Source organism: Achromobacter denitrificans NBRC 15125, from assembly GCF_001571365.1.
Taxonomy (GTDB): Bacteria; Pseudomonadota; Gammaproteobacteria; order Burkholderiales; family Burkholderiaceae_B; genus Achromobacter; species Achromobacter denitrificans.
Window position 1 is genome coordinate 55997 of sequence record NZ_BCTQ01000014.1, and the last position, 57671, is coordinate 113667.

At 69.2% G+C, this 57671-nt stretch carries 45 protein-coding genes (2 of these 45 running past the window's edge); 16 read left to right on the plus strand and 29 right to left on the minus strand.

The annotated features are described in order from the left end of the window. The 3 genes in view from ugpA to ADE01S_RS13695 are tightly spaced (at most 50 nt apart) and all read left to right on the plus strand, a layout consistent with a single transcriptional unit that may run on beyond the window. Positions 1-83, plus strand: the 3' portion of a protein-coding gene (gene ugpA, locus ADE01S_RS13685) for a sn-glycerol-3-phosphate ABC transporter permease UgpA (protein WP_062682244.1). It extends 799 nt beyond the left edge of the window; the window shows 83 of its 882 coding nt (coding positions 800-882); the start codon falls outside the window, past its left edge; its stop codon occupies positions 81-83. Between the two features lie 21 nt (positions 84-104). After that, the gene (gene ugpE, locus ADE01S_RS13690) at positions 105-956 is read left to right on the plus strand and encodes a sn-glycerol-3-phosphate ABC transporter permease UgpE (protein WP_013393954.1); all 852 of its coding nucleotides are present in this window, start codon (positions 105-107) and stop codon (positions 954-956) included. 50 nt (positions 957-1006) lie between these two features. Further along, on the plus strand, positions 1007-2095 hold the full coding sequence (locus tag ADE01S_RS13695; RefSeq protein WP_062682245.1) for a sn-glycerol-3-phosphate import ATP-binding protein UgpC: 1089 nt from the start codon (positions 1007-1009) through the stop codon (positions 2093-2095). Between the two features lie 105 nt (positions 2096-2200). Here ADE01S_RS13695 and ADE01S_RS13700 read toward each other — a convergent pair whose 3' ends face one another. The 4 genes from ADE01S_RS13700 to ADE01S_RS13715 form a co-directional block, all read right to left on the minus strand. Then, positions 2201-3316 (minus strand): serine hydrolase domain-containing protein, encoded by a 1116-nt coding sequence (locus tag ADE01S_RS13700; protein WP_062682246.1) that lies wholly within the window; start codon positions 3314-3316, stop codon positions 2201-2203. Positions 3317-3448: 132 nt separating this feature from the next. Next, a complete protein-coding gene (locus ADE01S_RS13705; protein WP_062682247.1) occupies positions 3449-4741 on the minus strand; it encodes an ATP-binding protein in 1293 nt (430 codons plus the stop codon). After that, positions 4734-5435, minus strand: coding sequence for a response regulator (locus ADE01S_RS13710; RefSeq protein ID WP_082775790.1), 702 nt, complete (start codon positions 5433-5435; stop codon positions 4734-4736). Before ADE01S_RS13710 ends, ADE01S_RS13705 begins: the two co-directional genes overlap by 8 nt. A 120-nt stretch (positions 5436-5555) precedes the next feature. Next, positions 5556-6683: a branched-chain amino acid ABC transporter substrate-binding protein gene (locus ADE01S_RS13715; RefSeq protein WP_062682249.1), complete on the minus strand. Its 1128-nt coding sequence runs from the start codon at positions 6681-6683 to the stop codon at positions 5556-5558. Positions 6684-6998: 315 nt separating this feature from the next. Between ADE01S_RS13715 and ADE01S_RS13720 the strand changes: the two genes are divergently transcribed. From ADE01S_RS13720 to ADE01S_RS13730, 3 genes are all read left to right on the plus strand, one after another. Continuing rightward, complete coding sequence (locus ADE01S_RS13720) at positions 6999-7604, plus strand: RBBP9/YdeN family alpha/beta hydrolase (RefSeq protein ID WP_062682317.1); 606 nt, start codon at positions 6999-7001, stop codon at positions 7602-7604. A gap of 371 nt (positions 7605-7975) precedes the next feature. Continuing rightward, positions 7976-15550, plus strand: a complete 7575-nt coding sequence (locus ADE01S_RS13725) for a type I polyketide synthase (RefSeq protein WP_062682250.1) — start codon at positions 7976-7978, stop codon at positions 15548-15550. Continuing rightward, a complete protein-coding gene (locus tag ADE01S_RS13730) occupies positions 15547-16893 on the plus strand; it encodes an aminotransferase class I/II-fold pyridoxal phosphate-dependent enzyme (RefSeq protein WP_062682251.1) in 1347 nt (448 codons plus the stop codon). Before ADE01S_RS13725 ends, ADE01S_RS13730 begins: the two co-directional genes overlap by 4 nt. A gap of 14 nt (positions 16894-16907) precedes the next feature. Here the strand turns inward: ADE01S_RS13730 and ADE01S_RS32250 are convergent, their stop codons facing one another. Genes ADE01S_RS32250 through ADE01S_RS13780 form a run of 10 tightly spaced genes read right to left on the minus strand, consistent with a single transcriptional unit; the run spans position 16908 to position 29741 of the window. Next, positions 16908-18416: an LTA synthase family protein gene (locus tag ADE01S_RS32250; RefSeq protein ID WP_062682252.1), complete on the minus strand. Its 1509-nt coding sequence runs from the start codon at positions 18414-18416 to the stop codon at positions 16908-16910. Further along, entirely contained in the window at positions 18406-19176 is a 771-nt protein-coding gene (locus tag ADE01S_RS13740; protein WP_062682253.1) for an SDR family NAD(P)-dependent oxidoreductase, read from the minus strand. Before ADE01S_RS13740 ends, ADE01S_RS32250 begins: the two co-directional genes overlap by 11 nt. Continuing rightward, entirely contained in the window at positions 19173-20396 is a 1224-nt protein-coding gene (locus ADE01S_RS13745) for a capsule polysaccharide biogenesis protein (protein WP_062682254.1), read from the minus strand. The genes ADE01S_RS13740 and ADE01S_RS13745 overlap by 4 nt, the downstream gene beginning before the upstream one ends. Further along, complete coding sequence (locus tag ADE01S_RS13750) at positions 20393-22450, minus strand: capsule polysaccharide biogenesis protein (RefSeq protein WP_062682318.1); 2058 nt, start codon at positions 22448-22450, stop codon at positions 20393-20395. Before ADE01S_RS13750 ends, ADE01S_RS13745 begins: the two co-directional genes overlap by 4 nt. A gap of 38 nt (positions 22451-22488) precedes the next feature. Beyond that, a complete protein-coding gene (gene tviB, locus ADE01S_RS13755; protein ID WP_062682255.1) occupies positions 22489-23778 on the minus strand; it encodes a Vi polysaccharide biosynthesis UDP-N-acetylglucosamine C-6 dehydrogenase TviB in 1290 nt (429 codons plus the stop codon). Between the two features lie 21 nt (positions 23779-23799). Continuing rightward, positions 23800-24885: a polysaccharide biosynthesis/export family protein gene (locus tag ADE01S_RS13760; protein ID WP_062682256.1), complete on the minus strand. Its 1086-nt coding sequence runs from the start codon at positions 24883-24885 to the stop codon at positions 23800-23802. Between the two features lie 37 nt (positions 24886-24922). After that, positions 24923-27013 carry a glycosyltransferase gene (locus ADE01S_RS13765; protein WP_062682257.1) on the minus strand — a complete coding sequence of 697 codons (2091 nt, stop codon included), beginning with the start codon at positions 27011-27013 and terminating at the stop codon, positions 24923-24925. A gap of 28 nt (positions 27014-27041) precedes the next feature. Next, positions 27042-28214, minus strand: coding sequence for a KpsE/RkpR family capsule polysaccharide export protein (locus ADE01S_RS13770; RefSeq protein WP_062682258.1), 1173 nt, complete (start codon positions 28212-28214; stop codon positions 27042-27044). A gap of 49 nt (positions 28215-28263) precedes the next feature. Beyond that, entirely contained in the window at positions 28264-28947 is a 684-nt protein-coding gene (locus ADE01S_RS13775; RefSeq protein WP_082775791.1) for an ABC transporter ATP-binding protein, read from the minus strand. Positions 28948-28967: 20 nt separating this feature from the next. After that, positions 28968-29741, minus strand: coding sequence for an ABC transporter permease (locus ADE01S_RS13780; protein ID WP_062682260.1), 774 nt, complete (start codon positions 29739-29741; stop codon positions 28968-28970). A gap of 305 nt (positions 29742-30046) precedes the next feature. Between ADE01S_RS13780 and ADE01S_RS31250 the strand changes: the two genes are divergently transcribed. The 3 genes from ADE01S_RS31250 to ADE01S_RS13795 all read left to right on the plus strand — a co-directional run bounded on the left by ADE01S_RS31250 (position 30047) and on the right by ADE01S_RS13795 (position 35850). Beyond that, on the plus strand, positions 30047-31357 hold the full coding sequence (locus tag ADE01S_RS31250; protein WP_242663450.1) for a glycosyltransferase family 2 protein: 1311 nt from the start codon (positions 30047-30049) through the stop codon (positions 31355-31357). Between the two features lie 20 nt (positions 31358-31377). After that, entirely contained in the window at positions 31378-33462 is a 2085-nt protein-coding gene (locus tag ADE01S_RS13790) for a glycosyltransferase family protein (protein ID WP_062682320.1), read from the plus strand. A 222-nt stretch (positions 33463-33684) separates the two neighbouring features. Beyond that, entirely contained in the window at positions 33685-35850 is a 2166-nt protein-coding gene (locus ADE01S_RS13795) for a hypothetical protein (RefSeq protein WP_062682261.1), read from the plus strand. A 69-nt stretch (positions 35851-35919) separates the two neighbouring features. Here the strand turns inward: ADE01S_RS13795 and ADE01S_RS13800 are convergent, their stop codons facing one another. The 5 genes from ADE01S_RS13800 to ADE01S_RS13820 all read right to left on the minus strand — a co-directional run bounded on the left by ADE01S_RS13800 (position 35920) and on the right by ADE01S_RS13820 (position 41430). Then, the gene (locus ADE01S_RS13800) at positions 35920-36420 is read right to left on the minus strand and encodes a Dps family protein (protein WP_013393962.1); all 501 of its coding nucleotides are present in this window, start codon (positions 36418-36420) and stop codon (positions 35920-35922) included. A 124-nt stretch (positions 36421-36544) separates the two neighbouring features. Further along, positions 36545-37495: a LysR substrate-binding domain-containing protein gene (locus ADE01S_RS13805; RefSeq protein WP_062682262.1), complete on the minus strand. Its 951-nt coding sequence runs from the start codon at positions 37493-37495 to the stop codon at positions 36545-36547. A gap of 80 nt (positions 37496-37575) precedes the next feature. Next, complete coding sequence (gene recG / locus ADE01S_RS13810) at positions 37576-39666, minus strand: ATP-dependent DNA helicase RecG (RefSeq protein ID WP_062682263.1); 2091 nt, start codon at positions 39664-39666, stop codon at positions 37576-37578. 41 nt (positions 39667-39707) lie between these two features. After that, the gene (locus ADE01S_RS13815) at positions 39708-40094 is read right to left on the minus strand and encodes a Rid family detoxifying hydrolase (protein ID WP_062682264.1); all 387 of its coding nucleotides are present in this window, start codon (positions 40092-40094) and stop codon (positions 39708-39710) included. Positions 40095-40533: 439 nt separating this feature from the next. After that, the gene (locus ADE01S_RS13820; protein WP_062682265.1) at positions 40534-41430 is read right to left on the minus strand and encodes a LysR family transcriptional regulator; all 897 of its coding nucleotides are present in this window, start codon (positions 41428-41430) and stop codon (positions 40534-40536) included. A 100-nt stretch (positions 41431-41530) separates the two neighbouring features. Between ADE01S_RS13820 and ADE01S_RS13825 the strand changes: the two genes are divergently transcribed. Genes ADE01S_RS13825 through ADE01S_RS13835 form a run of 3 tightly spaced genes read left to right on the plus strand, consistent with a single transcriptional unit; the run spans position 41531 to position 44268 of the window. Continuing rightward, positions 41531-42889, plus strand: coding sequence for an acyclic terpene utilization AtuA family protein (locus ADE01S_RS13825; RefSeq protein ID WP_062682266.1), 1359 nt, complete (start codon positions 41531-41533; stop codon positions 42887-42889). After that, complete coding sequence (locus ADE01S_RS13830) at positions 42886-43269, plus strand: AtuA-related protein (protein WP_062682267.1); 384 nt, start codon at positions 42886-42888, stop codon at positions 43267-43269. The genes ADE01S_RS13825 and ADE01S_RS13830 overlap by 4 nt, the downstream gene beginning before the upstream one ends. Positions 43270-43305: 36 nt before the next feature. Further along, positions 43306-44268 (plus strand): Bug family tripartite tricarboxylate transporter substrate binding protein, encoded by a 963-nt coding sequence (locus tag ADE01S_RS13835; RefSeq protein ID WP_062682268.1) that lies wholly within the window; start codon positions 43306-43308, stop codon positions 44266-44268. 27 nt (positions 44269-44295) lie between these two features. On the opposite strand, the gene ADE01S_RS13840 is transcribed toward ADE01S_RS13835, so the two are convergent. The 6 genes from ADE01S_RS13840 to ADE01S_RS13865 form a co-directional block, all read right to left on the minus strand. Next, a complete protein-coding gene (locus tag ADE01S_RS13840) occupies positions 44296-45126 on the minus strand; it encodes an IclR family transcriptional regulator (RefSeq protein ID WP_062682269.1) in 831 nt (276 codons plus the stop codon). A 95-nt stretch (positions 45127-45221) separates the two neighbouring features. After that, a complete protein-coding gene (locus ADE01S_RS13845) occupies positions 45222-45941 on the minus strand; it encodes an SDR family NAD(P)-dependent oxidoreductase (protein ID WP_062682270.1) in 720 nt (239 codons plus the stop codon). Between the two features lie 10 nt (positions 45942-45951). Continuing rightward, a complete protein-coding gene (locus ADE01S_RS13850; protein WP_062682271.1) occupies positions 45952-46746 on the minus strand; it encodes an SDR family oxidoreductase in 795 nt (264 codons plus the stop codon). Between the two features lie 28 nt (positions 46747-46774). Continuing rightward, positions 46775-47749, minus strand: a complete 975-nt coding sequence (locus tag ADE01S_RS13855) for a tripartite tricarboxylate transporter substrate binding protein (protein WP_062682272.1) — start codon at positions 47747-47749, stop codon at positions 46775-46777. A gap of 75 nt (positions 47750-47824) precedes the next feature. Further along, positions 47825-48352, minus strand: coding sequence for a 2,4'-dihydroxyacetophenone dioxygenase family protein (locus ADE01S_RS13860; RefSeq protein WP_062682273.1), 528 nt, complete (start codon positions 48350-48352; stop codon positions 47825-47827). Between the two features lie 194 nt (positions 48353-48546). After that, positions 48547-49323, minus strand: a complete 777-nt coding sequence (locus tag ADE01S_RS13865; RefSeq protein ID WP_062682274.1) for a ferredoxin--NADP reductase — start codon at positions 49321-49323, stop codon at positions 48547-48549. A gap of 339 nt (positions 49324-49662) precedes the next feature. Between ADE01S_RS13865 and ADE01S_RS13870 the strand changes: the two genes are divergently transcribed. The 3 genes from ADE01S_RS13870 (at position 49663) to ADE01S_RS13880 (ending at position 53306) form a co-directional block, all read left to right on the plus strand. Then, positions 49663-50706 carry a Fe(3+) ABC transporter substrate-binding protein gene (locus ADE01S_RS13870; protein ID WP_062682275.1) on the plus strand — a complete coding sequence of 348 codons (1044 nt, stop codon included), beginning with the start codon at positions 49663-49665 and terminating at the stop codon, positions 50704-50706. A 147-nt stretch (positions 50707-50853) separates the two neighbouring features. Further along, positions 50854-52524 carry an ABC transporter permease gene (locus ADE01S_RS13875; RefSeq protein WP_062682276.1) on the plus strand — a complete coding sequence of 557 codons (1671 nt, stop codon included), beginning with the start codon at positions 50854-50856 and terminating at the stop codon, positions 52522-52524. Between the two features lie 5 nt (positions 52525-52529). Continuing rightward, entirely contained in the window at positions 52530-53306 is a 777-nt protein-coding gene (locus ADE01S_RS13880) for an ABC transporter ATP-binding protein (RefSeq protein ID WP_087881453.1), read from the plus strand. Between the two features lie 15 nt (positions 53307-53321). On the opposite strand, the gene ADE01S_RS13885 is transcribed toward ADE01S_RS13880, so the two are convergent. The 3 genes from ADE01S_RS13885 to ADE01S_RS13895 all read right to left on the minus strand — a co-directional run bounded on the left by ADE01S_RS13885 (position 53322) and on the right by ADE01S_RS13895 (position 56133). After that, complete coding sequence (locus ADE01S_RS13885) at positions 53322-54299, minus strand: Bug family tripartite tricarboxylate transporter substrate binding protein (protein WP_062682278.1); 978 nt, start codon at positions 54297-54299, stop codon at positions 53322-53324. A gap of 79 nt (positions 54300-54378) precedes the next feature. Continuing rightward, positions 54379-55284, minus strand: coding sequence for a pirin family protein (locus ADE01S_RS13890; protein ID WP_062682279.1), 906 nt, complete (start codon positions 55282-55284; stop codon positions 54379-54381). 150 nt (positions 55285-55434) lie between these two features. Then, positions 55435-56133, minus strand: coding sequence for a pirin family protein (locus tag ADE01S_RS13895; RefSeq protein ID WP_062682280.1), 699 nt, complete (start codon positions 56131-56133; stop codon positions 55435-55437). A gap of 184 nt (positions 56134-56317) precedes the next feature. Here ADE01S_RS13895 and ADE01S_RS13900 point away from each other — a divergent pair, with 184 nt between their 5' ends. Further along, entirely contained in the window at positions 56318-57232 is a 915-nt protein-coding gene (locus tag ADE01S_RS13900) for a LysR family transcriptional regulator (RefSeq protein ID WP_062682281.1), read from the plus strand. Positions 57233-57293: 61 nt separating this feature from the next. Here ADE01S_RS13900 and ntrC read toward each other — a convergent pair whose 3' ends face one another. Then, a protein-coding gene (gene ntrC, locus ADE01S_RS13905; protein WP_062682282.1) for a nitrogen regulation protein NR(I) crosses the window boundary here: on the minus strand, positions 57294-57671 show its final stretch. It continues 1113 nt past the right edge of the window; only the last 378 of its 1491 coding nucleotides appear in the window; its start codon lies beyond the right edge, outside the window; the stop codon is at positions 57294-57296.

Below are 57671 nucleotides of genomic sequence, written 5' to 3' on the forward strand. Positions count from 1 at the left end.
CCCAGTCGGTAGTGCTGATGTTCATTGTGATTGCCTTGACGGTCGTGCAGTTCCGCTACGTCGACCGCAAAGTGCAGTATTGATTTTGTCCGAGGCTACAAACAATGGTTGAACGCCGTCCCTGGCTGGATATTCTGGCCCACGTCATCCTGCTCTGCGGCGTGGCGATGGTGGCATTTCCGCTCTACGTCACCTTCGTCGCGTCCACCCAGACCGCGCAGGAAGTGGCGTCCGCGCCGATGTCGCTCATTCCCGGCAAGCATTTCGTCGACAACTACATGCAGGCGCTGTTCGGCGGCTCGTCCGGCGGTTCGTCGGGCGCGCCGGTGGGCCGCATGATGTACGTCAGCCTGATCATGGCGCTGGCGATCTCCATCGGCAAGATCGCCATCTCCCTGCTGTCGGCCTTCGCGGTGGTGTACTTCCGCTTCCCCGGCCGCATGTTCTTCTTCTGGATGATCTTCGTCACGCTGATGCTGCCGGTGGAAGTGCGCATCGCGCCCACCTACAAGGTGGTGGCAGACCTCGGCCTGCTCAACAGCTACGCCGGCCTGACCCTGCCGCTGATCGCCTCGGCCACGGCCACCTTCCTGTTCCGGCAGTTCTTCCTGACCGTGCCGGACGAGCTGATCGAAGCCGCGCGCATCGACGGCGCCGGCCCCGTCCGTTTCTTCCGCGACGTGCTGCTGCCGCTGTCCAAGACCAGCATCGCCGCGCTGTTCGTGATCCAGTTCATCTACGGCTGGAACCAATACCTGTGGCCGCTGCTGGTGACCACGCAGGAAGACATGTACCCCGTCGTCATCGGCATCAAGCGCATGATCAGCGGCGGCGACAGCGTGACCGAATGGAACATCACCATGGCCACCGCCATGCTGGCCATGATCCCGCCGGCGCTGGTCGTCATCCTGATGCAGAAATGGTTCGTCAAGGGTCTGGTCGACACTGAGAAATAAATCTCACCCGCCCTCGCCCGCCCGCACACGACTCCGAACACGAATAACACATGGCTACTCTCAGCTTCCGCAACGTCAAGAAAACCTATGCCGGCAACGTGCCGGTCATCCATGGCATCGACATGGACGTCAAGGACGGTGAATTCATCGTCATCGTCGGCCCCTCGGGCTGCGGCAAATCCACGCTGATGCGCATGGTCGCCGGCCTGGAAACCGTCACCAGCGGCGAGATCCTCATCGAGGACAAGGTCGTCAACAACCTGGAGCCCGCCGAACGCGACATCGCGATGGTGTTCCAGAACTACGCGCTCTACCCGCACATGACCGTGTTCGAGAACATGGCCTACGGCTTGAAGATCCGCAAGTTCTCCAAGGACGAGATCAAGAAGCGCGTGGACGCGGCCGCGCAGATCCTGGAACTGGGCCATCTGCTGGACCGCCGCCCCCGCGCGCTGTCCGGCGGCCAGCGCCAGCGCGTCGCCATGGGCCGCGCCATCGTGCGCGAACCCAAGGTCTTCCTGTTCGACGAACCGCTGTCGAACCTGGACGCCAAGCTGCGCGTGGCGATGCGCCTGGAAATCATGAAGCTGCATCGCCGCCTGGGCACCACCAGCCTGTACGTGACCCACGACCAGGTCGAGGCCATGACGCTGGCCCACCGCATGATCGTCATGTACCAGGGCGTGCCCGAGCAGATCGGCACCCCGATGGAAGTCTTCGAAAAGCCCGCCTCGACCTTCGTGGCCGGCTTCATCGGCTCGCCGCCCATGAACCTGATGGAAGTGAACGTGGCCGGCGACGGCACGGTCCAGAGCGCCGACGGCACCGCGCTCGACATCTCGCCGCTGGAAGTGCCCTCGCAGGTCCGCGGCCGCAAGATCATCATGGGCATGCGCCCCGAGCACATGCTGCTGAACACGCAAGGCGTGCCGGCGGAAGTGGAGATGGTCGAAACCCTGGGTTCCGAGCAGCTGGTGCACTGCCGCTGCGGCACGGCCACGCTGGTGGTGCGTTGCACGACGCGCCAGCTGTCCGAATCGCTGGCCAAGGTGGGCGCGCGCGTGAACATGGGCTCCGACGGCCGCCATCCGCTGCACTGGTTCGAGGCCGACACCGGCCGCCGCGTGCAAGGCCTGTAAGCGCCTGTCGGGCGGGATCCGGCGCCCGCGCGCGCCCGGTCCTGCCCAGCCCGCCCCTTTCCGCGGCCAGGCCGGGCAGGCAGGCGAATCGCGGGCAAATCCACTTCATGGGAGCGTTTCCGGGAACCGAGGCTGAGCAATGGGCGGCTTGGCCTGGCGCATCAGCGCCATCGCCATCGACGACACCGAGGCCACCAGCGCCTCGCCGGTATCGGAATTGCTCATGACCAGCACGGCCAGCTTCTCGTCCGGCGCCAGCACCAAACGCGAATGGAAGGCTTCGGTCGCGCCGCTGTGCAGACGCAGCGAGGCGTCCCCCAGCGGCTCCTCGCAGGGGCGCGCCAGCCATGACAGCGCCAGCCGACACTCCAGGCCCAGGCCGCCGGCCGCGGTTTCCAGGTCCAGCACCGCGCGCGCCGACGGGCTGCTCAGCACGCGCCTGCCCTCGTAGGCGCCATCGGCGAACAGCATGCGGAAGAAGCGCGCCATCTCGGAGGCGCTGAGCCACAGGCCGTCGGCCGCCTCGTTCGCCTGCGGCGTCTCGGTCCAGGGCTCGCCGCGCCGGTGGCCCGAGGCCCGCAATTCCAGCATCCGCGGGCCGGGCACGAAGCCCGCGCGCGGCATGTTCAAGGGCTGCAGGATCGCCCGCCGCACATAGGCGTCGAAGGGTTCGCCGGCCCGGCTCGCCACCATGTCGCCCAAGAGCGCGTACGCCATGTCGGCGCGGGCCCGGCCCATGGTGTCTTCCGGCGCCGCGGGATGCACGGCGAGCAGGCGCCAGGCCGTAAAAGGATCCGCGCCCAGCCACTGCATGGCATTGCGGCGCGGCTGGATCTCCCAGTCGGGCAGCGCCTGCGCCGCCGGCTGGTCCAGCGGCAGCCGGCCTGCATCGGCAGCGTGCAGCACGCTGGCGGCGGTAAGGAGCTTGCTGATGGCCCCGACCCGGTAGAGCGTGTCGGCGGAGGCGCCGCGATGGCGTTCCGGGTCGGCGTAGCCGAAGCCCGTGCTCCACACCACGCGCTGGTCGTCGACGATGGCGATGGACAGGCCCGGAACGTCCAGCGCGTTCATGTCGTAGGGAATGCGGCGCGCCAGGTAATCAATCACCGCCACATAGTCGCCTTCGGCCACCGTGGGCGGCGCGGCGGGCGGCAGGCCCTGGCAGCCGCCGATGGCGGCAAGCAGCGTCCCGATGGCAAGCAGGCGGCTCAGGGAGAACATGGCGGGCGGCGTAGCCTCTGAAAGGAAGTGCCGCCATGCTAGTCAGGCGCCGCGCCGCGATCTTTCCCGCTTTGTACGAAGTTTGTGAAGATTGCGGCGCGGGTTTGTAAAGTTTCTTTACGTCTCCCGACGTCAGGCGGTCTTCCAGGCGATGACGAAGCGCGCGCCGCCCAGCGGGCTCTCGGAAGCCTGCACCGTGCCGTTGTGCCAGCGCGCCACCCGGCTCACGATGGCCAGCCCCAGGCCCACGCCGCCCGTGCCCCGGTCGCGGCTTTCGTCCAGGCGGATGAAGGGCTCGAAGATGCGCTCGCGGTCCGCGGGCGGGATGCCCGGGCCGTCGTCGTCCACGATCAGCACGTACTCGCGCGCCGAGGCGCCCAGCAGGCTGACCTGGACCTGCCCGCCCGCGTGGCGGATGGCGTTCTGCAACAGGTTCAAGAGCGCGCGCGTCATGTAGCGTTGATGCAGGTGCACTTCGCGAACCCGGCACAGCGCCACTTCGCAGCGCACCCCCGACAGGCCGGCCTCGAAGCCCGCGTGCTGCACCACCGAATCGAGCCAGCCGCGCGCGTCCTGCGGCTGCAAGGCGACGCCGTCGCCCTTGTGCTCCAGGCGGGCATACATCAAGAGTTCCGACGCCATGGCGTCCAGCTCGGCCACGTCGCTCTTCATCTCTTCGACCAGGCGCTTGCGAGCCGCCGGGTCGTCTTCGCGGTCGATCATGTCCAGCTCGAAGGACAGGCGCGCGATCGGCGTGCGCAACTCGTGCGACACGGCATTGGTCAGCTCCTGCTGGTTGCCGATCAGCGCGCTGATGCGGTCGGACATCTGGTTGAAGGTGTCGCCCAGGTTGCGGATGCTGGAATGGCGCGACAGCCTGGCGCGGGCCTGCAGGTCGCCCTGCCCCATGCGCAACGCCGCCGTCTTCAGGGCCTCCAGGTCGCGCCAGATCGGCAACGCCCACACCAGCATGAAGGCGCACAGCAGCAGCCCCAGCGCGGAGTACACCGCCGCCATCACCCAGGGACCGACGGGCGGCTCCGGCGGCAGCCTGACCTCCAGCCATTGATCGCCGGGGCCGGACAGCGCGGTCACGAAGGTCTGCATCTTGTCGCGCATGATGAACCGGCCGGAAGCGATCTCGGCCTGCTCTTCCGCGCTGGCCTCGTAGCTGTCGGCCGGCGCCACCTTCAGCGCCAGGCCGTAGTGCGGCGCGAGCTTGTCGCGGACGTAGGCCTCGCGCTCGGTCGGCGGGACCCGCCCCAATTCCTGCGCCAGGCTGTGGATCTGGCCGCGCACGGCTTCGCGCGTGTAGGCGCCGCTGACGGGTTCGAAAAAGTAGTTGGCGGAGCGGTCCACGACCTCGTTCGAGATCACGAACCCCACCGCCAGCACCACGAACAGCCGCAGGACGAACCTAAGCATCGCCGCCCTCGTGCGCCTTGGGCGAGAACAGATAGCCCTTGCCCCACACGGTCTTGATGCGGGCCGGATCGCGCGGATCGTCATCCAGCTTGCGGCGCAGCTTGCTCACGCAGACGTCCACGCTGCGGTCCAGCCCATTGAACTCGATGCCCCGCACCGCGTTGAGCAGGTCGTCGCGGGTCAGCACCTGACCCGCCTGGCTGGCCAGCGCCCACAGCATTTCGAATTCCATGGTGGTGAGATCGACCTCGGCGCCGGCCAGGACCACGGCGCGGGTGCGGCGGTCTATGGCCAGCGGGCCGAATTCCAGGCGCTCCGGCGGCTCTTCCACCTGGCTGTGGCGCCGCAGCAGCGCCCGCACCCGCGCCAGCAGCACGCGGGGCTCGACCGGCTTGATGACGTAGTCGTCCGCGCCGGACTCCAGGCCCAGGATCTGGTCCAGGTCGTCCTCGCGGGCCGTGAGCATGAGGATGGGCGCGGCCGAGAAGGCGCGCAGGTCGCGGCAGACCTGCAGGCCGTCGCGGCCGGGCAGCATCAGGTCCAGGATGGTGATGGCTGGCTCATGGCGGCGGAATGCCTCCACCGCGTGATCGCCGCGGTACGCCTGGGCGACGTTGAACCCGTGCTGCTCCAGGAACTGCGCGATCAGGCGCGACAGCTTCGGATCGTCTTCGACTAGCAAAGCCTTGGTCATGGTGTCCAGACAATAAAAACACGAAAAACCGGGCCGGAAGACTGTCGCTTCCGGCCCGGCCTGGTATCGAACGGCAGGCGGGTCGCGCCGCCGCCACGGGCCCGGGAGGCCCGCCTGGGATTACTTGTAGACGGTCTTGGAGCCGTCCTTGTGCCAGGTGAACACGTCGAACTGGAAGTTCGTCAGGTCGCCTTGCTTGTTCCAGGACACCTTGCCGATCGGGGTATCGAAGGAATTGGCGTGCAGGTACTTGGCGACCTTGGTGGGGTCGTCCGAGCCCGCGCCCTTGATGCCGTCCGCGATGACCTGGGTGGCCGCGTAGGCCGTCATCTGGAAGGCGCCGCTGGCGTTGCGCTTCTTGGCTTCGAAGGCCTTGACGATGTCCGCGTTGGCGGCGTTCTGGGTGAAATCGGCCGGCAGCGTCAGCAGCATGCCCTCGACGGCGTCGCCGGCGATGGCGTTGATGTCCGGGTTGCCCGTGCCTTCCGGACCCATCCACTTGGCCTTCACGCCCTGCTCGGCCGCCTGGCGCAGCAGCAGGCCCATTTCGGGGTGGTAGCCGCCGTAGTAGACGAAGTCCACGCCCTGGCTCTTCAGCTTGGTGATGACGGCGGAATAGTCGCTGTCGCCGGCGTTGATGCCTTCGAAGATCGCGACGGGCACGCCGCCCTTCTCCAGGTCGTTCTTGACGGCGGTGGCGATGCCCTGGCCATACGACTGCTTGTCGTGCAGCACGGCGGCCTTCTTGGGCTTGATCTTTTCCAGGATGAACTTGGCGGCGGCCGGGCCCTGCTGGTCGTCGCGGCCGATGGTGCGGAAGATGAACTCGTAGTTCTTGCCGTCGGTCAGGGCCGGCGACGTGGCCGACGGGGTCACCATGACCACGCCTTCGTTGTTGTAGACGTCGGCGGCGGCGATGGTCGCGCCCGAGCACACGTGGCCCACGACGAAACCGATCTTGCTGTTGACCACGCGGTTGGCGGCGACCGGGCCCTGCTTGGGCTCGCAACCGTCGTCGATCACCACGGTTTCCAGCTTCTTGCCGTTCACGCCGCCCGCGGCGTTGATGCGCTCGACGGCGGTGTCCACGCCTTCGCGGACCATATCGCCATACTGCGTGACCGCGCCGGTGGTGGGACCGACGACGCCGATCTTGATGGTCTGCGCCTGCGCTCCCGCGGCAAAGGCCATGCCCGCGGCGACGCCCAAGGCGGCGATGACCGGGGTCAGACGGAATACTGGCTTCATGTTGGACTCCTCTAATGATTTGTAATCGTTAGTTTTGTGCACCGAGCGGACGCCGGATCATTTCCAGGCCCGGCACGCCTGCTGGACTGCCTGTTGCACGGCACTTGGCCCTGGTCACGCCCGGTTGCATTGCGATTGCAGGGCAAGCATACACTGAAAAATCGGGGATTCCGGGCCCGTTCCGGGGCCGATTTGACGCGCCTCGCCTTATTGCGCCGCCGCATTCTTTCCCGCTCCGGCTTATACCCGCCGCCATATATGCAAAAGACGATTTATTCGTTTGCGTTACTTAGGCGGCGCGGCATCATGGCCGCCATGAGACTCCAACCGATCATCGTTCCCGGATGGAAAAACTCCGGACCCGAACACTGGCAATCGCGCTGGGCGGCCATGCTGCCCCATGCGCGCCGCGTCGAGCAGGGCGACTGGGAACACCCGGCGCCCTCCGAATGGATCGCGGCGCTGACGGCCGAGGTCAGCCAGGCGCGCAGCCCCGTCCTGCTGATCGCGCACAGCCTGGGATGCGTGATCAGCGCCTCCCTGCCCGTGCCGCTGCGCGCCAAGGTCGCCGGCGCGCTGCTGGTCGCGCCGGCCGACGTCGAGCGCGACGGCGCGCCCGCGTGCCTTGCCGCGTTCGCGCCCATCTCGCGCCAGTCGCTGCCGTTCCAGAGCGTGGTGGTGGCCAGCGACAACGATCCCTATTGCCAGCTCGAACGGGCCCGCGGCTTGGCCCGCGACTGGGGCAGCCGGCTGGTGGTGGTGCCGGGCGCCGGCCACATCAATGCCGACAGCGGCCTGGGCGAATGGCCCCAGGGCCTCAAGCTGCTCGGCGCCCTGCGCCGGCGCGCGGTCTGGCGCGTCTCGCCTCCGCCCGAACGCATCGCTCCCATCCCCGCGCGGCCGCTCTCGCAACACGCATGAGCGCGCAGGGCCCGCCGGCCCTCGCTCATGACGTGTAAACGAGCTGACAACCATGTAATAAGCCGTTCCAGCTTTGCGGGCGAGGCCCCGGGCTCCCTTCGTGCGCGCCGGCGGCCGGTCCCGGCACGCGCAACGTTGGCAATAAGAATGTCGGGACTTGAAATATTTCGGGGTCGTATGGCCCCTAGAATCCCCCCGACTTGAACGCAGCCGGCGGGCGCCGCAGCCTGCCACGAACCGAGCCGCGGCGCGCGCCGCGGCCTGCGCACGCCCCCGCGCGCGCCCGTCCGCGGGCCCGCCCGCCGGCCTTCCCTCTTGCAGCAGAGGCCCCTCATTACGCTGTCAACCAGCTCTTGCTAGAAGGACTCCACATGGCAAAGCGTGTTGCTCTCATTGGACTCTCGTTCCGATTTCCCAGCACCGACACCGCCCGTTACTGGCCCGACCTCCTGGAAGGCCGCGACCTCGTCACCGAGATCGATCCCACTCGCTGGGCCACGGACACCTATCTCCATCCCCTGCGTGAGCACCCCGGCACCGCCTACTCGCGCGCGGCGGGCTCGCTGGGCGACGTCTCCGGTTTCGACGCGGGCTTCTTCGGCATCTCGCCGCGTGAAGCAGGCCTGATGGATCCGCAGCAGCGCGTGCTGCTGGAGCTCGCCTGGGAAGCGTTCGAGGACGCGGGCGTCAAGCCTTCGAGCCTGCGCGGCAGCGATTGCGGCGTCTATGTCGGCATCGCCAGCGCGGATTACTCGCATCGCGTGTCCGAGGACCTGGGCGTGGTCGACGCGTCGTTCGCCACCGGCAACGCCACCAGCATCGCCGCCAATCGCATTTCCTATCTGTTCGACCTGCGCGGCCCGAGCCTGGCCATGGACACCGCCTGCTCGTCTTCCCTGGTGGCCTTCCACCACGCCTGCCGCGCGATCGAAACCGGCGAGATCTCGCAGGCGCTGGCTGGCGGCATCAGCCTGCACCTGCATCCCTACGGCTTCCTGGTGTTCTCCAAGGCCTCGATGCTGTCTCGCCAGGGCCGCTGCAACGTGTTCGACGCGTCGGGCGACGGCTACGTGCGTTCCGAAGGCGGCGGCCTGTTCCTGCTCAAGGACCTGGACCGCGCCCTCGCCGACGGCGACCGGGTCCTGGCCGTCGTGGCCGGCACCGCGATCAATACCGACGGCCGCAAGTCCGGCCTGACCGTGCCCAGCGCCGAGGCGCAGGCCGACCTGCTGCGCGCGGCCTACGCCCGCGCCGGCATCGCGCCCGGCGAGATCGATTACCTGGAGGCCCACGGCACCGGCACGCCGGTGGGCGACCCGATAGAAACGCGCGCGATCGGCGTAGCGCTGGGGCAGTCGCGCCCCGCCGACCGGCCCCTGCCCATCGGCTCGGTGAAGAGCAACATGGGGCACCTGGAAGCGGCGTCCGGCGTGGCCGGCCTGGTCAAGGCCGTCTACAGCCTGAAGCACCGCCTGGTGCCCGCCACCATCGGCATCCGCGAGCTGAATCCGGCGATCCTCGCCGAGGAATGGAATCTCGACATCGTGACCCGGCCGCAGCCGCTGCCGGCCTCCGGACGCCTGGTGATCGGCGTGAACTCGTTCGGCTTCGGCGGCGCCAATGCGCACGTGATCCTGCATAGCCCCGACGCGGACACCGAAGCGGCAGCCGGCGCCAACGCGCCCGGCGCCGAACGCTTCCCGCTCATCGTATCGGGCCGCAGCCCGCAGGCGCTGCGCGCCGCGGCGCGCGACCTGGCCGCGCATCTCGACACGCTGGACCCCGAGGCCCGCTACGATGCCGCCTACCAGGCGGCGCGCCGCCGCGACTGGCACGAGTACCGCGCCCTGGTGAACTGCGACGGGCAGGCCACCGACGCCGCGGCCGCGCTGCGGCGCTACGCCGACGACGAGGCCGGCGCCGCCCTCGATACCGCCGAGCAACTGCCCGACGCCCACGGCCCCGTCTTCGTCTATTCCGGCAACGGCTCGCAATGGGTCGGCATGGGCCGGCGCCTGCTCGACGATGCCGACTTCCGCGCCGCCGTCGACGAGGTCGACGCCCTGTTCCAACCGTTGGCCGGTTACCGCCTGGCCGAGGAACTGGCGGGCGGCCTCGACCCCGCGCGCATTGCCCGCACCGAATTCGCGCAGCCCGCGCTCTTCGCGTTGCAAGTGGGCATCACCCGCATGCTGGCGCGCCAGGGCATCGAACCCGTCGCGGTGATGGGGCACAGCGTCGGCGAGGTCGCCGCGGCCTGGGCCTGCGGCGCGCTGTCCCTGCCCGACGCGGTCCGCGTGATCCACCACCGCAGCCGCCTGCAAGGCCTCACCAAGGGCAGCGGCCAGATGAGCGCCGTGGGGATCGACGGCGCCAGCGCGCAGGCCCTGCTGGCCGAACTCGGACTCGTCTCCGACCTGTTCGTGGCGGGCTACAACAGCTCGCGCGGCGCCACCATCGCCGGCGACAAGGCGGCGTTGTCGCGCCTGGAGGCCGCCCTGCAGGAGCGCGGCGTGGCGAGCAAGCGGCTGGACCTGGACTATGCCTTCCACAGCCCGGCCATGGACGGCCTCCAGGCCGAACTGGCCGAGGCGCTGGACGGGCTGCGGCCCGGCCCCGCCGCCTGCCCGTTCTATTCGGCGGTGAACGGCGCCGAACTGCCCGGCGAGCAGCTCGACGCCGGCTACTGGTGGCGCAACATCCGCCAGCCGGTCCGCTTCGAGCAGGCGGCCGCGCGCGCCGTGCAGGAGGGCTGCAACCTCTACATCGAAGTCGGCCCCCACGCGGTGCTGCGCGGCTATGTCAACGACGCGCTCAAGCGCGCCGAACGCGCCGGGCGGGTGCTGGCCACGGCCGGCCGCGGCGAGGACGATCCGGCCAGGATCCGCGCGGCGGCGGCCCAAGCCCTGCTCGCGGGCGCGGAAGTGCGCTGGGAACGGCTTTTTCCGCGCCCCGGTCGTTTCCATGCCTTGCCGGCCTACCCCTGGCAGCGCGAGCGCCACTGGCATCCGGACTCCCCCGAATCGCTGGGCCTGCTCCAGCGCCACCGGGTGCACTCCTTGCTGGGCTACCGCCTGGCCCAGCACGAAGCGGCCTGGGAAAACCAGCTCGACACGCATGCGCAGCCGGCGTTGGGCGACCACGTCGTGGGCGACGCGGTGGTCTTCCCCGGCGCCGGTTTCGCGGAAGTGGCGCTGGCCGCGGCGCTCCAGCGGCACCCGGCCGAGTACGCCGAACTGGAAAACCTGGAGATCCACGCTCCGCTGCTGCTGGCGGCCTCGCCGTCCAAGCTGGTGCGCACCGCGATCGAAGCCGACGACGGGCGGATCCGCATCCAGGCCCGCGAGCTGGGCGGCGAAGACGGCTGGACCCTGCATGCCAGCGCCCGGCTGCTCTCCGAGCCCGGCGGATCGCGGCTGCGCGCGGCCCTGCTCGCGCCGCCCGATCGCGAGCCCGATTTCCTGGCCGTCGACCACGAGACGCTGACACGCGCCGTCGGCCTGAACTATGGCCCGGCCTACCGGCTGATCGAACGCGGCTGGCGCATCGACGCGGACACCGTGCTCGCCGCGCTGCGGCCCGATGACGGGACGGACGGCGCGCACCTGGCGCCCGCGAGGCTGGACAGCGCGTTCCAGCTGGCCGCCCACCTGCTGAAGGACGAAGCCCTGGCCGGCCTGGGCCTGGCGTTCGTGCCGGTCCGCATCGGCAGGCTGTCGCTGCATGCCCACGCCGCGGCGCCGCGCTACGCGCAACTGCGCCTGCGGCGGCGCTCCGCGCATGCGCTGACGGTCGATATCGCCTTGTACGCCGAAGACGGCGAGCCGGTGGCCGCGCTTGCCGAGGTCAGCCTGCGCAGCGTGCGCCTGCTGAAGGCCGCCGGAGACCGCCTCGGCTTCGTGGAAGAGGCATTGACGCCGCGGCCTCGCGCCGGCGCCGCCTCCGGCGTCGCGCTGCGGGGGCTGGGACAGGCCCTGTCCGATGCGCTGCAACGCGCCGCCGAGGATGACTGCTACGCGCGCTACGCCGAAGAAGCCGAACCCCTATTGGACGCGTTGTGCGAGCGCTACGGCATCGAGGCGCTGCGCGCCCTGGCGGACGGGCAAGACCGGCTGGACGACGACGCGCTGGCGCGGCACCGCGCCCGCGCGCCCGGGCTGGCCGCTTTCCTGGACATGCTGCTTCACCGCGCCGAGGCCTCCGGCCACGCGGCCCGCGCCGAAGCCGGCTGGGCGCTCGTGCCCGAAGAAGCCGGCGAACCCGCCGCCGCCGACATCTGGAACACCCTGGCCCGCGAGTATCCGGAACATTTCGGCCCGGCGCTGGCCGCCGGCCGCATCGGCCTGCACCTGCCCGAAATGCTGCGCGGCCAGCATCCGGCGCAGGCGGTCGCGGCCTCGCAATTCACCCACCGCGACCTGGCCGGCCATCTGCTCGCCGCGCCGGCCCGCCAGCAGCTGGCGCAGGCCCTGGCCGGCACGATCGCGGCCGCCCAGGACGCCCTGCCGCCAGGACGCCGCCTGCGGCTCCTGGAAATCGGCGCGCACGCGCCCTGGTTCGGGCCCGACTGCTGCGCCGCGCTGGACTTCCGGCGCGCCGACTACCGCTATGCGGCCGCGGACGAAGACGGCCGCGAAGCCGCAGTCGCCAGGCTGGCCGAGCATCCCGACGCCTCGGTGCGCCTGATCGGGGATCCGGACGAGGACGACCGCGCGGTGGACTCGGCGGTGGACCTCGCGGTCGTGCAATGCAACTTTTCCAGCCTGGCCGACGCCCGCGCCGCCTTGCACGATGCCCGCGCCCGCCTCGCGCCGGGCGCCGCGCTGGTGCTGGTGGCGCACCACCCCGCGCGCTGGGCCGACTTCGCGTTCGGCACGCTGGCCGCGTGGTGGATCGACGCCGTGGACGGCGGCAAGCTTTCCATGCAGCAGACGCCGGCCTTCTGGCGCCAGGAGCTGCAAGCCCTGGGCTGCGCCTGCGAGGCGCCGCTGGAACTGGCGCCCGGCGCCATGGCGGGCGCCTACGTGCTGCTCGCCCGCGCGGGCGAACTGCCCGAGACCGCGCCCGCCGAACCGCCGCCGTCGCTCTCGGCCGAACGCTGGCTGCTGCTGGCGGACGCGTCCGGCCCCGGCGCCGAACTGGCCTCGTCCTTGACGCAGGCGTTGCGCGCCAGCGGCCGCGACGCCACCCAATTGCCCCTGGACGCGGAGGCCGGCGCCGACACCCTGCCCGCGCTGGCTCTATCCGGCGCCTACGAGCACGTGGTCCATGCCGCCGGCCTGTACTCCGATGAGGACGGCGCGGCCGCGCATCGCTGCGCGCTGGCCGCGTCGGCCCTGCGCGCCTGCGAGCGCCATGGCCGTCCGGCCACGCTGTGGCTGCTCACGGCGGGAGCCCGTGCTCCCGCCGGCACGCCGGAGGGCGGCGCCCGCGGCATCGCCGGCGCGGCCCTGGCCGGCTATGGCCGCAGCCTGATGAATGAATCCTCCGCCGTCACGGTCCGTTTGCTGGACCTGCCCGCGGCGGCCGAGGATGCGCCGCTGGACGCGATCATGAACGAACTGCGCGAGCCCGACGCGGAGCAGGAACTGGTGCTGGCGGCGGCCGGGGCGCGCTATGCGCCGCGCCTGCGCGCCGCCGCCCGGCCCCGCGCCGCGGAGGACGTCGCGCGCGGTCCGCGGGTGCGCAAGCTGGGCTTCGAACTGCCGGGCCAGCTGCGCAACCTGCGCTGGGAATCGCATGAACGGCCGGCGCCCGCCGACGACGAGGTCGAGGTGCGCGTCCACGCCACCGGCCTGAACTTCCGCGACGTGATGTACGCGCTGGGCCTGCTGGCCGACGAAGCGCTGGAAAACGGCTACGCCGGCCCCACCCTGGGCCTGGAATTCGCCGGCACCGTGACGCGCTGCGGCGCCACCGTATCCGGCTACGCGCCGGGCGACGCGGTGATGGGCTTCGGCCCCGCGAGCTTCGGCGACCACGTCACCACCGGCACCACGGCCGTGGCCGCCATCCCCGAAGGCGTCACCTTCGAGGCCGCCGCCACCATACCCAGCACCTTCTTCACGGTCTATTACGCGCTGCACCACCTGGCGCGGCTCGCGCCGGGCGAAAAGGTCCTGATCCACGGCGCCGCCGGCGGCGTGGGCATCGCCGCCATCCAGTACGCCCAGTGGCGCGGCGCCGAGATCCACGCCACCGCCGGCACCGAGGAAAAGCGCGACTTCCTGCGGCTGATGGGCGTGTCCCGCGTCTACGATTCCCGCTCGCTGTCGTACGCCGAGGAGATCCTCGAACAGACCGGCGGACGCGGCGTCGACGTGGTGCTCAACTCGCTCGCGGGCGAGGCCGTGCGCCGCAACCTGGACGTGCTCGCGCCCTTCGGCCGCTTCCTGGAACTGGGCAAGCGCGACTTCTACGAGAACACCCGCATCGGCCTGCGCCCTTTCCGCAACAACATCAGCTACTTCGGCATCGACGCCGACCAGCTGCTCGCCGGCCGCCCCGATCTGGCGCGCACGCTGTACCGCGAAATGATGGCGCTGTTCGGCGAAGGCGCGCTGCGCCCGCTGCCTCAGCGCGTGTTCGAGGCGCGCGACATCGTCGACGCCTTCCGCTACATGCAGCAGTCGCGCCAGATCGGCAAGGTGGTGGTGACCTACCGCCGCGGCCTGCCCGAAGCGGCGCCCGGCCCCCGGCCCGCGCTGGCGCTTCGCGCCGACGGCAGCTACCTCGTCACCGGCGGCCTCTCCGGCTTCGGCCTGCGAGCCGCGCAATGGCTGGCCGACAAGGGCGCCCGCCACCTGGTCCTGGCGGGACGCGCGGGCCCGGCCTCGGAAGAGGCCCGCGAGGCCGTCTCGGCGCTGCGCGAGCGCGGCATATCCGTCATGGCCGAAGCCTGCGACGTGACCGACGCCGCCGCCCTGGACGCCCTGCTGGCGCGGACGCGCGCCGACTTCCCGCCCCTGCGCGGCGTCATCCACGCCGCGGCCGTCATCGAGGACGGCCTCGCCCAGGGCGCGGACGAGGCGCGGATCGCGCGCGTGCTCGCGCCGAAGCTGCGCGGCGCGGTGCTGCTGCACGAACTCACCCGCAACGATCCGCTGGACTGCTTCGTGCTGTTCTCGTCGGCGACCACTCTGTTCGGCAACCCCGGCCAGAGCGCCTACGTGGCCGCGAACGCGGGCCTGGAAGCCCTGGCCCGGCAGCGACGGGCGCAAGGTTTGCCCGCGACCTGCCCGCGCTGGGGCGCCATCGACGACGCCGGCTACCTGGCGCGCAACGAGCAGATCAAACAGGCGCTGCAACACCGCATGGGCGGCTCCGCCCTGCCCGCCGGCGTCGCGCTGGCGGCGCTGGAGGACATGCTGCTGTCCGGCGCGGACGACCTGGGCGTGCTGGAGCTGGACTGGCACGCGCTGGCCCGCCATCTGCCGGCCGCGTCGGCGCCGCGCTACGCCGATCTCGCCCGCCTGGCCGGCGATGCCCGCGACGACGGCAACTCGGCCGATGACCTGCTGGCGCAACTGGCGGAACTGGACGACGCCGAACTGGCGCCGCGCATCATCGAGCTGCTCAAGCTGGAAGTCAGCGAAATCCTGCGCGTGCCCGCCGACAAGATCGACCCCGGGCGCTCGCTGTACGACATCGGACTGGATTCGCTGATGGGCGTCGAGCTGGTGGTGGCCCTCGAAGGCCGCTTCGGCATCCGCCTGCCCGTCATGGCGCTCAGCGAAAGTCCCACGCTGGACAAGCTGGCCGCGCGCCTGATCCAGGCCCTGCGCGGCGACGGCCGCCAGGACGGCGGCGACGCCGACGGCATCGCCACGCATATCGAGCGCCTCGCCTCGCAGCACGCCGAGACGGTGGCGCCGGAGGACGTGGACGCGATCGCCCGCCGGGTCCGCGCGGGCCAGGCGGAAGCCGGACAAGGATTGACGCAATGACGCGGGACGTCACGGACAAACGCCGCCCGGGCCTGGCCGCCGGCATCAAGCAGCGGCTGATCCAGGACGCGCTGCAACGCAAGCTCAAGAGCGCGGGCCGGCAGCCGGCCGCCGCGGCCGCGAGCGGACAGGAGGTGCCCGAGCAGCACTACCGCTTCGCCCTGCATCCCGGCTACCAGCAGTTGCGGATCATCAGCGAGGGCGCGGCCCGGCTCGGCGTGAGCAGCCCGTTCTTCAAGGTGCATGAAGGCAACGCCGCCGCCGCGACCCGCATCGCCGGCGATGCGTATCTCAACTTCGCCAGCTACAACTACCTGGGCCTGTCGGGCGACCTGGCCGTCAGCCACGCCGCCAAGATCGCGATCGACCGCTACGGCACCTCGGTGTCGGCCAGCCGCCTGGTCTCGGGCGAGCGGTCCGTGCACCGGGAACTGGAAGAGGCCCTGGCCGCGCTGTACGGCGTGGACGCGGCGGTCACCTTCGTCAGCGGCCACGCCACCAACGTCTCGACGCTGGGCCTGCTGTTCGGGCCCAACGACCTGATCGTGCACGACGAGCTGATCCACAACAGCGTGCTGCAAGGCATACAGCTCTCCGGCGCCAAGCGTCTGTCCTGCCCTCATAACGATCCCGAGGCCCTCGATGCGCTGCTCAAGGCGCACCGCCGCGATTTCGAGCGCGTGCTGGTCGTGCTGGAAGGCCTCTACAGCATGGACGGCGACTACCCCGACCTGCCCCGCTACGTCGAGATCAAGCGTCGCCACCGGGTCTTCCTGATGGTGGACGAAGCGCACTCGCTGGGGGTGATGGGCGCGCGCGGCCATGGCATACGCGAGCATTTCGGCCTGGACGGCGGCGACGTGGATATCTGGATGGGCACCCTCAGCAAGACGCTGGCGGGCTGCGGCGGCTATATCGCGGGCGAGAGCGCGCTGGTCGAGCACCTGAAATTCCTGGCGCCGGGCTTTCTGTACAGCGTCGGCATGCCTCCGCCCGTGGCCGCCGCCAGCCTCGCGGCGCTGCGCCGCATGCGCGAGCTGCCCGACCGCGTGGCCGCGCTGCAGGCGCGCGGCGCCAGCTTCCTGGCGCGGGCGCGCCGCGCCGGGATCGACACCGGCACCAGCGCCGGCCTGGCCATCGTGCCGGCCATCGTCGGCAATTCGCTGCGGGCCGCCCGCCTGTCGGCCGCGCTGTTCGCGCGCGGCATCAATGCGCAGCCCATCCTGTACCCGGCGGTTCCGGAACAGTCGGCGCGCCTGCGCTTCTTCCTGTGCAGCGAGCACAGCGAGGACGATATCGCCTATACAGTGGACGTGCTGGCCGAAGAGATCGCCAGGCTGTAGGCCCGGCCCGCGGCTCAGGCCGCGGGCATCAGGCCCATGCGCGCGAGAAACGCCTGGCCGAGGTCGCTGGCGGCCAGCGGCGCGGCCGGCGCCCGCGCATCCCCCTCGGTGCGCCAGATCAGATACTCGGTTTCGCCGGAAGGCGCGCCCAGGCGCCGGTAGACGCCGGGCATGATGGGCACGTGGTCCCCATAGATGCAGAGACCGGCCGGCCGCGGCAAGGCGGCCAGCGCGCGCGCCAGCATCCCGAACATGGCGTCCGCGTTGCCCAGGTGCCGGCAGTAGGCGACGAGGTCCCGGCAGTCCGCGGGCAGCGGCTCGCGGCAGACGGCGGCCTCGTCCGCCGCGTCCACCCGCTCCCAATGCAGGGGCCCATGGTTCTCCATGGTGATCACGTGCACGTACAGCGGCCCGGTGCGCGCCTGGCCCAACAGCTCGATCACCCGCGCCGCCACGTTCCGGTCGCCCACGTAGGGCTGTCCGGGCGCGCCGCCCTCGAACGCCGCGATATCGATGAATTCGTCGAAGCCGAGCAGCGGCAACACCCGGTCGCGGCCGTAGAAGCCGCGATGATAGGGATGCACGCACACCGTCCGGTAGCCCAGGCCGCGCAGATAGCCGGCCAAGGAAGCCAGGCCGCTGCGCGCCAGCCGGCGGTACGGCTGGTAGCGGTGCACGCCCTGCCGGCCCGCGTCCAGCCCGGTCAGGAAGGCGAACTCGGTGCGCACGGTATTCGCGCCCCAGGACGCCACCCGCAAGGGCCCGTGCGCGCCGGCCCCGGCGCGCAAGGCGTCGAATTCCGCGAGCAACGCCGGCCGGATCTGCGGGTACAGGCTCCGCGGATCGAAGAAGGACTCGCTCTGTACCGATACCAGGTCGGGCAAGGTCTCGGGCAACGCCGCGGCCGGCGCGGAAAACGGCGTGGCCGGCGGATCTTCCTTGCGCCGTTCGCTCTTCGCATAGCGCCACAGCGCCATGGCCAGGCCGAGCCGCCGCAGATCCTTGCGCGCATCGAAGCTGATGCGCACCGGCCGGCTGCCGGCCGCGCCAGCCAGCGCCGCGCCGCCCAGCCCCAGCGCCATCGCGCCCGCTCCGGCCGGCTCGGGCGATTCCAGCATCAGGCCTGCGGCCAGGGCCGCGCCCATGCCCGCCGCCGCGCCCAGCGCCCGCCACAGGCCCAGGAACGGCAGATACAGCCTGGGATGGCGCAGCGCGTCCGTGAAGTACTCGAAATCGGCCCACACGAAGGGTTCGCGCAACGCCTGGTATTTGGCGTTGTTGACCACGACGATCAGGCCCGCGCCCGCCAGCGCCAGCGCCGCCGCGAAATACGGCCGGCGCACCACGGCCCAGGCCAGGGCGAAGGCCAGCATCCACAGCCCGGCGTGCAGGAACAGCGCGCTGGCCGGGCGCCGCCATGGCGGGCGCGGACGCAGCGACAGGCACGCTTCCAGCGCCCAGGACAAGACCAGCCCGCCCGCCAGCGGAACGCCGGCGGCCAGGACGAATTCCTCAAGCGCCATAGCCCAGCCAGCCCAGTATGCGCCCGGAAAGGCCGGGCGGCAGGCCCGCCAGCAGCCAGCATCCCAGGTTCAGCGGAAACGGAAAGCTGATGCGCGCGCGGTTGGCCTCCAGCCCCCGGCGCACGCGGCGGGCGGCCCGGGCGGGATCCCACTCGAAAGGCTTGGGGCCGGGCATGGCCGCGCACATGGGCGAAGTCACGTATCCAGGCATCACCACGTTGATCCGCACCCCTTGCGGCGCCATGGCGTCGCGCAGCGCCTCGCCGTAGGCCTTCAGGGCGGCCTTGCTGGCGCTGTAGCTGGGCGTGGCGGGCAGCCCGCGCCAGGCGGCCTGGGAGCTGATGAGCGCGATCTGGCCCGCGCCCCGGCGCCGCATGCGCTCGCCCAGGGCATGCGCCAGCGCCAGGGACGCCCGCACATTGACTTCCAGCAGCCCTTCGATCTCGTCCCAGTCCTCTCCCCGCCCCGGCCCGGCTGCCGAAATATTCACGCCGGCGTTGACGATGGCCAGATCGGGCGGCACGTCCGCGGCCTGCGCGTCCAGCCACGCCCGCAGCGCCTCGCGGTCGCGCAGGTCCAGCACGGCTTCTCGCACCGAGGCGCCGCGCGCCTCGCAGCGGGCCGCGATATCGCGCAGCGCGTCCACGCGCCTGCCCAGCAGCGTCAGCGTCACGCCCGGCGCCGCGTATTCCTCGGCCAGCGCCTGGCCGATGGCGCCCGTGGCGCCGGTGATCAGCACATTGCGTGCGCATTGCGTCATAGCATCTCCTCCAGCGGGGAACGCGGCCGGGCGATCCGCTCGGCCGCGCTGTCCACGGCCAGCGAGATCCCCGGCTCGCTGTAGAAGCCGCCGTTGACCTGAGTGGCATGGACCACCGCCGCCTTGAAGTCCCGGAAGAGCGAACCGTCCGGCGGCTCGGCCGCGCGCCAGAACTCGTCGAGCGTGCCCTGGAACGTCAGCCCCTCCAGATGATAGATGGCGCTGCTCAATGCCATGGTCGGGCAGCCGTGCTCCAGCGCCGCCGCGCCCACCGTGCTGTTCACCGTCACCACCCCCGCCGCCCGCGCCAGCAGGCTGGGCAGGTGGCCGCGCTCCAGGTAGACGACGCGGTCGGCCACGCCGTAGGTCCGCGCCAGCTCCCGCACGCCGGTTTCGTGGCGGGCCACGCCCGGATCCAGCGGGTGGTTCTTCACCACCAGCAGGCTGCCCTCGGGGGCATGCCGGGCGAACGAGGCGATCGCCAGCGCGGCCACCTGCCGCATGCCGTGGAACGGCGAATGGTCCCGGATCTGCGCATCGCCTTCGAGCTGCAAGGGCAGCAGGTAGTACGGCCGCGACCCGGACGCCACGCGCGCCACCGCCATGGCGTCGGTCTGGCCGCGCCAGCGCAGCGCCGCCGCGCGCCGCACGTAGGCGGCGTACTCGCGCGCCGCGCCGTAAGGCGCATGGCTGCGGTAGCGCGGAAAGCAGACCGCGTTCAGCGCCCCGCAGAGATGATAGGCCACGTCGTGCCCCGCCCGGTTCCAGAAAGGCGCCCGGAACGGCCGCGGTTCGGGCGCCGGCCCGGCGCGGCGCGCCGCCTCCCGGTACCACGCCGGATCGCGCGGCAGGGCCGAATGCGCGTTGACCCCGCCGCGCTCCAGCGTGATCCAGTGCGGCCGGAAATAGCCTTCCTCGAACACGTGGACGCGCAGGCCTTCCCGCCGCGCCAGCTCGATCGCTGGCCGGTGCACGGGCCGGCGGTCGCCGAAGAGCACGATGTCGGTCGCCCCGCGCTCGGCGAAGGCGGCCGCGTAGAACGCCGGCAGGGCCTGCGCGCGGCCGCGGAAGGCGCGGGCCTCGCCGTTGCGCCAGTAGGCGGCGTCGCCCGCGGTGAAATTCACCTTGGAGACCGCCGCCCCGCCGGCCCGCAGACGCTCGCCCAGGCGGGAGAAGAACGGCGAACACACGCCCTGCAGGAACAGATACGAGCGCGTCATGGCGCGAACCGCGCGCGCAGCAGCGTGTCCAGCTTGCGCCACTGGCGCCGCGCATAGCCGACCCGCAGGCTGCGCAGCCTGCCTTCGCGCTCCAGCGCGTCGCGCGTCTCCACGATGCGGGTCAGGACCGCCTCGCAGGTCGTATAGCCCTTGAGTTCCCAGTCCCAGTAGATCGGGTAGCGCAGCAAGGCGCCCGCCACCAGTTCGTCCAGCGTCAGGGCGCGCTCGCGGCGCGGCATGGCCATGCGGTCCTCGGTCAGGCCCCAGCCCGCGTAGAACGGCCGGCCGTGCGCAACCACGCGCTTGCCCCGCAACAGGGCATCGAAGCCCGAGAGCGAGGTCATGGTGTGCATCACGTCGCAGGCCTCGATGCAGGAAACCACCGACGCTTCGGTTTCGACGTGGTCGGCCAGGCCCCGCAGTTCGTCGCGCGCCACCGCGCCGCGCCGGTTGCCCGAGGCCACGTCCGGATGCGGCTTGTAGACGATGTAGGCGCGGGGATGCGCCTCGCGGGCCTGGCGCAGCAAGGCCAGGTTGCCCGCCACCGGGCCGCAGCCCAGCCGCACGGACACGTCGTCCTCGACCTGCCCGGGCACCAGCACCACCTCCCTGCCCTGCGACGGCCAGGCCACCGGCCGCGCCGGCTCCAGGTTGTACTTGGTGATGCCGTGCGCGACCATGAAGGCGCGCACCCGCCGGGCCGAAGCCAGTTCGCCGGCGGTGAAGCGCGCGTGGTTCAGCGTGTGTTCCAGGTCGCTCGGGCGGCCCGGATCGAAATACATGCCCTGCGCGTCCAGCGCCAGGCTCAGCGGCCGGATCAGGTCCGACCCGAGCCCGACCGAACGCACGAAGCCGTCTTCCATGCGCAGCAGGGCGCAGCCGGCGTCGGCGGCCAGCTGCGCCACGCCGTCCGGCGCCTTCGCGCTCCAGTGCACCAGGGCGTCGCCCGGGCCCGGCGCCAAGGCGCGCGCCCTCGCGGCGTCGGGCACGAACATCACGCGTCCGGCCCGCGGCGACAGCATCGGCCTCACGTTGGCCGCTTTCCAGCGGCGAAAGCCCACGCAAATCATCCGGCGCGGCAGCCGTTGGGCCATGGTGCGCTGGCGCAGCAGCCAGGAAATCGCATCGAAGATGCTGCCCTGGCGGTGGCTGACGGGGTCCAGATAGCGGGTGTAATGAAAATAGGCGGCGGCGAACAGCTCCCGCACGCTGCGCCGGCGCTGGCGCCGCTCGCATTGCCGGCGGTCGCGCGTCAGCCCCCAGCCCGCGTACCAGGGCAGGCCCAGGCAGGTGACCGGTTTGTCCAGCAGCAGCCCCTCGAAGCCCATCTGCGAGCTCACCACGTACAGGTGATCCACCTGCTCCAGCAGCGCCAGCGGATTGACGTCCTCGCGCAGCACCCGCGTGCGCGCGTCGTCGGCGATATGCGTGAGGTAGCCGGCCTTCTGGCCCGCGCTGACCTCGGGGTGCGTTTTCACGATGCACAGCGCGTCGGGGTGTTCCCGCCGCGCCAGTTCCAGCATTTCCTCGAAGGTGGCGGCGCTGGCGCCGGCCAGCGTGACGCTCATGTCGCCCACCGTCTGGTCCACCACCAGCACCCGCTTTCTGCCGCCGGCCGACAGCGGCGGGCAATCGACGCCGGCATGGTTGTACTTGCTGAGGCGATGGCGCTTCACCAGCGCCATCGCCTCGTCCACGTCCTCCTCGATCCCGTCGAGCAGGTCGCGGTCCGAGGCCAGCAGGCCTTCGAGCGCCGACGGCCGGGTGCCGTCGTAGTAGATGCCTTCCGGATCCACCACCATGGACACCGCGGGATACTCGGCGCCCGCCCCGAACGAGCGCAGGAAACCGTCCTCCAGCGCCAGATAGGGCACGCCCAACTGGCCGGCCCGCTTGCGCGCGGCCAGGGCCGAGGGCCGCAGCCCCCAGCCGGCCACGGCGTCGGGCCGCGTGCCGTTCAGGCCCGACAAGGCGTTGCCTCGCCGCACCGGCGCGCCCAGCAAGGCCTCCAGGAAGGGAATGCGGGCGATGCCCGCGGAATGGATTTCTATCATGCGTCCGTCCGGCGCCCGTTCCGCGTCGGCGGCGTGGCTCACAGGCGCAGGTCGGACTGGTCCGCCGGCAGCACGTATTTCAGGTCGTACAGGATGTGGTCCGCCTTGCCCAGCTTGCGGATCCCGTCCGCGCCCAGCTCGATGAACTGGTGATGCGCCACGCCGAGCACCACGGCGTCGTACTTGCCGGCCTCGGGCTGGGCCACCGGCTTGATGCCGTATTCGTGCACGGCCTCCGCGGGGTCGACCCAGGGGTCGTAGACGTCCACGTCCACGTTGTAATCGCCCAGTTCCTTCACGATGTCCACGATGCGCGTGTTGCGCAGGTCGGGGCAGTTTTCCTTGAAGGTCAGGCCCATCACCAGCACGCGCGCGCCCTGCACATGGATGCGGCGCTTGGTCATCGCCTTGACCAGCTGCGACACCACGTAGCCGCCCATCGAGTCGTTCAGGCGACGGCCCGCCAGGATGATCTCGGGGTGGTAGCCGATGGACTGCGCCTTGTGGGTCAGGTAGTACGGATCCACGCCGATGCAGTGGCCGCCCACCAGGCCCGGACGGAACGGCAGGAAGTTCCACTTGGTGCCGGCGGCCTGCAGCACGGCCTCGGTGTCGATGCCCATCTTGTTGAAGATCAGGGCCAATTCGTTGATCAGCGCGATGTTCACGTCGCGCTGCGTGTTCTCGATCACCTTGGCGGCCTCGGCCACGCGGATGCTGGACGCCATGTGCGTGCCGGCGGTGATGATCTGCTGGTACAGCTGGTCGACCAGCTCGGCGACTTCGGGCGTGGAGCCGGAGGTGACCTTCTTGATCGTGCTGACGCGGTGTTCCTTGTCGCCCGGGTTGATGCGCTCGGGGCTGTAGCCGGCGTAGAAGTCCACGTTGAACTTCAGGCCCGACACGCGCTCCAGCACCGGCACGCAGTCTTCTTCGGTGGCGCCGGGATAGACGGTGGATTCGTAGATGACGATGTCGCCGCGCTTGAGCACCGCGCCGATGGTTTCGCTGGCCTTGACCAGCGGCGTCAGGTCCGGCTGCTTGTACTCGTCGATCGGGGTCGGCACGGTCACGATGAACACGTTGGCCTTGCCCAGCTCGGCGCGGTCGGCGGTGTAGCTCAGCTGCTTGGCCTCGGCCAGCTCGGCGTCGCTGACTTCCAGCGTCTGGTCGAAGCCCGAGATCAGGCCGTCGATGCGGCGCGTGTTGATGTCGAAGCCGATCACGGGCAGGCGCTTGCCGAACTCCACCGCCAGCGGCAGGCCGACATAGCCGAGGCCGACGACGGCGAGTTTCACGTCCTGCAGGGTGCGCAGTTTCTGGTTCATTTCATATCTCCAGCAGAGGATTTAGTACGTGCCGACGCGCTGGCCCACGATGAGGACCTGCACGATAGGCGTAATGATCTTTTCCCACTCGTACATCGGCGCGTTGCTGACGTAGACGACGTCCTCGGGCAGCAGTTCGAACTGCTTGGCCAGGAACATCGATTCGGGATTGCGCATGTTCAGGCGGAACACGATGGGCTTGGGCGAGCCATCCGCCGTCTTGCCTTCCAGGCGGAAGACGAATACGCCGGTGGCGTCGGCGGCGCGGTCGTTCAGCCCCCCGGCCACGCCCAGCGCGTCCAGGAGGTTGGTCTGGTTCGAAGGCAGCTCGTGCAGGCCGGGCTTGCTCAGCGCGCCCATGGCGACGAAGCGCTTCAGGTTCGGCTCCACCACCAGTTCCGAGCGCGGCTCCACGGCCACGTTCCGGCCGTTGAGCAGCTGGTAGTAGGGAATCCGCTTTACCTCTCGGCCGTGGCGGATGACCACGTCGGCCTGGTAGGACGGCAGCGTGGAGCCGCCGGCCAGCGTGATGGCGTCCAGGGCCGTCAGCGGCGCCTTGATGCCGCCGAAGCGGCCGGGGCGCGGCACGGCGCCGGCCACCAGCACGGAGTTGCTGCGGTCGTCGGCCAGGTCCACCATCACCTGCGGCTGCACCGCGGCCGAATGCCGCAGGCTGCCCTTGACCATCTCTTCGATCGCCGGCAGCGACTTGCCCTGCACCTTCAGGCGCCCGGCGTACGGCAGCGAGATCGCGCCGTTGGCGTCCACGCGCACCGCCTCGAACAGGGTGCCGCCCGCCGCCAGCGGCGCGAACAGGCCGCCCTCGACGCTATCGGCTACCAGGATGCGCAACACGTCGCCCGGCATCACCCGGATATTGCCGGCGTAGCCGTCGGAGGTGCCGCCGTCGTCCTTGCGGTTCTTGTCCAGCAGATAGGGCGCGATGGTGCCCGCCTGGAGATCCACCACGTCGTACTGGGCGCCGGCGGGGTCCGTGGACCCGTCGAGAATGGCCGAACGCGTCGGGCCCGATCCGGACAGCAGGCTGCAGCCGGACAGCAGGGCCAGCGCGAAGATCGCGGTAAAGCGTAAAACTCGTGTATTCATAACTCCGTTCCAGAATGCAGGCCGGGGCCCGGCGCCTTCAGGCGTTGACATAGCAATTGACGGTGGATCCGATCATCTGGTCGAGCGAGAAGCGCGCCGTCGCCCAGGTGCGCGCCTTGGCGCCGATGTCGGGGTCGTTGCGGCACATCTCGCGGATCGTCTCCAGCGCCCGCACCACTTCCGGCGCCTCGATCTCGCCCGACGGCAAGGTCACGCCGGTCACGCCTTCCTGCACCGCCTCGCCGGCGCCGCCGGCCAGCGTCGTCACCACGGGCACGCCCGAGAACTGCGCCTCGATCAGCACGTTGGGCAGGCCCTCGAAGCGCGACAGCAGCATGAAGGCGTCGAAATGCGAGAGCCAGAAGCCGACGCGGCGCGAAATGCCCGTGAACAGCATGCGGCCGTCCAGCCCCAGCCGCTGCGCGAATTCCTTGACCGGTTCCAGCAGCGGACCGCCGCCCACCATGACGAAGCGCGCTTCGGGATTGGCCTGGGCATAGCGGTGGGCGGCCTCCACCCAGAGGAACGGCCGCTTGTTGTCGTCCACCCGCATGACCGTGCCGATGGTGTAGGCGCCGGCGGGCGAAGCCGCCGCGAACGCATCCCACATGCGCCGGCAATCGTCGTCCTGCGTGGCGGGCAGCGGCGCCAGCCCGTTGTAGACCACCGGGATGCTGCGTTCGTCCAGCCCCAGCCAATCGGCGTAGCGCCGCGCGGCGAAGCCGGAGTTGGAACTGAGCGCGACGCCGCGCATGCCCAGGAGCGCGCGGTAGATCGTGTCGTACTCGACGCGGTAGCGGTCGGGCCGGTCAACCGGGGGCATGGTGCGCACCGACAGCACGATGCGCGGCACGCCCGCCAGCAGCGCGGCCAGCGCCGTCGCGAAGATCGATCCGTCCTGCCAGATGTGCACCACCGACGGCACCGACACGCGCATCACGTCGGTCAGCTTGGTGGTGCCTTCCACGATCTGCTTGGGCAGGAAGCGGAGGTAGTCGCGGTAGGGGCTGAGCAGCGACGACACCTCGCAGCCGCCCCACTCCGCCATGTCCGAATAGACCGACACGGGAATGCCGGCCTCTTTGAGCGTGGCGGCGAAGAAGTCGGCGCCCTCGCGGCTGCGCAGCGAGCGGCACACCACCTGCACCGGGCCCAGCACCGGATAGCCGGCGATCGAGCGTCCCTGCTGGATCGCGGTCTGCAGGGCGACGGCGGTATTGACGAACTGCCGCTCCGCGCCGCCCGCGCCCAGCGAGCCGTTGATCATCAGCACCGGCCCCACGAAGGATTCGTCGGCCGGCTCGTACTCGGCGTTGCGGCGCCGCCCGATCTCCTCGAACAGCTTTTCCAGCACCAGGATGCTCACCGGCGTGTCGCTGGCCTCGCCTTCCACGCCCAGCCTGCGCAGGGCGATCAGGTCTCCGTTCAGGTCCCCCAGGCGGCGCGACAGCTTGCGCGCGCCCTCGCCGATCACGTCGATGCCCTGTTCCAGCACCTGGCGGGCGCGCCAGGGATAGCCGCGCCGCACCAGCGATTGCGACCAGGAGGCGTAGCCGGTTTCGAACTTGGGATGCGCCTGCGCCAGCCGCTCGAAGCAGGCGGCCGCCTGCTCGGCGTCGCCCAGCTCGTCCCAGCTCTTGGCTTCCAGCAGGATGTCCTTGGCCGCCACGCTGCCGCCGGAGAAGTACAGCTCCATTTCCTTGCGGCCGGCCTCGACGCCCAGCTGGCGCTTGACGCCGCGCAGCATCAGGATGAAAGCGTCCGACGAATCGGGAAAGCGCTGATGGATGCCGCGCCACACGATGAGGCTGTCGTCCGGCCGGTGGGCGGCCTCCAGGCAACGCGCCACCAGAACCTGGAACAGTTCGGTCTGCGGATACTGCTGGACGTAGCCCAGCAGCTCCGGCGCCGCGCCCAGGGGATCGTTGGCCTTGATGCGCGACTCCAGGGCATGGCGGGCCCGCTGCAGCAGATCGCGCTCGGGCTCGGCGCCTTCGACGCCTGCCGCCGCCAGCGCCGCCGCCAGCAGATCCGGCACGGTCGCCCGCTCTCGCGGTGCATCGCCGGCAGCCTTGCCGCCGGCCTCGGCGCGCCGGGGCCGCCGCAGTTTGGATAGCAGGGAGAACATGGCTTGGTTCCTCGTCTTGGCCGCCCGGTCAGGCGTGGTCCTTGATCGCATAGGTCACCAGCACCCCGACGATCCACAGGATGAACAGAGTCAGCACGCCCAGGGCCGTGTCCACGAAACGGCGCGGATAGAGCGATTCGTCGGCCAGTTGCGGCTGGGACGCGACCACCGTGTACAGCACCTGCCGCGAGGCCAGCGCGCGCGCGTCCTCCAGGGCCTTGAGCGCCCCGGTGTAATAGGCTTCGGCGAACTGACGCTGGGTCTCGGCGCCTTCGTACTCGCGCAGCAGGCCGGACAGCGCGCTCTTGCCATCGCGCTCGCGGCCGCCGCTGATCTGGTGGTCGTTCAGGTCGGCCAGCTGGCGCTTGAGCGCCTCGTGGCGCGCCTGCACCCGCTCATAGGCCGGGCCGCTGGACAGGCCGCCGCGGCGCAGGGCTTCCAGTTCCGCCGCCAGCGTGGCGATGTCGCCGCGCACCTTGGCGGCCAGCGCCAGGTTGGCCTCGGCCTCCTTGAACGGATCCTGCACGCCGGTGCGCGCCCGCAGCTCCTGCACCCCGACACGGGCGTCGACCAGGCGCTTCTCGGCCAGCTTCACCTCTTCGGTGGCGAAACGGACGCTATCCTCGCGCGATTTCGACGACATCCGGTTCACCAGCTTTTCGCTGGAGTCCAGGATCGCCTGCGCCAGCGCCAGCGATTCCTCGGCCGAGAAGGCGCGCACCTTCAGGATGATGGCGCCGGTGGAAATGTCGAACTGGATGTCGACCATCCGGTTCCATTGCCGCCACAGGCCTTCCTCGGTGTCGTCCTTGTCCATGCCGTACCAGAAATCCAGCGCCGGTCGCGACCACATCTTGCGCAGGTCCAGCGTCTTGTCCAGTTCCTGCACGATCTGGCGGGACTTCACGTAGTCGACCACCGCGAAGGCGTCGACGAACAGCTCCGTGGTCATGCCGGCCGCGCCGGCCATGGGATGGCTCTGCGAGCCCGCGCCCGCCACCTGCGTCTGCGAGCCGGCCCGCAGGCCGAACCTCGCCTCCGAGACGTACTGCCCCGCCGCGACGAAGAACAGATAGATCGCCAGCAGGACGGCGGGCACGCCGATGACCAGGAACGCCGACCAGCGCAGGCGGCTCATGGTGGGCGGCGTGGTGTTGTCGGGCAGCCGCGGCCCCGTATAGACTTTCTCCGTACTCGTCATTTCTCTACTCTTAGAATTTCAGCTTGCGGCGCCCTCGGGCGGCGTGGAATCAGGCGACCGCGACGGTCTTTTCCGCCGTGCCGCTATAGGCCGCGATGGCGTCGGTCAACGGCATGAGCTCCCCGAGCCTGCCGTCCTTGAGAATCATGCCGGTCGAGCAGAAGCGCGCCGGCGAGGTCGTGACGCTGGACACGATGAGCACCGTGGCGTCCTTGGCGCGCTCGGCGAACACTTCCAGGCATTTGCGCTTGAACGCCGGGTCGCCCACGGCCACCATCTCGTCGACCACGTACATGTCGAACTTCAGCGCCATGGAGATGCCATACGACAGGCGCGCGCGCATGCTGTTGGCGTAGGTCACCACCGGCAGGTCGTAGGCGCGGCCCAGCTCCGAGAATTCGTAGACGAACCGCTCCACCTGCCCGACGTGGGCGCCGTAGATGCGGGCGACGAAGCGCACGTTGTCGCGGCCCGTCATGTTGGGACTGATGGCCCCGGCGAAGCCCAGCGGAAAGGACACCGTGCCCTCGCGCCGGATGCCGCCGGAATCCGGCAGCTCCATGCCGCAGATCATCCGCACCAGGGTGGACTTGCCGGAGCCGTTGCCGCCCAGGATGGCGATGTTCTCGCCCCTGCGGAAAGTGAAGGAAATGTCGTCGAGCACCCGTTTGATGCCCTTCTTGGAACGAAAGCCCTTCGAGATATGCCTGAGTTCGAGCAAATGCCCCTCCATGAACCGCGTCTAGCGTAGGATCAGCGCGAGTGCAGGCGGCGGCGGAACGCGCGCTCCATGCACAGGCCGATCACCACGCTGGCGACCGACCACTTGATGAGATAGGACCTGTCCAGCGTCAGCGAACTGAAGTTGGCGAAATAGCCCTCGCGGAACCACTCGATGGCATGCACCAGGGGGTTCCAGACCAGCACGCGCCGCGCCGGATCCGGCAGCGAGTCGACCAGGTAGAACACGCCGGACAGCAGGTACAGCGGCCGCGTGACCGAGCTGTAGATGCGTTCCCACGACTTGAACATCACGTTCAGCACCGCGTTGTTCAGCCCGAAGCCGAACCCCAGCAGAAAGGTGAAGAACGCCGCGGCGCCGCACTCCTCCACGTGCTCGGGCAGGACCAGCTTGCCGCCGAGCATCACGATGAAGAGCAGCGTGAAGAAAACGATGATCCAGGTCAGCCCCTGCAGCAGCGCCTTGGCGAACACGATGTCCATGTTCGTGATGGGCGGCAGGCGCAGCAGCTGCGCATTCGAGGAAATGGCCCGGGACAGCTGCGACGACGTGTGGCTGAACAGGAAGAACGGCATGATCCCGGTGATGAAGAACATCTGCAGGTTCCCCATCGGCGCGATCCGGCCCCATACGACGTAGATCGCGGACAGCACGGCGACGTGCAGGATCGGCTCGATCAGCGCCCACAGGTAGCCCAGCCGCGTTCCGCCGAAACGCACCCGCGTCTCCCGGAAGATCAGCGACAGGACGACTCTCAGCTGCACTTGCAGCGCCGTCGCGCTCACCCGCCTGCTCCGCCTTGAATCATGCCTTCCTCTCCCGATAATCAACCGTTGCCCGGCCTGCGCCGGATTAATCCTCGAACCGGACCGACAGGCGATCCGGAAATCGGAACGAATGATACGGGCGGGAAAAATCGCGCTGATTTCAATATTTATCAAATCCAATCAAACGTGGCTCGGATCGGAAATGAAAAATAAGTGCGGTATATGCAGCCCTATAATCAAAGCGTTTCCCTGCCCAAAATCCCGGTTTTTCAGGGACGGACCGGCCGCGACGCCCCCCGCGGCCCGCGACCACGGATCAGCCATTGCTCAAGCACCTGTTCAATATTTATCAAAAAAAAGTACATAGGCTTACGCGTCGCCTGCGGGCCCATGAGCTCTATGAAAATGGCGCTGATAACGCCGTCATTTTGAACAGAATTGGCTTATTTCAGACAAGCCTTGAAACATCCAGCCGGTTTTTGCCCGAATTCGGCCTCGCGCGCGCGAGGGCCCGGCTGGAACTGGACGGCCCCGGCTCCGCGGTCGATGCGGCGGGCTATCTGGGGCGCGTGTCGGACTACGAGCGGCGCCAGTACGCCCTGGCGCTGGCGCGCTGGGACCCGCGCCAGGCGGCGCGCTGGCTGGGCCCGCGCGAATGGGCCCTGCGGGCGGCCTTCGCCCTCGCCGCGGGCGACCTGGACGCCGGATTCGCGGCCGCCCGCAAGCTGGGCCAAGACATTAGGAAATCAAAGGATTTGCATGTAATTCTTGCAGCCTTGCACAGCAAGGCCGGCGAATTCGGACAAGCGGGAAATCTATTGAACGATATCCTGACAATTACTCGCAATCCCGCCGACGGCGTGGAGGCGCCCCTGCAATTGGCCGATTTCATTGGGGAAAATGGGGACTCCCTCGCACTTTCCCGGGACGAGCCGCCGCTTATTTCCGTCATTATCTGTGCGTACAATGCCGCGCCCTACGTAGGCACCGCCCTGCGCTCCGTGCTGGGGCAAACCTATCCTAATATTGAAATTATTTCCATCGATGACGGATCGCAGGATCACACATTCCAACATATGCGGCAGTTCGCGGCGGAAAATCCGCGTATAACTGCACTTCGCTTTCCGAATAATGGGGCCTACGCCTCCCGGAATATAGGAATGCGCCACGCCAGGGGCAGCTTCATAACCTTCCTGGATGCGGACGACATTATGTTGCCGCAGCGTGTCGCGTCCCAGCTGTGCGCCCTGGAGCAGTCCGGCGCGGCAGCCACGGTCAGCAGACTGATACGCATCTCGGAGGATGGATACCTTGCAGCGCCACGCATCTTTCCCTTTGTCCGCCACAACCCCTGCTCGCTCATGATGCGGCGATCGGTGCTGCGCGATGTCGGCGCATTCGACGAGACCCGCTGGGGCGCCGACGAGGAATACGAGCACCGCATCGCGTTGCGGCTGGGCAGGAACGCCCTGCTGCGCACCCCCGACATCCAGACGCTGGCGCTGCACCGCGCCGGCTCGCTGACGCAATCCCCCCAATCCGGCCTGGCCAGCGCCGAGGGCCGCCGCAGCCGCATCGCCTACCGCGAAGCGTGGGTGCGCCGCCATCTCGATGAAGCCAGCCAGGCCCGTTGAACTTTCATCACCTGAAGATCATGCCTCCCAGCACCGCACTTGCGCACTCCGCCCCCACCTCCGACCCCGCAGCGCTGCGCGCGCCCGCCAAGCCGGACCGGCTGCGCCAGCTCGCGCAGGAGAACGAACTGATGTATGCGCGCCTCGAACAGGAACGCGCCGCCCGCCTGCAGGCCGAAAAGGACCTGGCCGGCGTGAAGGCGCTGCTGCGCGAATCGAACCAGCAGCTCGCCCGCCAGGAGCGCACCCTGACCTGGCGCTTCGGCCAGGAAGTGACCCGCGCGCGCAGCATCGCCGACTACGTCATGCTGCCCCTGCGGCTGTACAAGCTGTCCGGCGCCCACAAGCGCGAGCGGCACCAGGCCCCTTCGCCCAAGCGGCAGGCGCCGACCGCGCTGCCGGCGGAAACGTCCAGCGCCATCAAGGAAGCGCTGGACTACGCCCGCCGCGTGCGCGACGCCGAAGTCATCCTGTGGATCTCCAAGCAACCGTGGCCGGCCCAGACCAAGGTCAAGGTCTATTGCGAAGTCGCCAAGTGGGCGCGCAGCAGCTATCCGCACATCTCCGAACAGATCGCCGAACAGCTCCTGACCCTCGGCCCGAATGCGCCGCACGTCCGGCAGCTGGCCTTCAGCCTCTACGACGCCGGCCTCGTGACCGCGCCGGCCAAGCTGCTGGCGCGCGCCCAGGACACCGGCGTGGAATTCAGCACCGCCGAGCAGCACCGCGCCCGGCGGGTGCGCAATGCGCACGACCTGATGTGCCGCGCCAGGCGCCGCGCCCCGCGGCCCCGCCAGGCCTTCGATTTCAACGGCGCGGGCCCCATCGTCATCGTCTCGCCGGTATCGCTGCTGCACGGCCGCAGCGCCGCCAGCAACGCCCTGCACCGCCACGCGGCGCTGCTGCACCAGCGCCACGGCGCCGTGTGCGTCATCACCCTGGCGTCGGACGACGCCGCGCGCGCCGACGCGAACCTGCGCGCCGAACTGCCGCAGAACGACATCGTGCTCGACGGCGTGGTCTACAAGGCCGTCCACGCCGAGCCCGGCCGCACGCAGGCCATCGAGGACGCCGCCGGCGCCCTGTCCGAAGCCGTGCTGGCGGCCACCGTGAGCGAGCCCCCGCGCGCCGTGCTGGCCTGGAACAGCCTGCGCTGCGCCATCGCGGCCAGCACCGCCGCCCAGACGCTGCGCGTGCCCTACGGCCTGGTCCTCCTCGGCCTGGACTATTTCCAGAAAGCGAACGCCAACCACAAGCTGTCCGAACGCGGACGGCTGGAGCTCAAGCTGGTGTCCGAAGCGCTGGTCGACGCCGACCTGGTGGCGCTCGGTTCGCGCGCCATGCACGACGCGGCCCAGCAGTTGCTGGGCGGAACCCAGGAAGCCACCATCCTGCCGCCGCTGCCCCTGCCTTCGGGCAAGGCGCGCAAGGCCGCCGCGCCGGAAATCCAGGGCGCGCTGGCCGCGCTGGAAGGCAAGCGGGTGCTGGCCCTCACCGACGACCAGCCCGATCCCATCATGGCCCGCGCCGTCATCGACATCTTCGCCGAGATCGCGCTGCGCCGGCCCGATACCGTGCTGCTGGTGCTGAGCGATCCCAAATCCGCCGCGCTGATGCATCGCCACGCCGTTTCCATCGGCCTGCACGACGAGCAACTGGTATTCCTGCCCGAAATCGGCGACCTGCCCTCGCGCGAGCAACTGCTGGCGCGCGTGGAACTGGCGCTGTTTCCTTATATTCCGACGCGCGCCGAAATCGCCGCTTTGCCGCCCACCGCCAGCCTGCTGGAAAGCATGGCGCACGGCATCTGTCCGGCGGTCGGGCTCAATCCGGCTTATACCGACCTGGTGGAATCCGCCCGCGAGGGGTTGCACGTGGATTATTCAGGCAGCCCGGCGGAAATCGCGCACGGCCTGCTGGACGCGCTGGAGGACTCGGAGGCCGTGCGCGCCATGGGAAAACGCGCGCGGGAGCGCCTGGGACGCGAATATCCGCCGCTGGAACAGGCCCTGGACGATTTTCTGATGCAGGCCGCGAAGCCGCAGCCCGCCGCCAGCTCCGGGGTGCGCGCGGAGCCGCGCCTCCTGCACATGAAAATATCCTGAATAATGCGGCAACAAAATCCTGGATAAATAACCTCAGGCAGTTTTGTTATTCAGGATTTTGATTTGCAGCAGTTGTTTTTATATTGTTTCTCCACATTCCCAGCTGGCGCCATTCGCCGGCGGAAGCCCGGATAAACGGTTACTCATACTCACTCCCCGCAGCCGGGAGGGGCATTTCTTCCTATATATTTTCGCCCTGATGTAACGAAGGAGTATCGAACAATGATTATCTCAACGATCGGATCCTGCCGCGTGGCAGGCCCCATGACCAAACTCCAGGCGCAACGGAACTTCGTTCTGGATAATCGTCTTCTTTACGGTTTCACGCACAACACCAAGGAAACCATCCAGGCCATCCGCTATATGCGCGGCGAGATCACGCTGCCGGAAAGCGCCTGGGCGTTCATTTCCAGCGAACCCCCGCGTGAATCGAATCCCGCCCATGCCCACCCCGCCGACGCCCGCCACGTGGTGGAGATCAGTTCGACCAAGGTGCTGGAGCTGGACGGCAAGTACCTGCAGCTGGTGCGCTTCAAGGAAGCGCTGAACTTCTGCCCCGAATTGCTCAAGATCTTCTTCGACCACGCCACGCGCGACGGCCTGGCCAAGCGCGCCGCCGCCCTGCGGGAAGCACCCAGCTTCGCCCACGTCCCCGAACACGTCCAGCACGCGCTGACGCACACGGTCATGCACGTGCAGAACGCCCAGGAGATCCTGGACGACCTCAAGTCCATCCAGCAACTGCTGGGCGGCTCCTTCGTGCTGGTCACCCACTGCAACGCGATCAACGCCGAAGGCCAGCCCATCGCCGACCGCGCCCAGATGGTCGAGACCGTCAAGCTGGCCGCGAGCACCCTCGGCATCCCCGTGATCGAGCCGGGCGCGCTGCTCGCGCATTTCGGCCAAAGCCGCGGCATGCCCGACGAAGGCCGCGACACCGCCCACTACACGCCGGCGTTCGCCAAGCTGGTGGGCCGCGCCATCTGCGAGAAGCTGCTGGGCACCGCCGACCAGGACCTGGTTGCCTCCGCCGAGCCGCTGGACTGGAAGCAGTGCATCGAACGCGCCAAGGCGTCGGCCCGCGATCTGGAATGGGACAACGCCCTGCTGCTGACCAACCGCGCCATCGAGCTCAAGAACGGCAGCCCCACCGCCTACGTGCTGCGCGCCCGCGCCGTGACCGCGCTGGACCAGACCGACGACATCCTGGACGCCTGGTCCATCGCCCTGTCCATCGACAGCAACCGCAGCGCCTACATCCTGCGCCAGGCCGCCGAAGGCGCGATGGAAGTCGGTGAATTCGACAAGGCCCGCGATTGGGCCGCCGAATCGCTGGACAAGGAAAGCGACGAGAAGACCGCCCTGCTGCTGGGCCGCATCCATTCCAAGCTGGGCCAGAACGCGCAGGCCGAGCAGGCCTTCCGCAAGTACGCGGCCGGCGACGCCGTGCGCGCCCTGCGCTTCGCCTCGCGCGCGCACACCCCGCTGGCCGACGCCGCCAACATGGTGAACGCGCTGGCCCGCACGGCCGGCGTGGATCAGGCCGGGCTGGACGCGGCGCGCGCCGCGGTCCTCAAGCGCGCCACCCGCGAGGTCAAGCGCACCGGCCGCGTCGGCGCGCTGCTGCCCACGCTCAGCGCCTTCTATGCGCTGCAGTCGCTGCCCCAGGACGGCCAGGAAGACCAGGACGACCAGATCAACCAGGCCTACCGGCGCCTGCTCAAGGCCTACGAGACCTATCCGGAATACCAGCACAGCACCGAAACGGTTGCGCTGCTGGGCCGGCTGGCGCAGCTGGCGCCCGTCGATCCGCGCTACGTCCAGCGCGCCGCCAAGCAGCTGCAGGCCCAGGGCCATGCCCGCGCCGCCGTCGAATGCTGGCAGCGTCTTGCCGGTTCGCCCCTGCCGGCCGAGCGCGACACCGTCAGCCTGGCCGCGGTGAAGCTCTCGCAGCTGGGCGCCCACCAGGCGGCAGCCCGGGTCTACGCGCAACTGTCGCAAAGCGGTTCCATGGACCTGAACACGGCGCACGACCACATCGACAAGTGCCTGCGCGCCCTGGCCCGCAGCTTCCGCAAGTGCCTGACCGAAGAACGCCTGCGCGACGCCGAAGAGGCGCTCAACGGCATCCAGTCGATCGATCCGTCCTACCAGGGCCTGATTTCGCTGCAACGCTCGCTGGCCGACGCGCACAAGCGTGAATTCCTGGCGCGCCGCTCGAACTCGGCCAACGCCGACGACGTGATTGCCAGCGCGCAGCGCGTGATCCAGACCTCGCCCATGGATCGCGAGGCCAACATCGAGCTGGCCATGCACAACCTGAAGAACGGCAACGTGGCGGAAAGCCGCCGCATCCTGGACCGCTTCCTCCAGAGCAACGCCGCCTGATCCGTCTTCCAGGACGAAAAAAAAACCGGAACCGCGAGGTTCCGGTTTTTTTTCTTGCAGCCGCGGCGCTTATTGCAGCAGGCTGCGCAGCATCCAGGCGTTCTTCTCGTGCACGTCCAGACGCTGGGTCAGCAGGTCGGCGGTGGGCTGGTCGTTGGCCGCATCGGCCTTCTCGAACGCGGCGCGCGCGGTCTTGGCGACGGATTCGTTCGCGGTCACCAGCAGGCGCACCATTTCCAGGGCTTCCGGCACCGAGTCCGGCTCGGAGATGGAGGACAGCTTGCCGAATTCGCGGTAGGTGCCAGGCGCGTAGTGGCCCAGGGCGCGGATGCGCTCGGCGATGCTGTCCAGCGCGTTCCACTCTTCCGTGTACTGCGTCATGAACATCAGGTGGAGCGTGTTGAACATGGGCCCCGTGACGTTCCAGTGGAAATTGTGCGTCATCAGGTACAGCGTGTACGAATCGGCCAGCAGCTTGGACAGTTCGCCAGCGACGGCGGCGCGGTCCTTGTCCGAGATACCGATGTTGATGCGCGGAACGCTGGAGGTCTTCTTGGGGGACTTGGCCATTGCTAGCTCCTATGGATAAAAGTGCAAATCAAGGATACCACTGCAAACCTTGCAAATCGGCGCGAAGCCGGGCGCGGCCGTCAATAAGCGCCAGGGCGTTTGACGGCGCGCAAATCGGGGCGTGTCAATCCTGCACGGCCGCCACTTCGTCGGTCAGCATCTTGACGCCCGGCAGCTCGCACGCGTAGACCGCCTGCGCCAGCGCCTCGATGGCGGCCAGCCGGGGAAAACTGCGGCGCCACGCCAGCACGACCCGGCGCTCGGGCACCTGCCCTTCGAACGGCAGGTAGCGCAGCAGGCTGTTGGAGGGCGGATGCTCGGGCACGGCGGTCACGGGCAGCACGGTGACGCCGATTCCGGCGGCGACCATGTGGCGGATGGTTTCCAGCGACGACCCCTCGAAGGTGCGCTGGATCCCGTCGCTGGCCGCGGAAAAGCGCGACAGCTCGGGACAGACCTCCAGCACCTGGTCGCGGAAGCAATGCCCGCTGCCCAGCAGCAGCATGGTCTGTTGCTTCAGGTCCTGCGCGTCGATCGCCTCGCGGCGCGCCAGTTCGTGGTCGTTGGGCACGGCCACGACGAAGGGTTCGTCGTACAGCGGCTGCATGACCAGGCCGGCCTCGGGCAACGGCAAGGCCATGATGGCGCAATCGATCTCGCCCTGGCGCAGCAGCTCGACCAGGCGCACCGTGAAGTTCTCCTGCAGCAGCAGCGGCATCTGCGGCGTGCGGCCGATCTGCACCGGAACCAGCCGCGGCAACAGGTACGGGCCGATGGTGTGGATGACGCCGACGCGCAGCGGCCCGGCCAGCGGATCGTGGCCCTGGCGGGCGATCTCCTTGATGCTGGCGCTTTCCTCCAGCACCTTCTGCGCCTGCGCGACGATGCGCTGGCCGATGGGCGTGACGCCCACCTCCGCGCCGCCGCGTTCGAACAGCGTCACGCCCAGCTCGTCTTCGAGCTTGCGTATCGCGACCGACAGCGTGGGCTGGCTGACGAAACAGGCCTCGGCCGCCCGGCCGAAGTGGCGCTCTCGCGCGACCGCGACGATGTACTTGAGTTCGGTGAGAGTCATGGTGGACTACGCCCCCGCGGGTTGTGCGCCGGCGGCATCGCCGGCGTTCGATAGATGAAGGTTCATGGCTGGCGGCAGGTTCATGTGCGCAGGAAATCCTCGCGCCCGCGCATCCAGCGCGCCAGGTGGGCTTCGACGGCCGCCGGATGCTCCGCGCGCAGCCAGACGGCCGCGTCGCGCGCGTCTTCCGCGATGGCGGCATCGGTTTCCAGGTCGGCGAAGCGCAGCAGCGCCATGCCGGACTGGCGCGTTCCCAGGAATTCGCCCGGGCCGCGCTGTTCCAGGTCGCGGCGCGCGATCTCGAAGCCGTCGGAGGTTTCGAACATGGCGCGCAGCCGTTCGCGCGCCACCTGCGACAGCGGCGTCTGGTAGAGCAGCACGCAGACGGATTCGGCCGTGCCCCGCCCCACCCGCCCGCGCAGCTGGTGCAGTTGGGCCAGGCCGAACCGCTCGGCGTGCTCGATCACCATGAGCGACGCGTTCGGCACGTCGACGCCGACCTCGATGACGGTCGTGGCGACCAGCAGGTCCACCTCGCCGTCGCGGAACGCCTGCATCACGGCGGCTTTCTCGGCCTGCGGCAGCCGCCCGTGCACCAGCCCGATGCGCAGGTCGGGCAGATCCGCCTGCATGCCCTCGTAGGTGTCCACGGCCGTCTGGAGCTCCAGGGCCTCGCTTTCCTCGACCAGCGGGCAGACCCAATAGGCCTGCTGCCCGCCGCGCGCGGCCTGGGCGATGTGGGCGATGACCTCTTCGCGCCGCGCGTCCGAGACCAGCTTGGTCAGCACCGGCGTGCGTCCCGGCGGCAGCTCGTCGATGACGGACACGTCCAGGTCGGCGAAGAAGGTCATGGCCAGCGTGCGGGGAATCGGCGTGGCGCTCATGTTGAGCTGGTGCGGCACGATGCGGCCGCGCACGGTTTCGCCCTTGCGCGTGAGCGCCAGCCGCTGGCCGACGCCGAAGCGGTGCTGTTCGTCCACGATGGACAGGCCCAGCCGATGGAATTCCACGTGATCCTGGATCAGCGCCTGCGTGCCCACGACCAGTTGCACGCTGCCGTCGGCGGCGGCCGCCGCCGCTTCGCGCCGCGCCTTGGCCGTCAGGCTGCCGCTCAGCCACGCCACGTTGACGCCCAGCGGCTGCAGCCACGACACCAGCTTGCGGAAATGCTGCTCGGCCAGGATTTCGGTGGGCGCCATCAGCGCCACCTGGGCGCCGCCGGCGATGGCCTGCGCGGCGGCGATGGCCGCCACCACGGTCTTGCCGCTGCCCACGTCGCCTTGCAGGAGGCGGTGCATGGGATAAGGCTTGCCCAAATCCGCCGAGATTTCCTGGACCACGCGTTCCTGCGCGCCGGTCAGCTTGAACGGCAAGGTTTCGTACAGCCGGGCCACCAGGCCGCCGGCCTCGGCGCGCGCCGGCAGCGGTTCGGCTTCCTTGATGCGCCGCGCGGCGCGGGCGGCCGCCAGCGACAGCTGCTGCGCCAGCAGTTCGTCGAACTTGATGCGGCGCCACGCGGGATGCACGCGATCCAGCAGGGCCGCTTCGGACTCCCCCTGCGCCGGCGTGTGCAAGGCGCGGATGGCCGGCTCGAAAGGCGGCAGGTCGTAGCGGGCCCGCGCCTCGTCGGGCAGGGTGTCGGACAGGTCGGCGCGGTCCAGCGCCTGCGCGATGGCGCGCCGCAGGGTCAGTTGCGGCAGCCCTTCCGTGCTGGGATAGACGGGGGTGAGCGCGGTGGGCAGCGGCGCGTCCGCGTTGGTCATGCGGGGATGGACCATCTCGCGGCCGAACAGGCCGCCGCGGACTTCGCCGCGCGCGCGCAGGCGCTTGCCCACGCTGACCTGCTTCTGCTGGCTGGGATAGAAATTCAGCCAGCGCAATTGGAGTTCGCCGCTCTCGTCAGCCAGGGTGGCGGTGAGCTGGCGCCGAGGCCGGTACAGCACCTCGGATTTGGTGATCTCGCCTTCGACCTGGGCGGGAAAGCCCGGCCGCAGCGTATTGATGGGGACCACGCGGGTTTCGTCCTCGTAGCGCAGCGGCAGGTGCAGCACGAAATCCTCAGGCAGCACCAGACCCAGGTTACGGAGCTTGCGCTCCGTATCCGTGAGGGCCTTGCCGGCGCCTTTGGTGTCGGCGCCGGGTCGCTTGGAAGCCGCGGCCGCGGCCGGCATGAAGGAACGAACTCCTGGTTCGAAACGTCCCCGGGCTGGCCCTAGAGGACCAGGATGGCCTCGACTTCGAACTGCGCGCCCTTCGGCAGGCTGGCCACGCCGATGGTGGAACGCGCCGGGAACGGCTGGGGAATGAGCTCGGCCATGATGGCGTTGGCGGCCGTGAACTTGCCCAGGTCGGTCAGGAACAGCGTCAGCTTGACGACGTTGTCCAGCGTGCCGCCCGCGGCGGTGATGACTTCCTGCATGTTGGCGAACGCCTGGCGCACCTGGGCGTCGAAGTTTTCGGAAACCAGGTCGCCGGTGCCCGGTTCCAGGCCGATCTGGCCCGAGAGGTAGACAGTCTTGGTGCCACTCGCGGCAACCGCTTGCGAGTAAGGGCCGACCGCGGCGGGCGCGGCGTCGGTATGGATGATTTGCTTGCTCATGGGCGGAATCCTTCTGATGACGGATAGAAGCTACAACTATCGAAGTTTAAACAGCAATAGACATTTGCGAAAGTGGCGGGATGCCGTAGGATGGGTGGAGCGCGAGATCCCCACCAAAAGAACGAAAACGGTCAACGCGCGCAACCCATGCGGCCGTGGGCAGATAATGCCCCCGCATCGGCAGGAAAACGATTTGCCTATGGCTGTATCGGTTGGGCGCGGAGGGTGGCAACGTCCGCCCACGGCCGCATGGGTTGCGCGCGTTGGGGATCGGGGTTCTTGCGGAAGCCGTCTCGCGCTACACCCATCCTACGCGGCAACGTCCGCCCATTGCCGCATCGGTTGCGCGCGGTGGGTGTCGACGTTTGCTCATGACCGCATGGGTTGCGCGCGCTGGATGTCGGGGTTCTTGCGGAGGCGGTCTTGCGCTTTACCCATCCTACGGGCCTTCGATATCGCCACGGTTTTCGCGCAGCAGGTCGTACAGGGCCTGGGCGGCGACGGACAGCGTGCGGCCCTTGCGTTGCACCAGGTAGAGCGGCCGCGTCAGGGCTTTGCCCGCCAGGGGCACGATGCGCAGGTCCGGGCCGCCGAAATGGAACAGCGTCATGGCGGGCACCACCGAGATGCCCAGGCCGGCCCGCACCAAACCGGTCGCCGTGGCCAGGTGCTCCACCTCGAAGACCGGCGCCGGCGCGTCCGCGCCGAAGGCTTCGTCCAGGTGCTTGCGCACGCTGCTGCCGCGCGCGAGCTGGATCACGGGATAGCGCAGGATATCGCGCAGCCGCACTGCCCGGGCGTCCGCCAGCGGATGATCCGCGCGGCAGACCAGGTAGTAGCGGTCGGCATGCAGGAACTCGCTGTCCAGCTCGGCCATGTCCGGCCGCCGGGACGCCACCGCGAAGTCCACCTGGCCGGCCTGCACCATATCGAGGCAGGGATCCAGCAGGGCGTCGCGCAGGTCCACCACGATGCCGGGATGGGCATCGCGGAACCGGGCCAGCAGCCCGGGCAGCCAGCCGGCCGCCAGCGAGGGCAAGGCCGCCAGCGCCACGCGGCCGCGGCGGCGCGCCGCATGGTCGCGCAGGTCGTCCATGACCAGTTCCATGTCGGCCAGCAGCCGGCGCGCCGTGGCGTCCAGGATGCGGCCTTCGGCGGTCAGCTCGACGTTGCGGGTATCGCGATCGAACAGGCGCAGGCCGGCGCTGTCTTCCAGCTGCCGGATCAGGGCGCTGAACGCGGGCTGCGTCAGGTGGCAGCGCTGCGCCGCCCGGGTGAAGTGCTTCTCGTCGGCCAGGGCCACGAAGGCGCGCAGTTGGCGGGCAGACAGATTCATGGCTTTTCTCTATGAATTGATCTGATCTTTCTATTTTACTGATCATCCCGCCATCCCTATAGTGATCCGGACACCGACTTTCCGCACTGAACCCGGCCCTATGCCCCACTTCCCCCTGCTCATCGGCTGCGCGTCCGGTTTCTCCGGCGACCGCAGCGACGGCGCCGCCGCCGTGGTGCGCACGCTGGCCGCTCGCGGCGGCGGCGCGCTGATCTTCGAAACGCTGGCCGAGCGCACGCTGGCGCTGGCGCAGTTGGCCCGCAACGACGACCCCGAACGCGGCTACGAGCCGCTGCTGGACGAACTGGTCGGGCCGGTGCTCGGCGACTGCCTGCGCCACGGCATCAGCATCGTCGGCAACTTCGGCGCCGCCAATCCGGCCGCCGCCGCCCGCCGCATCGCCGCGCTGGCGCGCGAACAAGGCCTGCCCCGCCCGCGCATCGCGGTGGTGCATGGCGATGCATTGATCGGCGCCGCGCAGCGCGACCTGCTGCGGCAGCGCCTGGGCGGCGCGCTCGACGGACTGGACGTGGTCAGCGCCAACGCCTACCTCGGCGCGTCCGAGATCGCGCAGGCGCTGGCGGCCGGCGCCCAGGTGGTGGTGGCCGGCCGGGTCGCGGATCCCTCCTTGACGCTGGGGCCGGCCCTGGCGCACTTCGGCTGGAGCCTGGACGACTGGCCGCGCCTGGGGCGCGCCACCATGGCCGGCCACATGCTGGAATGCGGCCTGCAGGTGACGGGCGGCTACTTCTGCGTGCCCGGCCTGAAAGACGTGCCCGACGTGCACGCCGCCGGCTTTCCGATCGCCGAGATATACGCCGACGGCGAGTTCGTCATCGGCAAGGCCGACGGCACGGGCGGCATGGTCGACGCGCGCACGGTCAAGGAACAGCTGCTGTACGAAGTGCACGACCCCGCGCGCTACCTCACGCCCGACGTCGTCGCCGACCTGAGCCGGGCGTCGGTGGCCGAGCTGGGCCCCGACCGCGTGGCGGTGCGCGGCGTCACCGGCCATGCGCGGCCCGACGAACTGAAGGTCAACGTGTGCTATCGCGGCGGCTGGCTGGCCGAAGCCGAGATTTCCTATGCCGGCGTCCAGGCCGAGGCGCGCGCCCGGCTCGCGGCGGACATCGTCCGCAAGCGGGTGGACCCGGCGCTGCGCCTGCGCGCCGACCTGATCGGCGCCATCAGCATCCTGGCCGACGACGCCGGCGAAATGCGCCGCGCCCTGCCCGAGGGCCACGCCCGCGACGTGCGCCTGCGCATCGCCACCGAACACCTGGACCGCAAGCTCGCCGAGAGCGTGCTGCGCGAAGTCAACGCGCTGTACACCTGCGGCCCGGCCGGCGGCGGCGGCGTGCGCACCGCGCTGCGCCCGCGCCTGAACATGCTGTCCTGCACCCTGCCCCGCGACGCCGTGCCCAGCGGCTGGACCTTCCTGGAGGATGCCGCAAAATGAGCCCCGACCTGATCCCCGTGCCGCTGTACCGCCTGGGCCACAGCCGCTCCGGCGACAAGGGCGACATCTCCAATCTCAGCCTGATCGCCTGGGATCCCGAGTGCTATGCGGTCCTGGAGGCGCAGGCGACCGAGGCCCGCGTCGCGGCCTGGTTCGCCTACCGCCATCCGCGCCGCGTCACCCGCTACCTGGTGCCCACCCTGCATGCGATGAACTTCGTGCTGGAAGGCGTGCTGGACGGCGGCGTGAACGACGCCCTCAATCTGGACACGCACGGCAAGAGCCTGTCCTTCCGATTGCTGGACATGACGGTGGAGGTCAGCCCCGAACTGGCCGGCCGGCTGCCAGACATACCCGGCGACCGCCCCGCGGCCGCCTGATTCCCGTTCCTATAAAAAACACCACAGGAGACACACATGCGCATCGCTTTCAAAGGCCGCCTGGCCCTGCTGCTGGCGGCGGCCCTGCCCTTGCCCGCCCTGGCGCAATTCCCCGCCAAGCCCATCACCTTCATCGTGCCCTTCGCCGCGGGCAGCGCCACCGACCAGATCGGGCGCGCCATCGGCCAGGGCGTGACGGAACAGACCGGCCAGGCCGTCGTCATCGAGAACAAGCCGGGCGCCAGCGCGATGATCGGCGCGGCGGCCGGCGCCCGCGCGGCCCCCGACGGCTATACCGTGCTGATCACCACCAACACCACGCATGCCGCCAATGAACACCTGTACAAGAGCCTGACCTACGATCCCGTCAAGGACTACGCGCCGCTCACGCTGCTCGGCAAGGGCGGCCAGATCATGGTGGTCAATCCCGCCTCTCCCGCCAAGACGGTGGGCGAATTCCTGGCGCAGGCCAAGCAGCAACCAGGCAAGCTGAGCTTCGGCAGCGGCAGCTCCAGCAGCCGCATCGCCGGGGAACTGCTGCAACAGATGGCGAACGTGCAGCTGCTGCACGTGCCGTACAAGAGCAACCCGCTGGCGATCACCGACCTGCTGGGCGGCCAGATCGACATGATGATCACCGACACCGCCACCGGCCTGCCCCAGGTCAAATCGGGCAAGTTGCGCGCGCTGGGCGTGACCGGCCAGGCGCGTTCGGCGTTGGCGCCGGACGTGCCCACCATCGCCGAATCGGGCGTGCCGGGCTACGAAATGGGCTACTGGTTCGCCGCCTATGCGCCGGCCGGCACGCCGCCGGAGGTCGTCAAGCGCCTGAACGAGTTGCTGGTGAAGGCGACGCAGACCGCGCCCGCCAAGCAGTTCTACTCGCAGACGGGCACCGACCCCGCCACGTCCTCGCCGGACGAGCTGGCGCAATTCCAGCAGGCCGAATCGAAGAAATGGGGCGACATCATCAAGAAGGCCGGCATCCAGCCGGAATGATCGCCGCGCGCCGGGCCCGGGGCCGCGCTACAGCACGTCCCGGGCCGCCAGCATCGGGCTGCCGGCGATGCGCTGCGTGATGGCGCGGCAGGCCGCGAGCAGCGGCGCCACATAGGCCGCGTCCGGATCGGGCTTCTGGCGAAAACGCAGCGTGCTGACGCTGATGGCCGCCACCGGCATCCCGTTGGCCCCGAAAATCGGCGCGCCGAAGCAATGGATGCCGGCTTCGTTTTCTTCCTCGTCCGCGGCCCAGCCGCGCTCGCGCACGAGGTCGAGCTGCCGGCGCAGGTCCGCCTCGTCCTTCACGGTGTTCGGCGTATGGCGCGCGTAAGGCTGCGGCAGCTGGTCCAGCGCGGCCCGCAGCGCGTCCTCGTCGAGCATGGCCAGGTAGGCCTTGCCCACCGCCGTCGAATGCATGTAGACATTGGTGCCGATGCGCGAATTCATCTGCACGACGCTGGGGCTTTCCAGCTTCTCGATATAGACCATGTGCGGCCCGTTGGGCACCGCCAGGTGGACGGTCTCGCCGGTCGCGTCGCGCAGGTGCTTCAGGTCCTCGACGGCGGCCAGCCGCATTTCCGAGCGCCCCCAGCTGCGGCTGGCCAGCTGGATCAGCCGCGGACCCAGCGTGAGCTTGCCGCTGCCCGGATGTTCCGCCAGCAGCCGCTCGGCGACCAGCGCCGCCACGGTCCGGTAGACGGTCGGGCGCGGATAGCCGCTGACCTTGCTGAGCTCGGCGACGGTCATGGGTTCGGGCGTGTCGGCCACCACCTGCAGCACATGCATGAACTTCGAAAAAGCGGCGGTCCCCGCCACCTGCGCGGCGGGCGGTCTGGCTATGGACTGGGATTCTGGCATGGCGGAAAGCGTGGCGATGGCGGACGGACGTGGCGTAGCCGCGCGGGCGGCTACGCCATTATCCCCGCAAACGCGGCCCGGCGCGTGGGGCGGGGTCAAGCCGCGAGGTAGCCGCCGTCGACCGGCAGGATCACGCCCGTCATGAACGCGGCCGCCGGCGCGCACAGGAACGCGACCGCGTCCGCCACGTCCTCGGGCCGGCCCCAGCGCGCCAGCGGCGTGCGCTGCAGAATGGGCCCGGAACGCGCCGGGTCGTCCTGCAGCGCCTGGGTCAGCGGCGTGGCGATCCAGCCCGGCGCCACCGCATTGACCCGCACGCCGTCCGCGGCATAGGCCAGGGCCAGCGACTTGGTCAGTTGCGCCACGCCGCCCTTGCTGGCCGCGTAGGCCGGCACCAGCGAGCCGCCGAAGAAGCTCAGCATGGACGCCGTGTTCACGATGCAGCCGCCGCGCCGCGCCAGGCGTTCCCGGGCCGCGCTGCATACCCGCATGGTGCCGGTCAGGTTGACCGCGACCACCTGCTCGAACACGGCGGGATCGTGTTCCGCGCCGCGGCGGATCATGCCCGCGCAGTTGACCACGATGTCCAGCTCGTCCAGGCCCTGCAACAGGCGCTCGACGTCGCCGGCCTGGCTGACGTCGCCGAGGCGCACGTCGATGCCGGGCGCCAATTCATCCGCCTGCGATTGCAGCCCGGCCGCGACCGTGCGCGCTCCGAGCGAGGCCAGCCGGTTGGCGACCGCCGCGCCGATGCCCTGCGTGGCGCCGGTGACCAGCGCCGTCTTGCCCGCGAATAGATCCGCTTTGAACGTCATGCCCGCTCGCTCAGAAAGTACCGGGATAGGCGCCGCCGTCGGCCAGCACGTTCTGGCCGGTGACGTACGCCGCCTGCACGCTGCACAGGAAGGCGCAGATGGCGCCGAACTCTTCGGCGTTGCCGAAGCGCCTGGCGGGGATCGCCGCCTCGCGCGCCGCGCGCAGCGTGTCCACGTCCTGCCCCGCCTTGGCCGCCGAGGCCGCCAGGCTGGAGGTCAGGCGGCCGGTGGCGAAGGCGCCGGGGAGCAGATTGTTGATGGTGACGCCCCGCGCCGCGATGCCGCTGCGCGCCACGCCGGCCACGAAGCCGGTCAGGCCGCTGCGCGCGCCGTTGGACAGGCCCAGGATGTCGATCGGGGCCTTCACCGCGCTGGACGTGATGTTGACGATGCGCCCGAAGCCGCGTTCGGCCATGCCGTCCACCGTGGCCTTGATGAGCTCGATGGGCGTCAGCATATTGGCCTCGACCGCGCTCAGCCAGGCCTGGCGGTCCCAATCGCGGAAATCGCCGGGCGGCGGCCCGCCCGCGTTGGTCACCACGATGTCGTAGTCGCGATGCGCCGCGAAGACCGCGTCGCGGCCCTGCGGCGTGGTGATGTCGGCCGCCACGGCCTTCACGAAGCCCTCGCCCCCCGCCGGACGCTCGCCCAACAGGCGCTGGCGCGCGCTTTCCAGCGCGTCGGCGCCGCGGGCCACGATCACCACGTTCGCGCCTTCGCGCACCAGGGCCAGCGCGCAGCCGTAGCCCAGGCCTTTGCTGGCGCCCCCCACCAGGGCGGTCTTGCCGGTGATACCCAGATCCATGTTCTGCTCCTTGTCGTGTGCGGGCGATCTATTGGCGCATGCCGAACTTTTCGATCAAGCCCTTGAACGTTGCATTATCCCGCTCCATCAGCGTCGTGAAGGTTTGCTGGTCGGCCACGACGTAGCCCAGGTTCTGCTCCGCCATGAAGCGCTTCAGGCTGCCTTCGGCGGCCGCCTTGCGGAAGGCGACGCCCAGCGTGTCCAGCACGGGCTGCGGCGTGCCCTTGGGCGCGGCGATGCCGCGCCAGGTCCCGATGGAAAGGTCGATGCCGCGCTCTTTCAGCGTGGGCACGTTCTCGAAGCCGGGCACGCGCGCATCCGCCATGACGGCCAGGGGCTTGAGCTTGCCGGCCTTGACGTACTGCATCACCTCGGCCGGGCTGACCGCCACCGCGTCGATATGGCCGCCCAGCAGGGCGAGCACCGCCGGATTGCCGCCGTTGAACGGAATATGGTTGAACTTGGCGCCGGTCTTGTCTTCCAGCGCCGCGGCCGCCAGGTGCCAGATCGAGCCGATGCCGGCATTGCCCACCTGCGTGCTTTCCGGCTTGGCGCGCGCCGCGGCCAGGAATTCCTCGATGGTGTTGTAGGGCGAATCGGCGCTCACGGTGATCGCCGACGGATCCGCGTTGAGCTGGATGATGGGCGTGAATTTCTGGTAGGTCGTCTTGGTGAGCCCCAGGTGCGGGATGATCACCATGTCGGCGGTCACCAGCGCCAGCTTGTAGCCATCCGGGCTGCTGTTGGCGACTTCGGTCAGGCCGATGCCGCCCGCCGCGCCGGGCTTGTTGAGCACGACGATGGGCTGCGACAGGTGCGTGCGCGAAGCGTCGCTCATGGCGCGCGCCATGGCGTCGGTGCCGCCGCCCGCCGCGAAGGGCACGACGAGTTCGATGGCCCGGCCGGGAAAATTCTGGGCCCGCGCCGCCGGGATGGCGGCGGCCAGGGCCGCGCCGCCGACGAGCGCGGAGAGGATGCAGCGGGTGAACGCGCGACGTTTCATGGTGTCTCCAATAGGTGTTCTTATGGACTGCGAGGGGGGGAGCGAGCGCCGTCCGGCCCGCAAGGCCGGCCAGCGTCAGCGGATGAACTGGCGCACGTAGTCTTCGCCGAGGCCGACCTCGGTGTAGTGCTTGCGGCACATGTCGATCTTGGTGAAGACGTCTTCGTATCCCATCCCCTTGCCCCAGGGATCGGTGTAGTACATGACGCCGTTGACCTGGAAATACGTGATCATTTCCTCGACGTCGGGCGGCACGTACAACGTGTGCGTCTCGCCCGGAGGCTCGAACACATAGCTGCCTTCGGTGGCCTCCCAATCGTGCTCCAGGTAGCGCCAGCGGCCCTTGAGCACGAAGCCGTGCACGGCCTGCGGATGGCGGTGGCGGCTGAGCACGCCCGACTTCCGCACGCGCAGCAGGTTGGTCCAGTAGCCCTGGCTGGCGTTCAGACAGAGCGGCCGGAACCAGACGTTCTCGGCCTGCGGCACCCACACTCGTTCATCGGCGGGCACCGCCTGCGGAATCACGATCTCGGGCAGGGCCTCGGGCGGGTTGGGATATTGGTAGGGAGTAAGGGGTTCGGCGTCCGGCCTGTCTATGGGCATATCGGTTATCCTTCCATAATATGGACATAATGTTTATGTTATGGACGAATTATAGGGATAGCGTTCTGGCCGGCGACAGCGGGGGCTAACCCTAAGCTGCACCACAACAAGACGGGTTCCGCCCTCCCCGCGCCGGGGCGAAAAAAAACCCACCGCAATGCGGTGGGTTTCGATGCTGCGCCGGTGTCGGCGGCTTATTTGTCCACGAAGGCGCGTTCCACGACGTAGTCGCCCGGCTGGCCCACGCCCGGCGACACCGTGAAGCCGCGCTTGTCCAGCATGGCGCTGATGTCGGCCAGCATATGCGGGCTGCCGCAGATCATGGCGCGATCGGTTTCGGGGTTGATTTGCGGAATGCCGATATCGGCGCAAAGCTTGCCGTTTTCCATCAGTTCCGTGATGCGGCCCTGGTTGCGGAAGGGCTCGCGGGTGACCGTCGGGTAGTACACGAGCTTCTCGCGGACCACGTCGCCGAAGAATTCGTTGTTCGGCAGTTCCTTCTCGATGAAGTCGGCGTAGGCCAGTTCGCTGACCCAGCGCACGCCGTGCACCAGGATGACCTTGTCGAAGCGTTCGTAGACGTCCGGGTCCTTGATGATGCTCATGAAGGGCGCCAGGCCGGTGCCCGTGCCGAACAGGAACAGGTGCTTGCCCGGCTTCAGGTCGTCCACGACCAGCGTGCCCACGGGCTTGCGGCTGACGAGGATGGTGTCGCCTTCCTTCAGGTGCTGCAGGCGCGACGTGAGCGGGCCGTTCTGCACCTTGATGCTGAGGAATTCGAGGTTTTCTTCGTAGTTGGCGCTGGCGATGCTGTAGGCCCGCAGCAGGGGCTTGCCTTCGACTTCCAGGCCGATCATGACGAAGTGGCCATTGTGGAACCGCAAGGCCGCGTCACGCGTGGTGGTAAAGGAGAACAGGGTGTCGTTCCAGTGGTGCACGCTCAATACGCGCTCGGTGTTGAAAGCAGCCATGTCTTATCTATTCAGGGCGGACACCCCCGGGCTTGGGGCCCGGCTCGCGCCGCGGGGTCATTCCGTACCGCACAAAGGACGCGGCCGGCATTAGGGTTGACCCTATTCTACAGGGTCTTGATGATAACTGCTCTCATTATTCCGTAATACCCTTATGCCGTATTGATGGGGATCAAGGGCGGGAACCTTCGACTTACTAATAGTTGAACGGCGCAAAGCTTCCTGTTATCGTCGCATGCCAATTTGATAATCATTTTCGTTAGCAGACCGCTTTTTAAGCAGCGGCAACGGGCCTCCTGTCGCGCCCGCCCGCTGCAGCCCTAGCCGGAGCACCTCGTCATGACCAAGCGTCCCCAATTGAAATCGCTGCTGCGCGCCCTGGCGCTGGCCGGCGCCGCCGCCTTCACCGTGTCGGCCAACGCCGCCGAGGAAGTCAGCCTGTACACGACCCGCGAGCCCAAGCTGATCCAGCCCCTGCTCGACGCCTTCACGAAGGAAAGCGGCATCAAGGTCAACACCGTGTTCGTCAAGGACGGCCTGCTGGAACGCGTCAAGGCCGAAGGCGCGAAGTCGCCCGCCGACGTGCTCATGACCGTGGACATCGGCAACCTGCTCGACCTGGTGGACGGCGGCGTGACGCAGTCGGTCAAGTCGCAGACCCTGGAATCGGTCATCCCCGCCAACCTGCGCGGCGCCGACGGCAAGTGGTACGCCCTGTCGCTGCGCGACCGCGTGCTGTACGTGGAAAAGGACCTGAAGCTGGAAAGCTTCCGCTACGAAGACCTGGCCGATCCCAAGTGGAAGGGCAAGGTCTGCATCCGTTCCGGCCAACACCCCTACAACACCGCGCTGGTCGCCTCCATGATCGCGCACGACGGCGCCGAAGCCACCGAAAAATGGCTGCGCGGCGTGAAGGCCAACCTGGCCCGCAAGGCCGCCGGCGGCGACCGCGACGTGGCTCGCGACATCCTGGGCGGCATCTGCGACATCGGCCTGGCCAATGCCTACTACGTCGGCCACATGAAGAACGCCGAGCCGGGCACGGACGCCCGCAAGTGGGGCGACGCCATCAAGGTCATCCGCCCGACCTTCGCCAACGCCAAGAGCGGCGGCACGCACGTGAACGTCAGCGGCGCCGCCGTGGCCGCCCACGCCCCCAACAAGGCCAACGCCGTCAAGCTGCTGGACTTCCTGGTTTCCGAACCCGCCCAGGCGCTGTACGCCCAGGCCAACTACGAGTATCCCGTCCGCAAGGGCGTGAAGCTGGATCCCGTCATCGCCAGCTTCGGCGAACTGAAGGTGGACCCGCTGCCCCTGACCGAGATCGCCAAGCATCGCAAGCAAGCCAGCGAACTGGTGGACAAGGTCGGTTTCGACAACTGATAGGCCCATGGACCGCCGCGCCTCGATGCGCGGCTCCGCCATGCGGCAGTGACGGACGCGCGGACGATTTTCAGGTCCGCGCGCAGGGCCTGCTCCCTTCTTTTCCGGGGGAGCAGGCCTTGCCATTGATGCAATCGACTTTGAAGCATGCATACAGATTCCTTGCCCCGGCCGCTGCGTCTGCGCTGGACTGAACGCGGGGCCGGCTGGCTGGCCGGCGCCGCCCTGATCGCGCTGGCCGTGCTCGCGCCCGTGCTGACGCTGGGCTGGTGGGCGCTGGGCGGCGAGCTCTCCCACTGGCAGCACCTTGCCAGCTACGTATTGCCCCAGGCGCTGGCCAATACCGCCGTGCTGCTGGCCGGCGTCGGCGTGGTGGTAACGTTGCTGGGCACCGGCGCCGCGTGGCTGGTGACCGCCTACGACTTCCCCACCCGCCGCGTCCTGACCTGGGCGCTGCTGCTGCCGCTGGCGGTGCCCACCTACATCATCGCCTTCGCCTACCTGGACCTGCTGCATCCCATCGGCCCCATACAGACCGCCATCCGCGCGCTGCTGGGCTACGACAGCCCGCGCCAGTTCCGCCTGCCCGACCTGCGCTCGATCTACGGCGCGATTTTCGTGCTGGGCTTCGTGCTGTACCCCTATGTGTACCTGAGCACCCGCGTCATGTTCATGACGCAGGCGGCCAGCCTGCTCGAAGCCGCCCGCACGCTGGGCGCCGGCCGCGTGGCGGTGTTCTTCCGCGTCGCCCTGCCCCTCGCGCGCCCCGCCATCGTGGTCGGCGTCAGCCTGGCGTTGCTGGAAACGCTGAACGACATCGGCGCCTCCGAGTTCCTCGGCGTGCAGACGCTGACGGTTTCGGTCTACACCACCTGGGTCACGCGCTCGGACCTGGCCGGCGCGGCCCAGATCGCGCTGACGATGCTGGCCATCGTGATCGGGCTGATCCTGCTGGAACGCCATGGGCGCAAGCGCCAGCGCTACGCCAATACCCAGCGCATGCGCCCGATGCAGCCGCGCCGCCTGCGCGGCCCGGCCGCCCTGGTCGCGACGGCCCTGGGCTGGATCCCGGTGCTGATCGGCTTCGTCGCCCCCGCGCTGTACCTCCTCGTCGAAACCTATAAGCGCCTGCACCTGGTGGGCGGCGTCTCGGACCAGTTGATCCGGGGCTTGAGCAATACGCTGATCGTGGCGTTCAGCGCCACCGTGGTCACGCTGGTGTGCGGCCTGGTGGTCGCCTGGGCGGGGCGCACCCTGCGAGAAAGCGCCGGCTTCAATCCCGGGCGCGCCTGCGCCCGCGTCGCCAGCCTGGGCTACGCGGTGCCCGGCACCGTGCTGGCCATCGGGCTGCTGACCCCGTTCGTCTGGATCGACACCGCGGTCGCCAAGGTGTTCGGCGGCGGCGGCCTGTTCCTGATGGGCTCGATGGGCGCGCTGGTGTGCGCCTATGCCATCCGTTTCCTGGCGATCTCCACCGGCGCGCTGGAAGCCGGGCTGGCGCGCATCCCGCCCTCGCTCGAACAGGCGTCGCGCCTGCTGGGCGAGAGCTCGGCGGGCACGCTGCGCCGCGTGCACCTGCCGCTGCTGCGCCCGGCGCTGGCGGCCAGCGCGCTGCTGGTCTTCGTGGACGCCATGAAGGAGCTGCCCGCGACGCTGCTGCTGCGCCCCATGAACTTCGACACCCTGGCCACCTGGCTCTACGCGGAAGCCGCCCGCGGCACGTACGAGGAAGGCGCCGTGGCGGCGCTGGCCATCGTGCTCGCCGGCCTCTTTCCCGTCATCCTGCTGGCGCGGACCAATCTGAAAATGGGACATTGATCATCGTGCCCGATCTGTTAGAAATCGATCACCTTTCCCTGGCCTACGACACGCCCGCCGGCCTGAAGCCCGTGGTGCAGGACCTGACCCTGGGCCTGCCCGTGGGGCACATCGGCTGCCTGCTGGGCGAATCCGGCTGCGGCAAGACCACCGTGCTGCGCGCCATCGCCGGCTTCGAGCCGGTGCGCGCCGGACGCATCCTGCTCGACGGCACGGTCATCTCCTCGCCCACCGTGCAGGTGGCGCCGGAACTGCGCCGCGTCGGCATGATGTTCCAGGACTACGCCTTGTTCCCGCACCTGACGGTGGCGCTCAACGTGGCCTTCGGGCTGCGCAAGCTGGCGCGCGCCGAGCGCGCCCGCCGGGTCGAGGAGATGCTGGAACTGGTGGGCCTGGCGCACGCCGCCAGCAGCTATCCGCACGAGATCTCCGGCGGCCAGCAGCAGCGCGTGGCCCTGGCGCGCGCGCTGGCGCCCTCGCCCGACCTGCTGCTGCTGGACGAGCCCTTCTCCAACCTCGACGTGGACACGCGCGAGCGCCTGGCCTTCGAGGTGCGCGACATCCTCAAGAGCACCGGCCACACGGCCATCCTGGTCACGCACAACCAGGCCGAGGCCTTCGCCATCGCCGACCGCATCGGCATCATGTCCAAGGGCCGCATCGCCCAATGGGACACGCCCTACAACCTGCATCACCATCCGGCCGACGCCTTCGTGCGCGACTTCATCCGCCGCGAGGCGCTGGAAGAGCGGCGCGAGCAGGCCTTCGCCCGCGGCCGCTGAACGGCGTGGCCGCGGTCAGTCCGCGGACAGTTTGACCTTCTGCGACAGGGCCTTGAAGGCTTCGTGCTGGCTGCGGGTCAGGCGCTCCACTTCCTGGGGCGTGGACCCGTAGGGCATGAAGCCGGCCTGCTCCAGCTTCTCCTTCACTTCCGGCAGGGCCAGCGCCCACTGGAACGCGTCGCTCAGCGCCTTCGTGGTCTCGGGCGTCATGCCCGCCGGCCCATAGACCGCGAACCACGGGTCCACCACCGCCGCTTCGTAGCCCAGCTCGGCCAGGGTCGGCACGTCCGGCAGCGCCGGCGCGCGCTTGCTGCCCGTGACCGCCAGCGCATGCACCTTGCCCGCCTTGATGTGCGGCAGCGACGCCGGCAGGTTGTCGAACATCACCGGCAGGTGCCCGCCCAGCAGATCGTTCAGCCCCTGGGCGCTGCCCTTGTACGGAATATGCTGCATGCCCGCGCCGGTCAGCTGGTCGAACATCACGCCGGCCAGGTGCATCGAGGTGCCCGTGCCCGGCGTGCCGAACGAGGTGCCCGGATGCTGCTTGGCATAGGCCACCAGGTCCTTGACGCTATCCACCTTCAAGGCCGGCCCGGTCTCCAGCACCACGGTGGACGCGCCCAGCATGCTGACGCCGGTGAAGTCCTTGGTGGGGTCGAAAGGCATGGACGGATAGACGAAGGGATTGAGCGCGTTCGTGGAGATCGCGCCGAAACCGATGGTGTACCCGTCGGGCGCGGCCTTGGCCACCGCGTCCATGCCGATGTTGCCGCCCGCGCCCGGACGGTTCTCGACGATGACCGGCTGGCCCAGCTTCTCGGCCACTTTCTGGCCGGCCGTGCGCGCCACCAGGTCGGTGGTGCCGCCCGCGGTATAGGGAACGATGAAGGTAATGGGCTTGGCCGGATAGCCTGCCGCGAGCGCCGACGAGGCGCCCTGGATCAGCGCCAGCGCGGCCAGGCCGCGCAGCGCGTTGACGGTATAGCGTTGCATGGTGTCTCCATCCCGGTTTGTTGTTGGGGTCGGGACGGGCATCATACCGCCGCCCGGCGGGCCGGGCGGTTCCGGGGCGCTAGGCGCGCGGCGGCGGCAGCGGGATGAACTCGGTTTCGTCGCCCGGCACGGTCTGGCCGAAGCGGTTGCGCTGCCAGTCTTCCTTGGCCTGCTCGATGCGGTCCTTGCTGCTGGAAACGAAGTTCCACCAGATGAAGCGCGGGCCGTCCAGCGGCTCGCCGCCAAGCACCGCGAAACGCGCGTCGGTACAGGCGCGGATCTGCACGGGGCGCCCCGGCGCGAACACGATCAGGCGGCCGCTCTCGAACACCTGCCCATCCACCTCGACCGAGCCGATCGCCAGGTAGGCGGCGCGCTCTTCGTGTTCGGCCGGCAGCACCGTGACGGCGCCGGCCTGCAGCTGCATGTCGCCATAGAACAGCGGCGAATGGGTCTTGACCGCGGAGGTCTTGCCGAACAGCGAGCCGGCCACGACCTGGGCGCGCACGCCCTCGCCTTCGACCACGGGCTGGGCATCCAGGCCATAGTGCGTGAAGCCGGGATCGGTTTCCTCGTGCTCCTTGGGCAGGCCGACCCAGATCTGCAGCCCGGCCAGGCGCTGCGCGGCCTGGCGACTTTCGGGCGATGAGCGTTCGGAGTGGACGATGCCGCGCCCGGCCGTCATCCAGTTCACCTCGCCGGGCAGGATGGTCTGGGTGTTGCCGGCGCCGTCGCGGTGCACCATCGAGCCTTCGTACAGGTAGGTCACGGTGGACAGGCCGATGTGCGGATGCGGCCGCACGTCGATGCCCGAGCCGGCGGCGAACTCGACCGGGCCCATGTGGTCCAGGAACACGAACGGGCCGACGGTGCGGCGCTGCGCCGAGGGCAGCGCGCGGCGGACTTCGAAGCCGCCGAGGTCGCTGCTGCGCGGCACCACCACGGTTTCGATCTGGCTATCGCCGGGTTGGGACAAGGTGGACATGGAATGCTCCTGTAGGTTGGCCTGCTTGGAGCCATGTTAAGGCTCCCGGGGACTTTACTGAACCGCCAGCCGGCCCGCCGCCAGAGGACGAGCCCGCCACGCATCGAAAACAAGGCCGGGCGGCGCATCGGACCGCCCGGCCGCCGGCCGTCAGGCCAGGTCGAACACCAGCACTTCGGCCTGGTCGCCGCCGGACAGCTCCACCCGCGTTTCATCGCTGATGGCGACCGCGTCGCCGGCCGACAGCGCGACGCCGTTGACCGTCAGGCTGCCGCGCGCCACGTGCACCCAGGCGCGGCGGCCGGGGGCCAGTTCCAGCGTGGCCGACTCGTCGCCGTCGAACAAGCCGGCATAGAGCCGCACGTCCTGATGGATCGTCATCGAGCCGTCGACGCCGTCGCCCGACACCAGGGCTTGCAGGCGGCCGCGCTTTTGCGCGTCGCTGAACGCCTTTTCTTCATACTCCGGCGCGATGCCGGTGACGTTCGGCTCGATCCAGATCTGCAGCATGTGCGTTTCCTTGTCGGCGCGCGGGTTGAACTCCGAGTGCATCACGCCGCGGCCGGCGCTCATCCGCTGCACATTGCCGGGCTGGATGGTGGAGCCGCTGCCCATGCTGTCCTTGTGCGCGATCGCGCCGTCCAGCACATAGGTGATGATCTCCATGTCGCGGTGGCCGTGCGTCCCGAAACCGCGGCCGGCGGCGATGCGGTCATCGTTGATCACGCGCAGCGCCCCGAAACCCATGTGGGCGGGATCGTAGTAGTTGGCGAACGAGAAGGTGTGGAACGAATCGAGCCACCCGTGGTTGGCGTGACCGCGTTCGGCGCTACGGCGAATGGTAAGCATCGTGGACTCCCTGTTTCAAATAAATGAATGGTCTTGCGGTGGCTGGCTTCCTTTCCTTCCGACTGGAAGCCGGGCTCTGCTCAACCGGCATGAATGACATTGTGCGCGTGCTTGGGGGTCGGTTCGGCGCTATGATTTGAAGAAACCATTCAAATTATTTGAATGACATTCCCGGAGCCCTCCCATGCAGCCGATCACGCCCGAATTGCTCATCCTGGTGGACGCGATCGCGCGCCATGGCAGTTTCGCCAAGGCGGCGCGCGAACTGAACAAGGTGCCCTCCGCCGTGACCTATGCGATCCGCAAGCTGGAAGACGGGCTGGACGTGCTGCTGTTCGACCGCTCGGGCCACCGGGCCGTGCTGACGCCGGCCGGCGAAACCCTGCTCAAGGATGGCCGCCACGTGCTGCAATCGCTGGACGACCTGGCCTGCCGGGTCAAGCGCATCGCCACGGGCTGGGAGGTGGAGCTGCGCATCGCGGTGAGCGCGGTGCTGCCCTGGCGGCCGCTGTACGACCTGGTCGAAGAGTTCCAGGCGCTGGGCAGCGCAACCACCCTGCGCTTTTCGACCGAAGTGCTGAGCGGCACCTGGGATGCGCTGACCTCGAACCGCGCCGACCTGGTGATCGGCGCGGGCGCCGCGGGCGAGCCGACCGGCCCCTACCGGTCGCAGACCATGGGCCAGGCGCAATTCGGCTTCTGCGTGGCGGCGCACCATCCGCTGGCGTCGGCGCCGCAACCCTTGAGCCGGGCCGACATCACGCGCTATTGCGCGGTAGTGGTGGCCGATACCTCGCGCAACCTGCCGCCGCAATCACGCGGCATCCTGGCCGAGCAGCCGACGCTGGTGATGCCGACGATGCAGGCCAAGATCGAGGCGCAGATCCGTGGATTGGGTTGCGGATACCTGCCGCTGACGCTGGCGGCGCCCTATCTGGCGCAGGGCGTGCTCGTGATCTGCGATACCGACGAGGGCATGTCGCTGACCGAGCACGTGGCGTATGCGTGGCGGGCGGAGGCGCCGGGAGAGGCGCTGAAGTGGTGGCTGCAGAAGCTGAAGTCGCCGCGCTTGTGCGAAGGGCTGCTCGGCATGGGGTGAGCGCAAGCCTTGCGAGGCGCGGGCGGCAAAGCGCCGCCCGCGGGTTTCACGGCGACGCGCCCTACTCGTCTTCGATGCCCAGCTCGCGCAGCTTGCGCGTGATGGTGTTGCGGCCGATGCCCAGGCGCGAGGCCGCTTCCACGCGGCGGCCGCGGCTGGCGTCCAGCGCGCTTTGCAGCAGGATCTTCTCGAACTGGCGCGTCAGCGTGGCCATGACGGCGGGCTCGCCGCGCTCCAGCCGGTACTGGGCGTCGCGCAGCAGCGAATCCTGCCAGTTGCGCGGCGCGCCCTCGTCGGCCGGCGCGGCGGCCGGCAGCACGGTGCCCACGCCCGCGATCGGCGCGGCCGGACGCGGCGCGGGGATCGCGTGCTGCTGATGCTCCATGGCGCGGATCTCCGGCGGCAGATCCGCCGGCTCCACCGTCTGGCCCGGCGCCAT

What these genes read in the sequence shown, in the direction of transcription:
- ugpE (WP_013393954.1), top strand. Translation starts at nt 105, where the DNA reads ATGGTTGAACGCCGTCCCTGGCTGGATATTCTGGCCCACGTCATCCTG.
- ADE01S_RS13775 (WP_082775791.1), bottom strand. Translation starts at nt 28,947, where the DNA reads ATGGAGGGGCATTTGCTCGAACTCAGGCATATCTCGAAGGGCTTTCGT.
- ADE01S_RS13875 (WP_062682276.1), top strand. Translation starts at nt 50,854, where the DNA reads ATGCATACAGATTCCTTGCCCCGGCCGCTGCGTCTGCGCTGGACTGAA.
- ADE01S_RS13740 (WP_062682253.1), bottom strand. Translation starts at nt 19,176, where the DNA reads ATGACGCAATGCGCACGCAATGTGCTGATCACCGGCGCCACGGGCGCC.
- ADE01S_RS13795 (WP_062682261.1), top strand. Translation starts at nt 33,685, where the DNA reads ATGATTATCTCAACGATCGGATCCTGCCGCGTGGCAGGCCCCATGACC.
- ADE01S_RS13710 (WP_082775790.1), bottom strand. Translation starts at nt 5,435, where the DNA reads ATGACCAAGGCTTTGCTAGTCGAAGACGATCCGAAGCTGTCGCGCCTG.
- tviB (WP_062682255.1), bottom strand. Translation starts at nt 23,778, where the DNA reads ATGAACCAGAAACTGCGCACCCTGCAGGACGTGAAACTCGCCGTCGTC.
- ADE01S_RS13825 (WP_062682266.1), top strand. Translation starts at nt 41,531, where the DNA reads ATGCCCCACTTCCCCCTGCTCATCGGCTGCGCGTCCGGTTTCTCCGGC.
- ADE01S_RS13770 (WP_062682258.1), bottom strand. Translation starts at nt 28,214, where the DNA reads ATGACGAGTACGGAGAAAGTCTATACGGGGCCGCGGCTGCCCGACAAC.
- ADE01S_RS13705 (WP_062682247.1), bottom strand. Translation starts at nt 4,741, where the DNA reads ATGCTTAGGTTCGTCCTGCGGCTGTTCGTGGTGCTGGCGGTGGGGTTC.
- recG (WP_062682263.1), bottom strand. Translation starts at nt 39,666, where the DNA reads ATGCCGGCCGCGGCCGCGGCTTCCAAGCGACCCGGCGCCGACACCAAA.
- ADE01S_RS13715 (WP_062682249.1), bottom strand. Translation starts at nt 6,683, where the DNA reads ATGAAGCCAGTATTCCGTCTGACCCCGGTCATCGCCGCCTTGGGCGTC.
- ADE01S_RS13745 (WP_062682254.1), bottom strand. Translation starts at nt 20,396, where the DNA reads ATGACGCGCTCGTATCTGTTCCTGCAGGGCGTGTGTTCGCCGTTCTTC.
- ADE01S_RS13835 (WP_062682268.1), top strand. Translation starts at nt 43,306, where the DNA reads ATGCGCATCGCTTTCAAAGGCCGCCTGGCCCTGCTGCTGGCGGCGGCC.
- ADE01S_RS13805 (WP_062682262.1), bottom strand. Translation starts at nt 37,495, where the DNA reads ATGACTCTCACCGAACTCAAGTACATCGTCGCGGTCGCGCGAGAGCGC.
- ADE01S_RS13895 (WP_062682280.1), bottom strand. Translation starts at nt 56,133, where the DNA reads ATGCTTACCATTCGCCGTAGCGCCGAACGCGGTCACGCCAACCACGGG.
- ADE01S_RS13765 (WP_062682257.1), bottom strand. Translation starts at nt 27,013, where the DNA reads ATGTTCTCCCTGCTATCCAAACTGCGGCGGCCCCGGCGCGCCGAGGCC.
- ADE01S_RS13850 (WP_062682271.1), bottom strand. Translation starts at nt 46,746, where the DNA reads ATGGATCTGGGTATCACCGGCAAGACCGCCCTGGTGGGGGGCGCCAGC.
- ADE01S_RS13730 (WP_062682251.1), top strand. Translation starts at nt 15,547, where the DNA reads ATGACGCGGGACGTCACGGACAAACGCCGCCCGGGCCTGGCCGCCGGC.
- ADE01S_RS13865 (WP_062682274.1), bottom strand. Translation starts at nt 49,323, where the DNA reads ATGGCTGCTTTCAACACCGAGCGCGTATTGAGCGTGCACCACTGGAAC.
- ADE01S_RS13815 (WP_062682264.1), bottom strand. Translation starts at nt 40,094, where the DNA reads ATGAGCAAGCAAATCATCCATACCGACGCCGCGCCCGCCGCGGTCGGC.
- ADE01S_RS13820 (WP_062682265.1), bottom strand. Translation starts at nt 41,430, where the DNA reads ATGAATCTGTCTGCCCGCCAACTGCGCGCCTTCGTGGCCCTGGCCGAC.
- ADE01S_RS13885 (WP_062682278.1), bottom strand. Translation starts at nt 54,299, where the DNA reads ATGCAACGCTATACCGTCAACGCGCTGCGCGGCCTGGCCGCGCTGGCG.
- ADE01S_RS13725 (WP_062682250.1), top strand. Translation starts at nt 7,976, where the DNA reads ATGGCAAAGCGTGTTGCTCTCATTGGACTCTCGTTCCGATTTCCCAGC.
- ADE01S_RS13720 (WP_062682317.1), top strand. Translation starts at nt 6,999, where the DNA reads ATGAGACTCCAACCGATCATCGTTCCCGGATGGAAAAACTCCGGACCC.
- ADE01S_RS32250 (WP_062682252.1), bottom strand. Translation starts at nt 18,416, where the DNA reads ATGGCGCTTGAGGAATTCGTCCTGGCCGCCGGCGTTCCGCTGGCGGGC.
- ADE01S_RS13800 (WP_013393962.1), bottom strand. Translation starts at nt 36,420, where the DNA reads ATGGCCAAGTCCCCCAAGAAGACCTCCAGCGTTCCGCGCATCAACATC.
- ADE01S_RS13870 (WP_062682275.1), top strand. Translation starts at nt 49,663, where the DNA reads ATGACCAAGCGTCCCCAATTGAAATCGCTGCTGCGCGCCCTGGCGCTG.
- ADE01S_RS13845 (WP_062682270.1), bottom strand. Translation starts at nt 45,941, where the DNA reads ATGACGTTCAAAGCGGATCTATTCGCGGGCAAGACGGCGCTGGTCACC.
- ADE01S_RS13860 (WP_062682273.1), bottom strand. Translation starts at nt 48,352, where the DNA reads ATGCCCATAGACAGGCCGGACGCCGAACCCCTTACTCCCTACCAATAT.
- ADE01S_RS13830 (WP_062682267.1), top strand. Translation starts at nt 42,886, where the DNA reads ATGAGCCCCGACCTGATCCCCGTGCCGCTGTACCGCCTGGGCCACAGC.
- ADE01S_RS13840 (WP_062682269.1), bottom strand. Translation starts at nt 45,126, where the DNA reads ATGCCAGAATCCCAGTCCATAGCCAGACCGCCCGCCGCGCAGGTGGCG.
- ADE01S_RS13700 (WP_062682246.1), bottom strand. Translation starts at nt 3,316, where the DNA reads ATGTTCTCCCTGAGCCGCCTGCTTGCCATCGGGACGCTGCTTGCCGCC.
- ADE01S_RS13855 (WP_062682272.1), bottom strand. Translation starts at nt 47,749, where the DNA reads ATGAAACGTCGCGCGTTCACCCGCTGCATCCTCTCCGCGCTCGTCGGC.
- ADE01S_RS13890 (WP_062682279.1), bottom strand. Translation starts at nt 55,284, where the DNA reads ATGTCCACCTTGTCCCAACCCGGCGATAGCCAGATCGAAACCGTGGTG.
- ADE01S_RS13750 (WP_062682318.1), bottom strand. Translation starts at nt 22,450, where the DNA reads ATGATAGAAATCCATTCCGCGGGCATCGCCCGCATTCCCTTCCTGGAG.
- ADE01S_RS13760 (WP_062682256.1), bottom strand. Translation starts at nt 24,885, where the DNA reads ATGAATACACGAGTTTTACGCTTTACCGCGATCTTCGCGCTGGCCCTG.
- ADE01S_RS13695 (WP_062682245.1), top strand. Translation starts at nt 1,007, where the DNA reads ATGGCTACTCTCAGCTTCCGCAACGTCAAGAAAACCTATGCCGGCAAC.
- ADE01S_RS13900 (WP_062682281.1), top strand. Translation starts at nt 56,318, where the DNA reads ATGCAGCCGATCACGCCCGAATTGCTCATCCTGGTGGACGCGATCGCG.
- ADE01S_RS13790 (WP_062682320.1), top strand. Translation starts at nt 31,378, where the DNA reads ATGCCTCCCAGCACCGCACTTGCGCACTCCGCCCCCACCTCCGACCCC.